Below are 57,093 nucleotides of genomic sequence, written 5' to 3' on the forward strand. Positions count from 1 at the left end.
CGGGCGAGGGCGAGCAGGGCGGTAGCGTCGCCGCGATTCCGTACGCCTACACCCTCGACCCCGCCGCCGAGGTGAAGTCGATCGTCAGCGCGGGCGCCGGGGCGGGCAACCTCTGACCCGCAATCCCCCGTCGTCGCGGCATCCCGTCCCCGGGGTGCCGCGCCGGGGCGTCCGGCGGGGTCAGCGCGGGCGCTGGGCGCAGGTGGCGGCGTGCTCGACCTGCCAGCGGTAGAGGGCCTCCTTGACCCGGATCGACTCGCTCGTCGCCTCGGCCAGCTCGCGCTCCAGGCGGAGCATCTGGTCGGCGACCTGGTGCAGGAAGGCGCGTACCTCGTCGGGGTTGAGGCCGCCGCCGCGGCGGGGCGCCGGTCCGAAAGCGGCGTCGCGGATCTGCTGATGGCCCATCCGCGCCGGTCGTTCCGCTGTGGACCAGTCGTCTGTCCGCATCCGCTCTGCCTCCGGTGGTCGGTTGTCGTGGCCGTACGAGCGACACCACTCTATGTGCCTGGTAACGGTTGTGGAATGCCCCCGATCCGTTCCGTAACCGGTATGCGACCTGCGGCGTTGCCGGCCAGATCCCGGCGTCCGGCGGTCACCCGGCGCCGGACCCGTTGCGCCGCAAGGCTTCCCGTCGCCCGGGCGGCCGGGGGAGTCGGGCACCGATCGGTGGTGATCACGCCACCGTCGCGGGTATCCGAGGGGAGCGCCGAACCGGCGGGAGGTGGTTCGAATGTGGCAAAACGTACGAAACCTCGCAATAACCGGTATAGCCGCGATAGTGCTGTCAATCCCCGTACCCGCGCCGGCCGCGCCGCCATCCGGCCACCCGCCGACCGGCGGCGCCGCCCCGACGGCCGTCACCGGACCCGCCGGTGAACGTGACCGTCCCGCCCGGCACGACGCCCGCTACCTGCGCGCCGCCCACCAGGCCAACCTGGCCGGGATCGAGGCCGGCCAGCTGGCCGGCACCAAGGACGTCGCACCCCAGATCGCCGACCTCGGCGCGCAGTTCGTCGCCGACAACACCCAGCTCGACGTGGAACTGCGCCGGACCGCCGCCGCCGTCGGCGTCGAACTGCCGGACAGGTTGAACCGCGACCAGCAGGTGGTCCTGGGCCGACTGCGCGACGCCGACGGCGACCGGTTCGAGCGGCTCTTCATCGCGTCCGAGGCGTCAGCCCACAAACGCGCCATCCGCCGCAACAAGACCGAACTGGACAGAGGGACCGAAGCAGAGGCCAAGCGGTACGCCCAGGAGTCGACGCCGATCCTCCAGACCCACTACGACGACCTGCGTGCCGTCGCGACCGAACTCGGCCTGCCCCGGCCGGGCTGACCGCCACCGGACCCGGTGGGTCGCGGCGACACGGCCGTCCGGTCCTGCGTACGGTAGGCGGAAACCTGGAAGGGGAGCGGCTTTGGGACGTACCGCGCTGGTGACCGGTGGGACCGGCGGGCTCGGCACCGCGGTCACCGCCGCCCTGCTCGCCGACGGCTGGCGGGTCGTCGTGCCGTGGCTGGTCGAGGACGAACGCGACCGGCTCGAACCACACCCCGACCTCGTCCTGGTCGAGGCCGACCTGTTCGACACCGACGCCGTACGCCGCTGCGTGGCACTGGCCGCCGGAACGCAGGCGGCACCGCTGCGCGCGGTCGTCAACCTCGTCGGCGGCTTCGCGATGGGCGGCCGGGTGCACGAGACCGGCGTCGAGGAGTTCGAGGCGCAGCTGCGGCTCAACCTGCGGCCGACGTACCTGGTCTGCCAGGCGGCGCTGCCGCACCTCGTCGCGGCCGGCGGCGGGTCGGTCGTCTGCGTGTCGAGCCGGGCCGCGACCCGGCCGTTCGCCGGCGCGGCCGGCTACATCACGGCGAAGTCGGCGGTGCTCGGCTTCGTCGGCGCGCTCGCCGCCGAGTACGGCCGGGACGGGGTGCGCGCCAACGCGGTCGTGCCCGGCACCATCGACACGCCCGGCAACCGGGCCAGCCAGCCCGACGCCGACCGGCGTGGGTGGGTCGACCCGGCCGAGATCGCGAAGGTGGTCCGGCACCTGTGCGGCCCGGAGTCGGCGGTCGTCAACGGCGCCCAGATCCCGGTGCACGGCCTGACCTGATTCCTGATTCCAGGCCGCTCGCGCGGCGGCACCTGATTCCCGGCCCCGATCCGATCCCGGCCCGACCGGGGCCGTGGTCCGCCAGACCGCCGGGCCCGGGTCAGGGGCCGCCGTCGAGCAGGGTGTGCCCCAGCGGCGCCAGGGTGTGCCGGACCGTGTTGCCCTGCCGGGTGCTGACCACCAGGCCGGCGTCGCGCAAGACGGTCAGGTGTTCGCTGGCGGCCGGTGCCGAGATGCCGAGCCGCCCGGCCACCGTTCCGGTCGACGGGCCGTCGGCGGCCAGTTCCAGCACCGCGGCCCGGGTCCGGCCGAGCAGCGCCGAAAGCGAGGCCCGGCCCGCCTCGCCGGCGACCCGGGCCGACCGTTCGACGGGATAGACCAGGACCGGCGGCAGGTTGGGGTCGACCAGCGCCATCGGCCGGCTGGCCGCCTTGAAGTAGCTCGGCACCAGCACCAGTCCGCGGCCGTCGAGGTGCAGGTCGCGGTCTGCCCGGTAGTTGGCGATCTCGAGGACCCCGTCGGTGAACCGGGCGGCCGGGTGCAGACCGTTGAGCAGCGCGACGGCGCCGCCGTCGAGCACGGTGCGGGCGCGCAGGGCCCGGTCGGCGTCGAACGAGGCCCGGATCCGGTCCCACATCGGTGCCACGGCGACGTCGTGGTAGCGGCGCAGCGCCCGGCCGAGGGTCCGCAGCGCGGCCGGGTCGCCGTCGCCGATGCGTAGCGCGGCCGGGTCGAGCCGGTGCCGGTCGGTGCCGAGCAGCGCGATCTCGGCGCGCAGCCGGTCGCGCGGGGTGTCGAGCAGGGCCTGCAACCCGGCCTCGAACCCGTCGGCGGCCTCGGCCGGGGTGAGGAAGTCGGGGAAGTAGCCGGTCGGCGGGTTGAGGGCCAGCGCCGGCGAGATCTCGTGCCGCAGGGTGGTGTCGGGTCGCAGCCGGTGGGCGAGGTCGGCCTTCCAGCCGGCGAGCAGCGGCGGGGAGCCGCGCCGGCGCAGGTGGTGCATGCTCAGCGTCAGCTCCCACAGCGGGTCCGGGGCGGTGGCGACCCGGGTGCGGTTCAGGTCGGCCACCGTGAAGTGGATTCTGAGCATCTGCACTCCTGGCCGGCACCCCTCGGCACCGGCGCTGCGCCGCCGGCCCGGCAGGGGTGTGGACGTGGGACTACGGGGCTCGCCACCCTACCCAACGGGTACGACAGAAACGTCGGGGCCGGTCCATGGCGGACCGGCCCCGACCGGGCGGGGGGCGGAGGTCAGGCCGGGACGGTCCACTTCTGGTTGCCGGCGCCGGTGCAGCTCCAGATCTGCAGCGGGGTGCCGTCGGCGGAGTTGTTGCCGGTCACGTCCAGACACTTGCCGGCCTGCGGGTTGACCAGGTCACGACCGGCGGTGTACGTCCACTGTTGCGCGGGCGTGCCGTTGCAGGTCCACAACTGCACCCGGGAACCGTCGGCGGTGGAGCCGCCGCTGACGTCGAGGCACTTGCCCAGCGCCCGTACGGTGCCGTCGCCGGGACGGGTCCAGCGCTGCGCGTCGGTGCCGTTGCAGCCGTACAACTGCACGGTGGTGCCGTCGGCGGTGCCGGCGGCGGCGACGTCGACGCACTTGCCGGCCAGGCCGGTGATCGGCCCGCCGGCCGGCGGGTTCGGGCCGCCCGGTGTACCGGACCAGGTGAACGTGGCCGAGGTCCGGGTGGGCAGGGTGTAGACGAAGGACTGGTTGCCCCAGTTGACCCGCATCGACTGGCTGCCGCCGGTGGTGTTGTGGACGATCAGCGCCTTGGACCCGTCCGGGTTCTTCCAGGCGACGTTCTTGACCGAGCCGTTGGCGGTGGACGCGATGCGTACCGCGCCGGGTTTCACGAACTTGGTCAGGTGGCCCATCGTGTAGTACTCGACGGTCTTGTCGACCTGGCCGTGCCGGCTGCCGCCGCGCTGCACGGTGACCAGGCCGGTGCAGACGTTACAGCCGGCACCGACGTACGGCAGCATGTTCTGGTCCAGCGCCAGGCTCCACTTCACCCACGACCGGCTCCAGTTGCGGGTGTAGTCGATCAGGTTGTGCATGTCCTGGGCGTGCTGGTCGCCGACCCAGGTGCCGCCGGAGTGCTCGGTCATGTACTGGTTGACCGCCGGGTACTGGTTGCGGATGGTGCTCTGCAGGTTGACGTCGCCGCCGTACCCGTGCCAGGCGATGCCGCCGAAGAGCGGGTCGCCCCGCAGCGCGGCGTCGGCCAGCGGCACCGAGCCGAGGTCGTCGTAGTTGCCCCAGTTGTAGTCGAGGATCAACACCTTGGTGGTGATGCCGGCGGCCCGGAAGGCGGGCAGCAGGTGGTTCTTGGTGAACTCCAGCAGCCCGGAGCCGTTCCAGTTCATCGAGGCGTAGCCGGTGGCGTCGGTGCCGCAGCAGGTCGGCTCGTTCTGCACCGACACGTAGTCGATCTTCAGCCCCTGGGCCTGGTTCTGCTGGATGTATTTCACGAAATACTGCGCATAGGTCGGATAATACTCCCATTTAAGCCAGCCCCGGTTCGTGAACCGGTTGTTGTCCTTCATCCAGGCCGGCGCGCTCCAGGGTGCGCCCTTGACCTTCAGTGCCGGGTTCAGGGCGCGCGCCTGCCTGGTCAGCGGCACCACGTCGGCGAGGTCGTGGCCGATGCTGAAGTCGCCGAGGTCGCAGCAGGTGTCGTCGTACGAGTAGTTGAACCGGGCCAGGTCGGAGGCGCCCATCGGGTTGCGTACGAACGCCAGGCCGATGCCGTCGACCGGGTGGAACAGGTCGCGCATGACCCGGTCCCGGGTCGTCGCGCTGACGGTGTTGCTGCTGCCCAGCAGCCAGGCGGCGCTGTCGGTGAACGACGCGCCACCGCCCTCGAAGCTCTGGTAGGTGGTGTTCTCGTCGACGGTGACGGTGTGGGTGGCGCTGCCGGCGCCCGCCGAGAACGCGGTCGGGGTCTGCGGTTGCAGGCCCCGGGTGACGACCCGGCCGCCGGCGTCGGAGGTGGTGGTCAGCCAGACGTCGACCCGCTCGTTGGCGGCGTGGGCGGGTGGGCTGGCCGCCAGGGCGAGGCTGGTGGCGGCCAGGCAGGTGGCGAGTGCGGTGGCCGCGGCGGCCCGGCGGCGGGTGGTGCGCCGGCCGGTACGGACGGTGACGGGTGGTGGGGTCCCGGTCGATGGCACGGGGATCTCCCCCTTCCTGAGAAGGGCTTTCGGTGGGTGGGCGTTGCCGCACCTGTGTTTGGTCACGCACGGTGACCTTCGGGCCCCGGGGTGGTGGGCGAGACATCGACGCTGATATGAGGTAACACCAGGATCTAACTGTTAGCAAGGTTTGCTATACATTTAGTTTCGTTATCCGTGCGTTATTGACGTGGTGCGCGTCACTCCGGTTGACTCGGCCCGGAACCGGTTTCGAAACCGGTTCCGCATCCGCGGTTAACCGCCGTGACACACGAGGGGGTGTCGTGCGTATCACCATCGCCGATGTCGCCGCGCGAGCCGGGGTCAGCAAGACCACCGTCTCGCGGGTGCTCAACGGCCGTGGTGAACTCGACGACGACACCGCCGCCCGGGTACGCGCCGTGATCGAGGAGCTGGGCTACGTGCCCAGCGCCCGCGGCGTCGGCCTGGCCCGGGGCCGTACCCGCATCGTCGGCATGCTGGTCCCCTCGCTGATCTGGCCGTGGATCGGCGAGGTCGTCCAGGGCGCCGTCGACGTGGTCGAGAGCGGCGGCTACGGCCTGCTGCTCTTCACCTGCAACCGGGGTGCCCAGTCGATGCGCCAGTTCGCCGCCCAGGTGTCGGCGAAGTCGTTCGACGGGCTGCTGGTCATCGAGCCCGAGGGCACCCTCGACTACATCACCCAACTGCCCGGACGTGGGCTGCCGGTCGTGCTCATCGACGACCGGGGCAGCCGGCGGGTCTTCCCGTCGGTCGCCACCACCAACCTGGCCGGGGGTGCCGCCGCCGCCGGGCACCTGCTCGGGATCGGCCGCACCCGGCCGCTCGTGGTGACCGGCAGCCGGCGGTTCGGCTGCACCCGCGACCGGCTGGCCGGCTTCGTCGAGACGTACGCGGCGAACGGCCACCCGCTACCCCCCGAACTCGTCGTCGAGGGTGACTTCACCCTCGAATGCGGCAGCCGCGCGGTCCAGCGGCTGCTCGAGGGCGGCGTGCACTTCGACGCCGTCTTCGCCCACAACGACCTGTCCGCTGGCGGCGCCATCCGCGCCGTCCGCGAGGCGGGCCGGTCGGTGCCCGGCGACGTCGCCGTCGTCGGGTTCGACGACGTGCCGTACGCGCAGCACACCGACCCGCCGCTGACCACCGTGCACCAGCCGATGCGCGAGATGGGCGAGGCGGCCGCCCGGATGCTCATCGACCACTTCGCGGGCACGCCCCTGCCGGAGACCCCGCAGGTGCTGCCCACCACGCTGATCGTCCGCGGCTCGACCGTACCCACCACTCCCGTCCCGAACCCGCCCGGCCAGACCGGGCCCGCCGTTCCGGCGACCCCCGCAGTTCCCGTCTGACAAAACCCCGGCACACCCTGCCGGGGTTTAGCTGTACCCGATCGTGAGAGCGCTCTACGAGCCATCTCCAGCACACATATCACCCACACCACACCACAACCGCACCACCCGACCATCAGGAGGAACCAGATGCGCGCCAAGCGTTTGGCGGCGGCGGCCGTCGCGGGTCTCACCGCGATGAGCCTGCTGGCCGCCTGCAGCGGCGAGTCGCCCAACAGCAACAACAACCGGGCCGGCTCGACCACCGTGCTCAAGGTGGGCATGCCCAACGGCCCGCAGACCGAGAACCACAACCCGTTCCTCGGCTCGTCGTCGGGCGCCTCGCTCGGCTACCGCTGGCAGATCTACGAGCCGCTGGTGATGACCAACGCGATCCGCCCCGCCGACCCCGCCAAGCCGTGGCTGGCCACCAAGTGGGAATGGACCGACGGCTACAAGGCGGTCGCGCTGACCATCCGCGACGGCGTCACCTGGTCCGACGGCAAGCCGTTCAGCGCCGAGGACGTCGCGTTCACCTTCGAGCTGATCAAGAAGCACGAGGGGCTCAACGGCGCCGCCGTGCCGTACGGCGACATCACCGTCGCCGGCAACGTGGTCAACATGACGTTCGGCTCCCCGCAGTTCGTCAACCAGGCCAAGATCCTCAACTCCATCCCGATGGTGCCCAAGCACATCTGGTCGGGCATCGCCGACCCGACCACCGACATCAACAAGAACCCGGTCGGCACCGGCCCGTTCACCCTGAAGTCGTTCACCCCGCAGACCACCACGCTGGTGGCCCGGGACGGCTACTGGCAGGACCCGCCGGCGGTCAAGGAACTGCGCTACACGTCGTACACCGACAACAACGCGCAGACCACCGCCCTGGCCAACGGCGAGGCCGAGTGGAGCTTCGTCTTCATCCCCAACTACAAGGCCGTCTACGTCGACAAGAACCCCGAGCACAACAAGGTCTGGCCGGCCTCGGTGCTCGGCATCCACGGCCTCTACATCAACACCACCAAGAAGCCGTTCGACAACCCGGCGCTGCGCCGGGCGATGAACATGGTCATCAACCGCAACGACATCTTCGTGCAGGCCGAGGCGGCGTACTTCCACCCCGAGGTGACCTCGGTGACCGGCATCCCGACCCCGGCCGGTGAGTCGTTCATCGCGCCGGAGTTCAAGGGCCAACTGCACAAGGTCGACGTCGAGGGCGCCAAGCGCGAGCTGACCGCCGCCGGCTTCACCTTCGACGGCAACACCCTGAAGGACCCGACCGGCAAGCCGGTCACGCTGACCCTGACCGACCCCGCCGGCTGGTCCGACTACATCACCAGCCTCGAGATCGTGAAGGACAACCTGTCCCAGATCGGCATCACCGCCACCGTCGACAAGGCCAACCAGGACGCCTGGTTCCAGGCCGTCGAGGAGGGCAACTTCGACGCCACCTTCCGGTGGACCAACGGCGGCACCACGCCGTACGACATCTACCAGACCATCATGGACGGTGCCCTGCTCAAGCCGATCGGGACCCCGGCGGCGGGCAACTTCGGCCGGTTCGACAGCCCGGAGGCGACCGCGGCGCTGGCCGCCTTCGCCAACGCCGCCGACGACGCGGCCCGCACCACCGCGATGAACACCCTCCAGAAGATCTTCGTCGAGCAGATGCCGATGATCCCGGTCGGCGCCGACAACGCCGGTGGCGCGTACGTGACGACGAACTGGGTGGGCTGGCCGGACGACGCCAACCCGTACGCCCCGGCGCAGCCGACCCAGCCGAACGCGGTCGACGTCGTGCTCAACCTCAAGCCCGCCAACGCCTGATCCGACCTGTTGACCCCTCCCGGGCGGCGCCACGGTGCCGCCCGGGAGGCCCCAGGCGGCGACAGGCCCGACCCGGCACAGGAGCCTCGGCACGATGACCACAACCAGCGTCCCGACGCCCGCGGCGGCCCCGACCACCGAGGTGGTCCTGGAAGCCGAGGGCCTCACCAAGCACTTTCCGGTCCGGCGGGGGGTCCGCGACCTCTTCCGCCCGGCACTGCACGTGCACGCCGTCGACGACGTGCACATCACCCTGCGGCGCGGCCGGGTGACCGCCCTGGTCGGCGAGTCCGGCTCGGGCAAGTCGACCGTCGCCCGGCTGCTGGCCCAACTCTTCCGGCGTACGGCCGGCGACATCCGGCTGCGCGGCGAGTCGGTCACCGTACGCGGCGGCCGCCGGTTCCGGGCCTACTGCCGCCAGGTGCAGATGATCTTCCAGGATCCGTTCGCCTCGCTGAACCCGGTCCACACGGTCCGCTACCACCTCACCCGGGCGCTGCGCATCCACGGCCGGGCCGGGAAGACCGCCGCCGACCTCGAGGCCAACCTGCACGACCTGCTCGGCCGGGTGCAACTCACCCCGCCCGAGCGCTATCTCGACAAGTTCCCGCACGAACTCTCCGGCGGGCAGCGGCAACGGGTCGCGATCGCCCGCGCCCTCGGCGCCGACCCGCAGGTGCTGCTCGCCGACGAGCCGGTGTCCATGCTGGACGTCTCGATCCGGCTCGGCGTGCTCAACCTGCTGCGCGACCTGAAGGAACGGCTCAACCTCGGCATCCTCTACATCACCCACGACATCGCCTCGGCCCGCTACTTCGCCGACGAGACCCTGGTCATGTACGCCGGCCGGATGGTCGAGGGCGGCGACAGCGAGACGGTCACCCAGCGGCCGGCACACCCGTACACCCGGCTGTTGATCGAGTCGGCGCCCGATCCCGACCGGTTGCAGGGCGACGCGCACGAACTGGCCGAGACCACCCCGGTCGACCGGGCCGGCGGCGAGCCGCCGAGCCTGATCCGGCCGCCGGCCGGCTGCCGGTTCAACCCCCGGTGCGTGCATGTGATGCCGAAGTGCCGCACCGACCTGCCGCCCCGCTTCGACCTGGCCGACGGCACCGCGCACTGGGCCGCCTGCTGGCTCTACGAGAACGGCGCACCGGCGACGGACGTCGCGCCCGGGTCCGCGGACGACGGGGACGCCGCACCGGCGGCCGGCACCGACAACGGCCGGGTGGTGAAGCCGTGAGGTTCCTGCTGCAACGCGTCGCGTTCTACCTCTTCACCGCGTGGGCGGCGATCACCCTCAACTTCTTCATCCCCCGGATGATCCCCGGTGACCCGGTCCGCTCGCTGATCGCCCGCTACCAGGGCCAGCTCAGCACCGAGGCGATGGCCTCCCTCTACGTCCTGTTCGGCCTCGACGAGGACAAGAGCCTCTGGCAGCAGTACGTCGAGTACTGGGGCCAGCTCTTCCGCGGCGACCTCGGCATGTCGTTCACGTTCTTCCCGGCCCCGGTCTCCCAGGTGCTCTCCGACAGCCTGCCGTGGACCCTGGCCCTGGTCGGCATCACCACCATCATCAGCTTCTTCGTCGGCACCTCGCTCGGCGTGCTGGCCGGCTGGCGGCGCGGGTCGTGGGCCGACGGGCTGCTGCCGGTGACCACCTTCCTCTCGTCGATCCCGTACTTCTGGCTTGGCCTGATCGCGATCGCCCTGCTCGCCGGGCCGGGCAGCTTCTTCCCGTCGTCCGGCGGCTACGCGCCCGGCCTGGTGCCGGCCTGGGACCAGTACTTCATCCCCAGCGCCATCCAGCACAGCCTGCTGCCGGCGCTGACCATCCTGGTCTCGTCGGTCTCCGGCTGGATCCTCAGCATGCGCAACATGATGGTCACCGTCGCGGCGGAGGACTACATCACCGTCGCGCACGCCAAGGGCCTGTCCGAGCGGCGGGTCGCGGTCAGCTACGCCGCCCGCAACGCGCTGCTGCCCAACGTCTCCGGCTTCGCCCTGTCGCTGGGCTTCATCGTCGGCGGCACCCTCCTGGTCGAGATCGTCTTCTCCTACCCGGGCCTGGGGTTCCAGCTCTTCCAGGCGGTCGGTGCCAAGGACTACCCGCTGATGCAGGGCATCTTCCTGATCATCACGATCTCCGTGCTGGTCGCGAACCTGCTGGCCGACCTCGCCTACCTCGCACTCGACCCGCGTACCCGCAAGGAGGGCTGACCGGTGTCCATGCCCGCCACCACGATGACCGGTACGGTCACCGGCGACGGCGCGCCCGCCGCGCCCGCCCAGGCCGCCCCGAAACGGCGCCGGCTGCGGTTCGTCGCCAACCCCAAGGCGGCCACCGGCCTGGTCGTCCTCGGCTTCTTCCTGCTGCTGGCGGTCATCGGGCCGTGGATCGCCCCGTACGACCCGTCGGCGCGCGGCTCCGACCTGGTCGCGCCGCCGTCGGCGGAGCACTGGTTCGGCACCACCCACCTGGGGCAGGACATCTTCAGCCAGGTGCTGGTCGGCACCCGGGGCGTCATCTTCGTCGGCTTCCTCGCCGGCCTGGTCGCCACCGTGCTGTCGGTGCTCGTCGGGGTCACCGCCGGGTTCCTCGGCGGCGCCGCCGACGAGAGCCTCTCGGCGCTGTCCAACGTGTTCCTGGTGATCCCCGCCCTGCCCCTGATCATCATCGTGGCCTCCACCATTCCGGGCGCCGGCGACCTGATGGTCGCCCTGGTCATCGGCGCCACCTCGTGGGCCTGGGGAGCCCGGGTGCTGCGTGCGCAGACCCTGTCGCTGCGCCGGCGCGACTACGTCGAGGCGGCCCGGGCCACCGGCGAGAGCACCTGGCGGATCATCATCTTCGAGATCCTGCCGAACCTGACCGCGATCATCGCCTCCGGCTTCGTCGGCACGGTGATCTTCGCGGTGATGACCGAGATCACGCTGGCGTTCATCGGCATCTCCACGGTGTCGGAGTGGAACTGGGGCACGATCCTGTTCTGGGCCCAGTCCCAGCAGGCCCTGGCCCAGGGTGCCTGGTGGTGGTTCGTCCCGGCCGGCCTGGCCATCGCCCTGCTCGGCACCGCCCTGTCACTGGTCAACTTCGGCATCGACGAGTTCGTCAGCCCCCGGCTGCGCAGCAGCGGCAAGACCAGTGTCAAGACCGCGGACGGCCGCACCGTGCGGATGCGGGTCGGGTTCACCCCGGTCCTGCGCACCGCGCCCCCGCCACCGGCGCCCCGCGGCGCCGACGTGCTCTCCAGCGAAAGGGTCGGCCAGCGATGACCACGCCCGTACTCGAAATCAAGCACCTCGACGTCGACTACGGCCTCGGCGACCAGGCGGTACGCGCCGTACGCGACGTCAGCCTGACCCTGCACCGCGGCGAGGTGCTGGGCCTGGCGGGGGAGAGCGGCAGCGGCAAGTCGACGCTGGCGTACGGCCTGACCCGGCTGCTGCCGCCGCCCGGCGTCGTCAGCGGCGGATCGGTGGTCTACCACCCGCCCGGCGGCGCCGAACCCTTCGACGTGATGGCCCTGACCCCGGCCGAACTGCGCCGGTTCCGCTGGGCGGAGACGTCGATCGTGTTCCAGGGGGCGATGAACTCCCTCAACCCGGTCCACAAGGTCGCCACCCAGCTCCTCGACGTGATCAAGGCGCACGAGCCGCGACTGAGCCCGGCCGCCCGGCTCGACCGGGCCCGCGAACTGCTCCGGCTCGTCGGCATCTCCGCCGACCGGCTGGACAGCTATCCGCACCAGCTCTCCGGCGGCATGCGCCAGCGGGTCATGATCGGCATGGCGCTGGCCCTCGAACCGCAGATCGTCATCATGGACGAGCCGACCACCGCGCTCGACGTGGTGATGCAGCGGCAGATCCTCGGCCAGCTCGTCGAACTGCGCGAACGGCTCGGCTTCGCGGTGCTGTTCATCACCCACGACCTGTCGCTGCTGGTCGAGTTCTCCGACCGGATCGCCATCATGTACGGCGGGCGCATCGTCGAGGAGGCACCCGCCGCCACCCTCTACCGTGACTCGCTGCACCCCTACAGCGAGGGGCTGCTGCGCTCGTTCCCGGCGCTGCGCGGACCGCGCCGCGAACTGTCCGGCATCCCCGGCTCACCACCGGACCTGCGGGCGATGCCGACCGGCTGCGCCTTCCACCCACGCTGCCCCAAGGCGTTCGACCCGTGCGTCGAGAAGATCCCGGTGCTCGGCCCGCCGCCGGACCGGGCCGGACCGGCCCGCACCGTCGCCTGCTGGCTGCACCCGGCCGCACCGACCGGCTGACGGCCGGCCACCCGCTTCCCGTACCCACCGACCCGGTACCCGTCCGTCGACCGGGTACCCATCCATCGAACCGATCAGGAGCAGCATGGACACGACCGCCACGACACTCGATCCCGGCCACGTGGAAAGCGGTCAGACCGACCCGATCGACACCCTGCCACCGAACTTCCGGTGGGGGGTGGCCACCTCGTCGTACCAGATCGAGGGCGCGGTGGCCGAGGACGGCCGCACGCCGTCGATCTGGGACACGTTCTGCCGGGTACCCGGTGCGATCGACGGCGCCGACAACGGTGACGTCGCCTGCGACCACTACCACCGGATGCCGCAGGACGTCGCGCTGATGCGCGAACTCGACGTCGACACGTACCGGTTCTCGGTGGCCTGGCCACGGGTGCAGCCGGGCGGGCGCGGCCCGGTCAACCCGGCCGGCCTGGCCTTCTACGACCGGCTCGTCGACGAACTGCTCGGTCAGGGCATCGACCCGTGGATCACCCTCTACCACTGGGACCTGCCGCAGGAACTCCAGGACGCCGGCGGCTGGCCGGCCCGGGACACCGCGTACCGGTTCGCCGACTACTCGATGCTTGTCTTCGACCACCTGAAGGACCGGGTACGGACCTGGACCACGCTGAACGAGCCGTGGTGCTCGGCGATGCTCGGCTACGCGTACGGCAACCACGCGCCCGGCATCAAGGACTTCCCGGCGAGCATGGCGGCCGTGCACCACCTGCTGCTCGGCCACGGCCTGGCGACCCAGCGGATGCGGGCGGCGGCGTCCGGCCCGGTCGACCTCGGCATCACGCTCAACATGGGCTCGTCCAGCCCGGCCACCGACACCGAACTCGACCGGGAGGCGGCCCGGCGCGCCGACGGCCTCGGCGTCCGGATCTACCTCGACCCGCTGCGGTACGGCCGCTACCCGGCCGACGTGGTCGAGGACCTGGCCGCCCAGGGGATCACCATCCCGGTCCGCGACGGCGACCTGGAGATCATCTCCACGCCGTTCGACGTGCTCGGCGTCAACCACTACTTCAGCTCGGCGTTCTCCGGCGTCGACGAGGACGGCAACACCACCGACGCCGACGGCAACCCGGTGGTGCGGGAGGTGTCGACCGGCCGGCCGCGTACCGCGATGGGCTGGGAGATCGTGCCCGAGGGCTTCACCGAGCTGCTGGTGCGGCTCGGCCGCGACTACCCCGACCTGCCGATGGTGGTGACCGAGAACGGTTCGGCGTTCGACGACGAGCCCGACGAGAACGGGTTCGTCCGCGACGACGAGCGCACCGCCTACTTCGTCTCGCACATCGGCGCGGTCGCGCGGGCCCGCCAGCAGGGCGCCGACGTACGCGGCTACTTCGCCTGGTCGCTGCTCGACAACTTCGAGTGGGCGTACGGCTACGCGAAGCGGTTCGGGATCGTCCGGGTCGACTACGACACCCAGGTGCGTACGCCCAAGCGCAGCGCCCTGTGGTACCGCGACACGATCCGGCGGGTCCGCGGCAACCGGGCCTGAGCCGCCGGGCCACCCCGGACGCGCCGGCGTCCCGGGGCGGCCCGGTACGCCGGTCGGTGGCCGTCCGGGCGGCCACCGACCGGCGCCTGCCGCCGCCCGGCCGAAGGCACCCGGCCGGGCGGCCAGGCGTCAGATCCGGTACGGGTTCACCGACTGCGCGCCCATCAAAAACCAGGCGGTGGCGCCGACGTGCTGCCGCTGGAAGTACGCGAACCCGAACCCGGTGTCGAAGGCGCTGGTCGCCGAGACGATCCCGGACCGGGCGGGCAGCCGCCGGCCGGTCCAGGTGCCGCCGGCCGCCGGGTCGGACAGCCGGCCGCCGTTGGGGTCGTCGGTCAGCCCGACGGTCTGCCCGCCGCCGAGCCGCTCCTGCGCGACCACCGTCTGGCGCAGGTGGTGCACCGCCCGGGTCCGGTCGTCCGGGCCGCGCCGGGGCCGGTCGCCGCGCTCCAGCAGGGCGGCGGCGAGGTGGCCGTTGCCCTCCAGCCACACCGCGTCGCGGTTGTTGGGCCGGTCGCCGCCGGGCACCGTGCCGGTGAGGACCTTCGACAGGTCGCTGAACGTGACCCCGGAGACGGGCCGGCCGGGTGGCATCTCCGAGTTCGGGCCGGCGGCGTCGGTGACGGCCAGCTCCCGCGCGGTCCAGTCCAGCCCGCGGGCGTGGGTCCGCTCGCGCAGCGCCAGATAGCCCCACGTGTTCGGGTCCTCCGGCCGGACCGCCCGGTTGATCTCGTCCGGGTCGTCGGCGGGACCCGCGCCCTGCGTACCGGTCCAGAAGTGCCCGTCGACCGGGTTCCACATCGACCGGACGAAGTCGCCGGCCACCTTGGCGTGCCGGTGCCAGGCCCGGTCGCCGGTGTAGCGGACCAGCAACGTGAACAGTGCGTACGCGTCGATGTTGTGCTCGGTGGAGCACCAGCGCTGGTGGGTGACGCCGTCGCCCTGCACGCCGCCGTGGTAGCCGCCGTACCGGTAGGGCGAGACGGTGTTGTCCACCACCCAGCGGGCGGCGGCGACCGCGCCGTCGAGATACTTGCGCACCCGGGTGTGGGCGTAGACGTGGGTCAGCGCGAGCGCGGCCCACGACACGTCGCCGACCGAGGAGCCACTGAAGCCGTACGGCCACAGGAACGCCGCCTTGCCGTCGGCGCGGACGAGTCCGGGGAACTCCGGCGAGCCGCCGTAGAACAGCATCGGCCCGGCCGCGTACGCCTGCCGCAGCCGACCGTCGGCGTACGCCTCGTCGTTGCCCTGGGCGAAGAGCAGCGCGTCGCCGATGATCCGGGCCCGGCGTACGTTGTCGCGGGTCGGGCGGGCCAGGTAGGCGATCACGGCGAGCGCGTTGTCGTAGATGAACGCGGTCGTCATGAGCTGCGACTCGTTGTTGTAGCTCTGGAGCAGGCGCGGGGTGTCGCCACGCTGGTAGGCGTCCTGCACGAAGTCGAGGTAGTGGTAGGCGCGCTCGACCGGGGCCTCGAGATGGCGGTCGACGACCCGGCCGGGGCGCGGCCGGTCGTGGCCGCCGCCGGCCAGGGCGCTGCCGGGCGTCGCGACCTGGACGCCGGTGGCGGCGACGGTCGCGGCGGTCGCGGACAGGGCGAGGACGTGCCGGCGGCGCAGCGCGGGCCGGGGGAGCGGGGCGGGCTGGTCGGTTGGCATGGACACACTCCGCGTGGATGTCGGTGGTGGGGGAACCAGCGGATCTGAGAGCGCTCTCTCAGTCGGGTCGACCAATTGAAACGCACGGGTCATCCCGGCGCAATACAACGTGCCGCCGGACGGGAGGGGCGGGCGCCGCCGGGCCGGGCCGCGGGGCGGCGCCGCTGTTGATCTGAGCGTCGGCCACCTTGTCGACGCCGCGTAAGGTGGCTGACGCTCAGGTCAACTCACGTACGGCCGCCGCGCGTCCGGCCACGGGCCCGTGTCGCGGGTGGGGCGGTCTCCTCGTGTCGGCGTTGCCGCCCGCCGCCGGGCGGCGTCGACCGTCCTCTTTCGACTGTCCTCTCTCGGCCGGCGGAACGCCTACCCGACGCGGTTGCCGTCCTCCAGGTAGGCCGTGCCGCCGCCCACCGCGGCCAGCGCAGCCGCGGCCCGCCGGGCCAGCAGCGGCGAGAGTCGCTGTCGCGCCTCGGCCGGAGTCGACCAGGCCCAGCTGCGCAACTCGTCGGCCGGCAGGCGGATCTCCGCCTCGCTGGCGGGGGCGAGTACGCCACGTCGTAGACGAACATGACGCCCTCGGTGCGGCCGGCCTGCGCCGGGACCCAGTCGACCACCAACAGCCCGCCGGGCGTCAGCGACAGGCCGAGTTCTTCGTTCAGCTCCCGCATCGCGGCCGCGTACGGCGACTCGTCGGCTTCGACGCATCCGCCCGGCAACTCCCAGTCGTCCTTGTACCGGGGTTCCACCAACAGGATCCGGCCTCTGACGTCGCGAAACAGCACGGCCGCGGCCATCCGCTTACGCGGCAGCGTCGCGGTGCAGTCGCCAGACGCTGTCGCGGTGTCGTCGTCGGACGCTGTCGTCACGCCAGGAGGCTACCGTGGACGCGCCGCCACCGACGGGCTGGAGGTGGCCGGCCCAGCGATCCTCGCGGCCGGCGGCCGTTCCCGCGCCCCAGGCGTCGATCACGGAGGAATCGTGGCGTTCCGCGCCCGGCTTGCGAACATCATCCCCTTAATCGTGCGGGCGCTGCGGGCGCTGCGGGCGTGGCAGGGCGGGCGTCGCCGGGCCTCGCCGCAGGGCGCGGGTGGGTGCCGCTGTTGATCCGAGCGTCAGCCACCTTATCGGCGCCGCGTAGGGTGCCTGGCGCTCAGATCAACTCACGTGCGGCTGCCGAGCGCCACCGACGCGGCCAGCGCCACCTGCCGGTGTGCGGTGGCGACCTCCCGGGGCCGGAACGCCGCGTCGCCGACGATCTCGATGGCGGCGACGACCGCCCGGTCCCGCCCCAGCACCGGCATCGCGACCGTGACCAGGCCGAGCCGCTGTTCCTGGCTGGCCGTCGCGGCGCCGGTACGCCGTACCGCCGTCAGTTCGTCGCCGAGCCGGGCCGGGTCGACGACGGTGAACGAGGTCAACCGCGGCAGCGGGCGTTGACGGGGGACCCGGCCCGCCGTGTACGCCAGCAGCACCTTGCCCGCCGCCGTGCTGTGCGCCGGACCGTGGTCGCCGGCACCGCGCACCGCCGCCGCGTGCCGGGCGCCGTACACGGTCTCCAGGTAGACGCACTCGTCGCCATGTAACACACCGAGCCGTACGGCGTGGTCGGTGCGCTCGTAGAGGTCGACCAGGAACGGCATGAGGACGCGGCGCAGGTCGTCGTGCTGGCCGACGATCAGGTTCGCCAGCTCACGCATCCGGCGGCCGACCTCGTAGCCGGTGGGCCCGTGCGCGACCAGGTCGTGCGCCACCAGCATGCGCAGGACGCGGTGCGCGGTGGTCTTCGGCAGCCCGGTGTCGGTGACCAGCCGGGTCAGGCTGCGTGGGCCGCCGCTGGCCAGCAGCTCCAGCAGGCGTACGGCGCGACCGACGGCGCCCGTCGGCGGCCCACCGTCAGGGCCGGGTGGCTCGGGCCGCATCCCGACCTCCTGGGGTGGGCCCGATGCCCACGGCTGACTCAACGTACACCGATCGACTGCGGTCAGCTACGGATCGTCACCAAACGGGGGACGGTCGGCCCGGTGGTTCCGGGCCGTGGAACGGGGTGGGCCGGCGCGGCCGGGCGGCGGCGCATGCTCGGCGGCGGCACCGCCCTCGCTGCCCGGAAGGAGCGATCATGCCATCCACCACCGCCCGCCTGTTCACCGTCGCCACCCTGCTGCTCGCCGGGGTCGCCGTACCCGTGGCTCCCGCCGGGGCCGCGCCCGCCGATGTCGTGCCGCCGGCCGGCGCGGCGCCGACGCGCGGCGGTGCCGACTGCCCGCCGGCCGCATCCGCCCTCGCCTTCAGCGACGCCCTGGACAAGACGACGTTCGCCGGCGTACCGGTCACCGAACTGTCCGCGTTCGCCCCGGACGTGCGTACCCTCGGGTTCGTCACGGTCTCCGACGACGACCCTCGGCTGTTCTTCGTCCGCGACCCGCTGGACCCGCGGGTGAGCGCCACGGTGCCGCTGCGCCGCCCGGACGGCACCCGCTACGACGGCGACACCTTCGACGGTGAGGGCGTCGCCGTCCTGCCCGACGGCCGCCTCCTGGTCAGTTCCGAGGTCGAACCGTCGATCCGGCTCTTCGGGCGGGACGGGGTCGAGCGCGGCGCGCTGCCGGTGCCGGCCCGGTTCCGGGTCGCGCCAGCCGGTGAGGCCCGCGTCAACGGCACCCTGGAGAGCCTGTCGATCTCGCCGTCCGGCCGCCACGTCTACGCCGCGATGGAGGCGCCGCTGTCCGGTGACGCGCCCGCGTCCGGCGAGTCGCTGATCCGCCGGATGCTGGTCTACCGGAAGGCCGGCGCGGGTTATGCGCTGGACCGCCAGCTCGGGTACGCCGCCGACCCCGGGCACCGGATCTCCGAGGTCGCCGCGTACGGCGACGGCCGCCTGCTGGTCCTGGAGATCCAGTTCACCCCCGGTGTCGGCAACGACGTCAGGCTGTACGCCGTCACCGGCGTGAACAGCGCGCCCGACGTCTCCGGCATCGCCAACCTGTCCACCGCGCCACCCGGCACGCTGGTCACCAAGCGGCTCGTCGCCGACCTGACCGCCTGCCCCACCCTGGGCGCGACCACTCCGGGCAGCCAGGTCAACCCGCTGATGGACAACTACGAGGGGATGGCGGCCCTCGCCCCGCTCGGCCGCGGCCCGGCCGTGGTGCACCTGATCAGCGACGACAACGGCTCACCGACCCAGGTCACCCGGGTGCTCACGCTCGCCGCGACGTTGCCCTGAACCGGGCCCCGGGCCGTCCGGCGCTCCCACCCCGTCCCGCCGGACGGCCCGGCGGTCCGCCCGTTCAGGGCGGCCCGGCCGGGTCACGGGCGTCGAGCGCCGCGCGGACGGCGGCGAGGTGACCGTCGTACCGCCCTTCGGCGAGGCCGGCGAGCAGCGACCGCAGCGCGCGGTCGGCGGGTCCGGCCGCCAGCGGGTCGGTGCCCTCCAGGCCGGGGGTGGCGTCGACGGCCGCGGCGACCGCGTCGACGATCTCCTGTACGCCCGGTTCGGCCTCGCGGTGGGCGCGGGTGGTGACGTAGACGCCGTGCGTCAGGTAGGTGTCCGCCCCGGTGACCAGCGGCACCCAGGCGAACCGGTCGGCGTCGGGGCCGGCCGAGTAGTTCCCCGCCTTGAACGGCAGCGCGATGTCCGAGGGCAGCACGACGGTGCCCAGCCCGTCCCAGCCCATCTTGACCAGCACCCCGGTCACCTGTGACGGCTTGACCACCCGTAGCCGCAGCCCCCGGTCGGCCAGGCCGCTCTCCGCGAAGCTGGTGTCGAGGATGTCGCGGGACCGGAAGCCCGGTGGCGGCAGCAGCAGTTCGTGTTCGGCGAGCCGGTGCAACTCGAGGTGGCCGTCGCCGACCCGCTCCACCGGCACCATCGCCTCCAGCCGCGCGGTGTAGAGCAGGTTGGTCTGCAGACCCTTGCGGCGCCGGTCGCTGGCCCGCCGCTCCGGCGGCGGCCCGAGCACCAGGTCGTAGACCCGCCGCCGGACGTTGTCGAGCACCCGCTCCTCGAAGCGCCCGCCGGCCCGGTCGAGTTCGTCGAGGGTGTGCGGTACGACGAGGTCGCGGTCGCGCAGCGCGACCATCACCTTGGTGACCAGTTGGGTGTGGTGGGGCAGGAACGCCAGCAGCCGCTGCTGGCCGGTCGCCGCGCCCCGCAGCCGTTCGGCGGCGTCGAGCAGGTTCAGGATCTGCCCGAAGATGTCCCGGGCCTGCTCACCGGCGGGGGTGGGGACGTACGCGCCGCGGGCGCCGGCGACCTGGGTGACCAGGGTCCCGGGTCCGCCGCCGAACGCCTGTTCGAGGTCGTCGACGAGGTCGCGGATGTGCTGGTCGGTGGCGCCGAACTGTTCGGCGGTGCTGCGGTAGCGACCGCGCCGCACCAGCGCGTCGAAGACCCGCAGGTGCTTGATACGCAGGCGGTCGAACCGCCGGTCGGGGGACACCCGGGCAAGGGTAGCCCTCCGGCCCGCGCCGTATGCCAACAGATCGTTGGCCGAACTCGCGTTCCGAAGGCATCAGGGGGTGGTTTCGTTTGCTCGGCCGGGCCCCGGTCACTCAGGGTGGAGAACGTGTTCTGGACGCCCCGCACCGCCCTCGGCCGCCTGCACGACGCCTGCCTCGACGTCGACGCGGCCACCGTGGCCGCCGACGAGGTCCGCGCCGCCCTGACGATCGACGACCCGCGCCGCCCGCAGACCCCCGTGGTGGTCCCGATGACCGAGGAGGAGGCGCAGGTCCTGGCCCGTACCTGGCAAGAGCTGGCCGACCTCGCCGCCGACCTGGCCGGACGGGCGGCCCGGGTCGCCGACGCGTGCGCCGCCACGGCAGCCCACCGGTCCCGCTGACCCGGCCCCGGCCGGTGCCGGGCGCCGCTCAGCCGCCCTGCCGGATCCGGTCGACCAGCTCGCCGACCTCGGTCCGGATGCGGGCCAGCTGCGTCAGGTAGGTCCAGTAGTCCGGGTGTGGCACGTCCAGCTTGCCGACCATCGTCTGGAGCAGCGCCGACCGGCTGTCGAGTTGTCGCGCGCTGTCGCCGGGCGGCCCGCCCGGCAGCCCGAGCACGAACCGCTGCGCGTCGCGGATCACCCGCCGGGTCCGTTCCGACTCGGCCCGCGGGTCGTCGCGTACGGCCCGCAGCGCGGCCAGCCGCTCGCCCGGCGCGTCGACGGTCTCGGTGACCCGCTCCAGGTGGCCCCGGGCCCGGGTGACCGCGTCCCAGGCCGCCTCCCACTCGCCGGCGGTCACCCGCCGCTCCGCGTCGCCGACCGCGGCGACCGCCGCGTCGAGTTCGGTGTGTGCCGCCTTGGCGCCCCCGGTCAGGTCGGTCCAGCAGGCCGCCACGAACTCGCGGCGCAGGTCCGACATCCGCTCGTCGAGCTGCCCGATCCGGTAGCGCAGCCCGTCGACCCGGGTGCGCAGGCTGCCCAGTGCCTTCGGCGTGCGCTCGGGCAGCGTACGCGCCTCGTCGGCCAGCCGGCGGGCCTGCTCGGCCTGGCGGCGGGCCTCGGCGACCGCGGCGCGTATGCCGACCGTGGCGCGCCCGACGGCGGCCTCGGAGATCTGGTGGTACGCCTCCCGGGCACGGGCGAGCTGCTGCTGCGCGCCGGTGGTGTCGCGGCCGGCGGCCCGGGTCGCCTCGATCGCGGCGGTCGCCGCGGCCAGCGCGTCCCGGGCGTCGCCGGCCTGCTCCTCGGCGGCGGTGATCGCGGCGGCGGCGTGCGCCATCCGGGTCCGGCACCACTGCGCGAACCGCGTCAGCGCCGCGCGGGCGGCGTCGAGGTCGGCCCGGGACCGCTCCAGGGCGGCGGTCGCCGGCGGGGGCGCGTCGGGCGCGTTCAGCGCCAGGTAGGCGGCGATGGCCCGCTGGCACTGCCCGGCGGCGGCGTCGTACGACCGCCGGGCGGCCGGGACGTCGGCCGGCGCGAGCACGCCGAGCAGCAGGTCGAAGTCGGCGGCGACGGAGGTCTGCTCGGAGTCGAGGGTGAGGAACGCGTCGGCGGCCCGGGCGGCGGCCTGCTCCGCCTGCCGGGCCTCCTCGGCCCGCTGTCGTCGACGGTTGCTCCACACAGTGTGCAATGGTGCCCGATCGGCGCACCCGGTGCGCAACGCGTGGCCCACATCCGATGATCGTCCGGACCCGGCCGGCACCCGAAGCGGTGGACGACCCGTGGCGGCATTTGTGTAACGTTCAGTCACGTTCGCAGAATCATCGCGTGTGTGGGAGGGCTCTTCGTGGGTGTAACTCTGTCCAAGGGTGGAAATGTCAGCCTGACCAAGGAGGCGCCGGGCCTCACCGCCGTCAACGTGGGTCTCGGCTGGGACGTGCGGACCACGACCGGCACCGACTACGACCTGGACGCCAGCGCCCTGCTCTGCGGGGACGCCGGCAAGGTCCTTTCCGACCAGCACTTCGTTTTCTACAACAACCTGACCTCGCCCGACGGCAGCGTGGAGCACACCGGTGACAACCTCACCGGTGAGGGCGACGGCGACGACGAGACGATCAAGGTGAACCTGGCCGGCGTGCCGGCCGAGGTGACCCGGATCGTCTTCCCGGTCTCGATCCACGACGCGCAGGCCCGTAACCAGTCCTTCGGCCAGATCGAGAACGCCTTCATCCGGGTGGTCAACCAGGCCGACAACCGGGAGCTGGCGCGGTTCGACCTGTCCGAGGACTACTCGACCGAGACGGCAATGGTGTTCGGCGAGCTCTACCGCCGGGGCGCCGAGTGGAAGTTCCGGGCGATCGGCCAGGGGTACGCCTCCGGCCTGCACGGCATCGCGACCGACTACGGCGTCAACGTCTGACGGTGTGATCGATGGGCGCGGGAGGGGCCGACCGGCTCCTCCCGCGCCCTTCGTGTCGCTGCGGCCCAGGTCGGTCCGCTTTGTCGGACGGCACCGCTACAGTGTGGCCCGACAACGCGGATGATCAAGGAGATTCCCCGTGCGAGCATTCGAACCGGGCGGTGGCACCACGACGGTCCCGCGGACCGCCCGCGCCGACGCGCCGGTGCCGGTCCAGACCGGACGGTCGCAGCCGCCCGCGCCGGCGGCCCGCGTCGACGAGGACCGGTTCGAGCTACCGCCCGCGTGGCGGCGCACCATCATCCCGCGCCGCGGCGGCGCGGCCGGCCCGCCCGTGCACGCCGGCCCGGCCTCCGTCGCCGCCGCCGACGAGTTCCTCGCCCCGCTGCGCCCCGGCATCGACACACTGCTCGCCGACCCGCACACCGATCCGCGGATCGCCGCCGCCGCCCGCGCCCACCTGACCGGTGAGCCGACCGCGGCCGGCGCCGCCGCGGTCGCCGCCGCCGCCAGCCACGCCTACGGCTGGGGCAACATCGACCGGATGCGGGCGCTGGCCGACGGCTGGGTCGCCGCCCACGGCGTGGTGTTCGCCGCCTCCGCCGTCGTCGAACTCAGTGGACTCGTGGTCGACCACGGGCCGTACCCGCCGCGCGGCGGCCGGGTCCGGATCGGCCGGCACACCGACCTGTCGGCGACCGGCTGGAGCCACCACGCGCACTGGCTCGCCGTCGCCGCCCGTACCCGGGCCCATCTGGCCGCCGCCGCCGGCGCCGACCACGCGGCCGCCGTCGACGCGCTCGCCGCCCTGCGCGCCGGCTCGGCCCGGCAACGGGTCGCGATCTGCTTCCTGCTGCCCACCCAGACCGCCTGGGTCGACCAGGAGTGCGCCGCGCTGCCGGCGACCAGCGACTACGCCGTGGGCGGCCTGCTGTGGTGCGCGGTCGGGTCGCTGCCGCAGCTCGACCTGATCGCCGAACACGTGCGGACCTGGTGGGTGATCCAGCACCAGAGCCTGGTCACCACCGCCGTCGACGGCATCGGGCCGGCGATCGCGCCGCGGCTGGCCGACTGGTTCGACCGTGACTACGCCGACGCCGACGCCCGGCAGCGGCTCCTGGACGCGCTCGCCGTCCTGCCGACCGACGAGGCGCTGCGGCTCCAGCTCGACCGTCTCGACCAGCCCCGGGTGGCGGCGTCGGTGCAGGCGACCGCCCGCCGCTTCCCGGTCCGGGCCGTACGGCTGCTCGCCGAGGCGGCCGGCGGTCCGACGGCGGGCGCCCGGACCGCCGCCGAGCTGCTGCGCGCGCACGTGCTCGCCCACCCGGCGGCCACCGCCGCCGCCCTGCCGGCCCTGTCCGCCGACGCCCGTCGCCGGGTCGCCGCGATCCAGGACGCCGGCACCGACCCACGCAAGGAGATGCCATGAGCGAGCGCGGCGAGGGGGCGGCGTGAGCGGGCGGAGCGAGCGAGGGGGCGGTATGAGCGGGCGTGGCGGCGTGAGTGCGCCGGTCGGGGTGCAGCGGCCGCCGGCCGAGGTCCGGTACGCCGACGAACTGGCCCGGCTGCGCGACACCGACCGTGGCGAGCGGCCACCCGGCTGGGCGCTCAGCCTCCAGGCCGCCCGCACCTTCGTCCTCGGCGACGAGCGGGCCGGTATCAGCGCCAAGTTCGTCGGCGACCCGTCGCTGATCGACCGGGCCCTGGTGGCGCTGGCCACCAGCCGTGGACTGATGCTGGTCGGCGAGCCGGGCACCGCCAAGTCGCTGCTGTCGGAGCTGCTCGCCGCCGCGGTCAGCGGCGACTCGACGCTGACCATCCAGGGCGGTGCCGCGACCACCGAGGACCAGATCAAATACTCGTGGAACTACGCCCTGCTGGTCGCCGACGGCCCGTCGACCCGGTCGCTGGTGCCGGCCCCGTTGCTGCGCGGCATGGCCGAGGGCCGGGTGGTCCGCTTCGAGGAGATCACCCGGTGCCCGCTGGAGGTGCAGGACTGCCTGCTGTCGCCGCTGTCCGACCGGGTGCTGTCGGTGCCGGAGCTGTCCGGCGCCGACGCGATGGTCTTCGCCCGGGAGGGCTTCAACATCATCGCCACCGCCAACACCCGGGACCGGGGCGTCAACGAGATGAGTGCGGCGCTGAAGCGCCGGTTCAACTTCGAGACCGTCTTCCCGATCCCCGACCTGGCCACCGAACTCGACCTGGTGGAGGCCGAGGCCGGCGCGCTGCTGCGCCGCTCCGGGGTGACCGTGCCACCCCGGCGGGACGTACTCGAGGTGCTGGTCACCACGTTCCGTGAGCTGCGGGCCGGCACCACCGGCCGGGGTGAGCCGGCGGACCGGCTGTCGGCGGTGATGAGCACCGCCGAGGCCGTGTCGGTGGCGCACGCCGTCGGCCTGCGGGCCTGGTTCCTGCGCGGCGACGCCGGCACCCCGGCCGACATCGTGCCCTGCCTGGCCGGCACAGCCGCCAAGGACGACGCCGAGGACCTGGCCCGGCTGCGCCGCTACCTGGAGCAGCGGGTGCCCCGGCACGCCGGCGCGCACTGGAAGGCGTTCCACGACGCCCGGCACCTGCTGCCCGGCTGATGACCGCACCACCCGCCGGCCCGGTCGCCGGCGTGACCTACCTCGGCGTACGCCATCACAGCCCGGCCTGCGCCCGGCTGGTCGCGTCCACGATCGAGGCGCTGCGGCCGGCGTACGTGCTGGTGGAGGGGCCGGCCGACGTCAACGACCGGCTCGACGAGCTGCTGCTCGGCCACCGGCTGCCGGTCGCCGTCTTCACCTCCTACCGCGACGGCACCCGGGCGCACGCCTCGTGGAGCCCGTTCTGCGACTACTCCCCGGAGTGGGTGGCGCTCACCACCGGCCGGCGGCTCGGGGCCGAGGTCCGGTTCATCGACCTGCCGGCGTGGCATCCGGCGTTCGCCGACCGCACCAACCGCTACGCCGACGCCGAGCGCCGCTACGCCGACGCCGAGCGCCGCTACGCCGAGGTCGTCGACCGGCTGTGCCGTACCTTCGCCGTCGACAACGTCGACACGCTGTGGGACCACCTGTTCGAGATCCAGCCCGACGACGGACTCGCCGAACGCCTGGCCACCTACTTCGACCTGCTGCGCGACGAGTCGACGGCCGGCGACGACGACTGCGCCCGCGAGGCGTACATGGCCCGCTGGGTCGACGCGGCGGCGACCCGGGCCGACGGTCGCCCGGTGGTCGTGGTGTCCGGCGGCTTCCACCGGCCGGCCCTGATGCGGCTCGCCGGCACCGGCGACGGCCGCTGGCCGGACGTACCCCGGCCGCCGGACGGCGCCCGCGGCGGCAGCTTCCTGGTGCCGTATTCGTTTCGCCGGCTCGACTCGTTCGACGGCTACCAGTCCGGCATGCCGTCGCCCGACTACTACCAGCGGCTGTGGGAGCACGGCCCGGCCCGGGCCGCCGACGACCTGACCGCGTCGGTCGTCGCCCGGCTGCGTCGCCGCCGCCAGCGGGTCTCCACCGCCGACCTGGTCGCCGCCCGCACGATGGCGCCCGGCCTGGCCCGGGTACGCGGCCACCGGCCGCCGGCCCGCGTCGACATCCTCGACGGCCTCGTCTCGGCGCTGGTCGACGAGGCGCTCGAGGTGCCGCTGCCGTGGACCAGCCGGGGCCCGCTGCCGGCCGGCACGCACCCGGTGGTCGTCGAGATGGTGGCGGCGCTCAGCGGCGACCGGGTGGGCCGGCTGCACCCGGACACCCCGCTGCCGCCGCTCGTCGGCGACGTCACCGCCGAGCTGGAACGCCACGGGCTCGGCACCGCCGGCGAGGTCCGGCTCGACCTGACCGCCCCGGCCGACCTGGCCCGCAGCCGGGTCCTGCACCGGCTGCGCACGCTGGGCGTACCCGGGTTCCGGCGGGAGTCCGGCCCGACCCCCGGCGTCGACGCGGTGCTGGTCGAGCGGTGGTCGGTCGAGGTGCCCGAGGAGCGGCTCAGCGCCCTGATCGAGGCCAGCGGCTACGGTGCGACGCTGCGGGACGCGGCCGTCGCCCGCCTCGCCCAACGGGCCGCCGTCGTCGCCGGCGACGCGGGCCGGCTGGCATCGGTGCTGTTCGACGCCGCCCTGTGCGGGATCGCCGACCTCTCCGGGGACGTGCTCGACCGGGTGGCCGGGGCGGTCGGCGCGGTACGGGAACTGGCTTCGCTCGGCCGGGTGCTCGCCGTCGCCCTCGGCCTGTGGCGGCACGACCGGTTGTTCGGGGTGGCGCGCACCGGCGTGCTCGGCGCGGTGATCTCGTCGGCGACGGTCCGGGCGCTGTGGCTGGCGGAAGGCATCCGGGGCGGGCCGGCACCGGCCGAGCCGGCGCGGCTGGCGGCGGTGGCGGCGCTGCGCGACGCGGTGGTGCACGCCGGGCCGGTGCTGGAACTCGACCGGCCGGCGGTGCTCGCGGTCGCCGGCCGGCTGGCCGCCGACCGGGGCGTGCCACCGGACCTGCGCGGGGCCATGTTCGGCCTCACCTGGGCGCTGGGCACCGGCGCCGACCCGGTCGCGGCGGTCCGCACCGCCGGCGGCAGCGACACCCTCGGCGACTGGCTGGCCGGCCTGTTCGCGCTGGCCCGTGAGGAGATCCTGAGCGCCGACACCGGGCCGGGCGACGGCCGGCCCGATTTGCTCGGGGTGCTCGACGGGCTGGTCACCGCGATGCCCGAGCGCGAGTTCCTGGTCGCGTTGCCGGGCCTGCGGCAGGCGTTCGCGTACTTCCCGCCCCGGGAGCGGGAACGGGTCGCCGGGCGGCTGCTGGACCGCCGGGGGGTGGCCGGTTCCGGCGGTGCCCTGCTGCGTACGGCCGGTGACCCGGTCCTGTTCGCCCGGGGCCGCGAACTCGACGCGGACGTCGAGGCGGTCCTCGCCCGCGCCGGCCTGCTCCCGGAGCGGGCACTGTCACCGAACGGGAGCGAGGCGGTCGCGTGACCGACGAGGGGCTGGAGCGGTGGCGGCTGGTGCTCGGCGAGCCGGCCGACGCCTGTGCGGGGGCGGGCGGGCTGACCGGCCGGGCGGCGGCCCGCGACGCCGCGCTCGGCTGGCTGTACGGCCGGGACGAGGACCTGGCCCGCCGTGACGTACGCCGGGGCGGTGGCCGGGCCGGCGGTGACGGTCCGTCGGCGCTGACCACCATCGACTGGCTGGACGAGATCCACCGGCTGTTTCCGAAGGAGACCGTCGAGCGGCTGGAACGTGACGCGGTCGAACGTTACGAGATCCACGAGGTGGTCACCGACCCGGCGGTGCTGGCCCGGGTCGAGCCGAACGCGACGCTGCTCAAGGCGGTGCTACGGACCCGGCACCTGATGAACCCGCGGGTGCTGGAGCTGGCCCGGCGGATCGTCGCCGCCGTGGTCGCCGAGCTGCTGGAGCGGCTGGCGGCGGAGGTCCGGCAGGCGTTCGCCGGTACCCGGTCGCGCCGGCCGAGCCGGTTCCGGCAGTCGCGCAACTTCGACGTACGGCGGACCATCGCCGGCAACCTCGCCCACTACCAGCCCGAACACCGCCGGCTGGTGATCGAGACGCCGTACTTCGTGTCCCGTACCCGCCGGCACCTCGAGCGGTGGCAGGTGATCCTGCTGGTCGACCAGTCCGGGTCGATGGTCGGCTCGGTCATCCACTCGGCGGTCACCGCGGCGTGCCTGTGGGGGCTGCCGGGGGTCAAGACGCATCTGGTCGCGTTCGACACGAACGTCGTCGACCTCACCGCCGACGTCGACGACCCGGTGGAGCTGCTGATGAAGGTGCAGCTCGGCGGCGGCACCAACATCGCCCGGGCGGTCGCGTACGCCGCCGGCCTGGTCGAGAACCCGCGCCGTACGATCGTCGCCCTGGTCAGCGACTTCTACGAGGGCGGCGACCAGGGCCAGCTGGTCCGGGGGGTCGCCCGCCTCGTCGAGCAGGGCACCCACGTCCTCGGCCTGGCCGCGCTGGACGAGGATGCCAACCCCGACTACGACCGGGCGATGGCCCAGCGGCTGGCCGACGTCGGGGCCGGGGTGGGCGCGATGACGCCCGGGGAGCTCGCCGCCTTCGTCGCCGAGCACGTCGGCCGATGACCGCGACCCGCGCCGACCTGCTGGCGCTGACCCCGGACGCGCTGGCCGCGCTGACGAACCGCGGCCTGCTCAAGCGTGCCGCGAAGGCGGTCGACGCCGGCGACGGCCCGGTGGTCGGGGTCGAGCCGGACGGCACCCTGACCGGGGAGCACCCGGACGGGGTACGGACCCGGATCGGGCCGGGCGCCGCCCTCGACGCGGCGGACTGCGACTGCGGCGCTCCGGGCGCCTGCCGGCACGTGCTGACCCTGGTGCTGGCCTACCAGGCCGCCGCCATGACCGGCTCGCCGGCCGGGCCGGGCGCCCCGCCGGTCGCTTTGCCAACCCCGGCTCCTGCGGCACCGGCCGGCGACCCGCCGCCGGCCTCTCCGGCGGTGCTCGACTGGTCGCCGGGAACGTTCGGCGACGACGAGATCGAGGCGCTGATCGGCAGCCGGGCGCTGGCCCTGGCCCGCCGTACCCACCGGCGCGGCTTCAGCGCGCTGGTGCGCCGTCCCGGGGCCGCCGACCCGGCGCCGCTGGTGGAGCTGCCGTCGTGCACGGTCCGGTTCCTGGTGCCGCACCAGCTCGGCTACGCGCACACCGCGGCCGCCCCGGGCGCCCACCAGGAGGCGGTCGCGCTGGCGGTGTGGGCCTGCCGGGTCGCCGACGAGACCGCCCCGGGGGTGCCGGAGGTACGCGTCGAGGTCGGCGGCGGCGCCATCGTCACCGCCGGCGGTTCCGGTCTCGAGGCGGCGCTGGACCTCGCCGACGAGGTGCTGCTCGAGGGGGCGGTCAACTCCGCGGGGCTGGCCGGCGCGTTCGCCGTCGTACGGCGTGACCTCGAGGCGGCCAACCTGCGCTGGCCGCTGCTCGCCCTCGACGACCTCGCCGGCCAGTTGACCGCCTACCGGGAGCGCAGTGCCCACTACCATCCGGAACGGGTCGCCGACCTGCTCGCCGAGCTGCACGCCCGGCACCGGGCGGTGACCGGCGCCGCCGCCGGCCCGCGTACGCGGGTGCTCGGCACCGAGGAGGCGGCCGAGACCCCGCTGCGCCGGGTCCGGCTCACCGGTCTCGGCTGCCGGATCACCGGCACGGCCGAGGACCGTACGGCGGAGGTGTTCCTCGCCCAGGCGGATTCGGCGACCGTGCTGGTGCTGCGCCACCGGTGGCCGGTCGCCGAGGGCACCGATCCGACCGGGCCGGAACTCGCCGGCCGGCGGGTCGGCGGGTCCACCGTCGGTGCGCTGGCCGCCGGCAACCTCGTCACCGAGTCGGCGGCGCGCAGTGCCGCGCACCGGGTCCGGCTGGCGACCCGGCGGATCGCGGCGACGACCGTGTCGCCGTCGTCCGGCGGCTGGCGGTCGCTGCCCGACGGGCTGGTGGTCCGGGACCTGGCCGGGCTGGCGGCTACCCTCGAGGCGCTGCCGCCACGGCTGATCCGCCCGCGGGTCGACGCGGAGGCGTTCCGGGTGGTCGAGATCGCCGAGGTACGGTCCATCGGCTACCGGCCCGGCGACCAGCGGCTCGACGCGGTGGTCGCCGACGCCGCCGGTGGTACGGCCACGGTGTCCGCCGTACACCGTCGGGTGTGCCCGGGGGCGCTGGACGCGCTGGCCGGGGCGTTGCGCGGCGAGCGGGGGCGGCCCCGGTTCGTCAGCGGGGCGGTGCACCGTACCCGGGGTGGTCTGGTGGTGGCGCCGGCCGCGGTCGCGGTGGAGGGCGCGGTGGTGGTGCCGGATCTGGCCGAGGGCGACGACCGTGGTCACCTGGCCACCGGGGCCGACGCGCGGGTCGACGAGCTGGGCGCCGCCGTCGACGCGGCGCTGGGGCTGCTGGCGGAGCTGGCGCATCGCGGGGTCCGGCACCTGCCGCCGACGTTTCCGCAGCGGCTGCGGGCCGCCGGCCGGGTGCTCGCCGGGGTTGGGCTGCGCCGGTCGGCGGACGCGGTGGAGGAGGTGGCGGCGGGGCTCGGTGCCGACCCGCCGGCGGTGTCTGGGCCGTGGGTGGACGCGCAGATCCGGCTGTCGGTGACCGCCGACCGTCGTTGACGGGTCCCGCGCGCATTGCATTGGTGTCCCGGCCCTATTGGAATGGGACCGGGGCCGGGCTCAGGGCGAGACGAGCTGGCCGTAGACGCCGGTGAGCCGCAGTTGCCGTTCGACAAACGGGGCCACCGCCCGGACCTTGTAGCCGACGCCGGAATCGATAGCGGCGTTGTAGCCGGCGAGCAGCGCTCCGATTCCGGTCGAATCGACGAAACTGACGTGTAGCAGGTCGACCACGATACGTGGCGGGCGCTGTGCCTTCACCAGGTCGACGAGCATTGCCCGCAGGGCGTCGTTCGTCGCCAGGTCCAGCTCGCCGCGCAGTTCGACCACGACCGTGCCGTCGTCGAGTTTCTGCTGGTTGACCACTGCGTCTCCCATGCCTTGCCCCCTCCGCGCGATCGTCTTCCTCTTTCCCAAGGTAGGCGACGATCAACCCCGGCGCAGGGAGCGCGGCCCGGCCCACGGCCGTCCGGCCGCGCCCGGACGGCCGGGTAGGGGGTCGGGCGATTACCGCATCGGCGCCCGGGCGCACCTGCCATTACGCGTACGGTGAGGCTGTGATCGCTATTCGTCATTGCGGATCGACGTGAATGGCGCCTCCGTGTCGCAACAGAAGCGTAATCTGGCACGCACACCTCGGATTTGCTCTTCGACCTCGTGCTACGCGAGACTTGATCTCCGCCCTGACCACCTTTCTAGGAGATTCCATGGCCCGACAGGTAATTACCACACTCATCGACGACCTCGACGGTCAACCGGCCGACCGCACGGTCGAGTTCGGTATCGACGGCGTCAACTACACGATCGACCTCTCGGACGCCAATGCCGGCAAGCTCCGGGCGGCTCTCGACGAGTTCATCAAGGCCGGCCACCGTATCGGCCGGGGCGGCGTGGTGCGTCCGGTGAACCGTCCGGTCGGCCGTTCGACGGCGACCAGTAGCAGCGGTCGCGACGAGAACCGCGCGATTCGTGCCTGGGCGGCGGAGAACGGTTTCGAGGTTTCCGACCGGGGCCGCATTCCGCAGGAGGTCAGCGACGCCTACCGGACCGCGCACGGTCGGTGATCTGCCGGCACGGGTTCCCGGGACGGAGCCGTCAGTCGGGCGGGGAGCGCCTGGCGGCTCGGCCGGTACCGCGTCCGTCCGGACCGTGACGGGCGGCCGCGCGATGTCACCGAGGGCGATCGTCCGCCGCCGCCGTCGTGCGGTGACCGGTCCGGTCGCCCCCGTGTCCCGCCCCGCCGTGGTGCCGGCGCGAGACGGCGGGACATTCGTTCATTTCGGGATCGCCCGACACGGCCGGGAACGGTAGGTTTCTCGCCGTGGAAGAGATCGACCGCGCTATCGTCGCCGCCCTCACCGCGGACGGCCGACTGTCCTACACCGATCTGGCGGAAAAGGTCGGCCTTTCCGTGTCGGCCGTGCACCAGCGGGTGCGCCGGCTGGAACAACGGGAAGTGATCAAAGGCTATTCGGCCCGGGTGTCGTTCGAGGCGCTCGACCTGCCGTTGACGGCGTTCGTGGCGATCCGGCCGTTCGATCCGTCGCAGCCCGACGACGCGCCGGAACGGCTTTCGCACCTGCCGGAGATCGATTCCTGTTATTCGGTGGCGGGGGAGGACTTCTATCTGCTGCTGGTGCGGGTGGCGGGTCCCACCGACCTCGAACGGGTCCTTCAGGAGATCCGCACCGCGGCGAACGTGACGACGCGTACGACGGTCGTGCTGTCGACGCCGTACGAGAACCGGCCGCCGAAGGTGGCCCAGCAGCCGGCGCCGTAGCCCCGGCGCCGCCCTGGGCACCGGGGCGGGTACGCCGGATCAGTCGGCGACGACGTCCGCGACCACGCAGGCGATGTTGTCGGGGGCGCCGTTGTCGTAGGCGAGGGCGATGAGCGCGTCGACGGTGCGCGCCGGTTCGCCGGCGTCGCGCAGGGTGGTGTGCAGCGCGGCGGGCGGTACGACCCCGGACAGCCCGTCGGAGCAGAGCAGGTAGCGGTCGCCGTCGAGGGCGCGGTGCAGCGACAGGTCGGGTTCGGTGCCGGCGGCCCCGGTCAGGGCGCGGGCGAGCAGGGCCCGCTGTGGGTGGGTGAGGGCCTCCTGCGGGCCGAGCCGTCCCTCGTCGACCTGGGACTGCACCCAGGTGTGGTCGTGGGTGAGCTGGCTGAGCCGCCCGTCGCGCAGCAGGTAGGCGCGGGTGTCGCCGATGTGGGCCAGGGCGAGGTGCGAGCCGTTCCACAGCATGGCGGTCAGGGTGGTGGCAGCCTCGCCGTCGCCGGCCGGGACGTCGGCGCCGACGTGGTCGACGGCCCGGTTGGCGCGGGCCACGGCGTCGGCGAGGGCGCCGAGCGGGTCGTCCACGGTGGCCGTCTCCAGGGCGGTGAGCGCCTCGACGGCGGCGGTGCTGGCCCGGCCACCGGGGCCGCGGGTGCCGTCGGCGACGGCGAGCAGCCGGGTGCCGGCGTAGGCGACGTCCTCGTTGGTGTCGCGCCCGTGGCCGGCGTCGGTACGGGCGGCGGGGCGGATGCCCAGTGCGGTGTCGTGCATGGTGACCCTTCCTGACAGGTCTTCCACGAGGCGGGTGGCGAGCCGCTGGCGTACGGCGGTGTCGGCGGCGACATGGGCCCAGTAGGCGGCGACCTCGTCGGCGGCCGCGGCGGGGCCGAGGTCGCAGACGGCCCGGATCCGGGCCAGTGGCATGCCGATACCGCGTAGCCGGGCGATGAGCCGGGCACGGCCGAGTTGCGCCTGGTCGTAGTACCGGTATCCGGTGTCGCCGTCGACGGCGGCCGGCGGCAGCAGGCCGAGTTCGTCGTACAGCCGCAGGGCCTTGGCCGACAGCCGGGCGGCCGCGGCGAAGGCTCCGATGGTCAGCAGTGGCACTCCCGCCCCCTCCTCGTGCCGGCCGGTCGGCCGGTCACCCGATGCTGCGGCTTGCCCCAGGGGAAGGGTCCAGTCCGCGTTCTCAGGTGTTCCAGCGCAGGATGACGGGGCGGGAGTGTTCGTGGCCGAGGGCGGACAGGGTGGCGGTGTCGAGGCGGAGCCGGCCGCCGGCGGCCGGGGGCAGCGCGATCCAGCGGGCGCCGGTGACGCGCAGGCAGTGTCCGTGGGCGACGAGGGCGACGTCGCCGCCGGCGAGCAGGGTGGCGGCGCGGGCGAGGACCCGGTCGAGGCGGGTGCCGATCCGGTCGGGGGTCTCGCCGCCGGGGGCGCCGTCGGTCCACAGGTTCCAGTCGGGGCGGTCGGCGTGGATCTCGGCGGTGGTGCGGCCCTCGTAGTCGCCGTAGTCCCATTCGGCGAGGTCGTCGTCGACCGTGGTGACGGTGAGCCCGGCGAGTTCGGCGGTGCGCAGGGCCCGCCGGCGGGGGCTGGCCAGGACGGCGGCGAAGGTGCGCCCGGCGAGCCGGTCCCGCAGGTCGCGGGCCTGGCGTTCGCCGTCGGGGCTGAGGTCGAGGTCGGTGTACGAGGTGTGCCGGTGCGCGGCGCTCCACTCGGTGTGGCCGTGCCGGACGAGGACGATCTCCGCCATGCCCTCAGTCAACCACCGACGGCTTCCCGATGATGACCTAGCGTCCTAGGATGCGATAGCGGTGGTGTGCCCCACCACCGAACATGTTTCCGGCACCGGACCAGGGGGCATGCCAGGAGTCAGGACCAACCGACACCGGCACGACGGAGGAGTCGAGATGAGCATCGCCGACAAGGCCCGGAACAAGGCCGAGGAGATGAAGGGCGCCGCCAAGGAGAAGTTCGGCGACGCCACCGACAACGAGCGCATGCGGACCGAGGGGTCGGCGGAGAAGACCGGTGCGCGGACCAAACAGGCCGGTGAACACGTGAAGGACGCCGGCCGCGACGTACGGGACGCGTTCCGGGGCTGATCGTACGAACGACGAGGAAGGGGACCCCCGACGTCGGGGGTCCCCTTCCTCGTGCGCGGGTCAGGCCGCCGTCTGCTTACGCCACCAGCGCTGGCCGGACTCGGGCAGCGTGTCGATCGGGTCGTAGTAGGCGTAGCGCTTGTCGTAGACCTCGTCGTCGTCGGTCTCGATCGAGGTGCGGTAGTTCTTCGTCCAGTAGGAGATGCCGTGCTCGCGGTCGTACTCGGTGAGCATGTGGACCCAGCGCTTGCCGACGAACGGGACGTCGCAGACGATCCGCGGGGTGGCGTAGCCGGGCAGGTAGCCCATCAGGTCGTGCTGGAGCTGCTGGGCGTGCCAGACCGGGACCCGCCAGTGTTCGGCGTTGGGGATCATGTCGCACATGTAGAAGTAGTACGGCAGGATTCCGGCCTCGCCCTGGAGGGCGAAGCAGAGGTCGAGCAGGTCGGTGGCGGTGGCGTTGACGCCACGCATCAGGACGCCCTGGTTGCGTACGTCGCGTACGCCGACGTCGAGCGCGGTCTGGGCGGCGCGGGCGACCAGCGGGGTCAGGGACTGGACGTGGTTGACGTGGGTGTGGATGGCGAGGTTGACGCCGCGGCGGGCGGCGGTGCGGGCGACGCGTTCGAGTCCTTCGACGACTTCGGGCTGTAGCCAGTGCTGGGGTAGGCCCATGAGGGCCTTGGTGGCGAGCCGGATGTCGCGGATGGTTTCGATGTCGAGCAGCCGCATGAGGTAGTTCTCGAGGTTGCGCCAGGGGACGTTGGCGACGTCGCCGCCGGAGACGACGACGTCGCGTACGCCGGGGTGGGCGCGTAGGTAGGTGATGTGGGCGTCGTAGCGGTCGACGGGTTTGAGGGTGAGTTTGAGTTTGTCGACGGCGGGGGTGGAGTTGCCGACGAGGTCCATGCGGGTGCAGTGGCCGCAGTACTGGGGGCAGGTGGAGAGCAGTTCGGCGAGGACTTTGGTGGGGTAGCGGTGGGTGAGTCCTTCGGCGACCCACATGTCGTGTTCGTGGAGTGAGTCGCGGCTGGCGTTGGGGTGGGACGGCCAGTCGGTGCGGCGGTCGGAGGCGATCGGGATCATGTAGCGCCGGATCGGGTCGGCGCGCAGCGTGTCGGTGGTGACGGGGCCGGTGGGGACCATGGTGTTGATCATCTGGGGTGGGATGAGCATCGACATGGTGGCGTGTTCGGCCTGGTCGGCGGTGAGATCGGCGTAGAAGGTGTCGTCGACGAGGTCACCGAGGACGGCGCGGAGCTGTTTGGTGTTCTTGACGCAGTTGACGCGTTGCCATTGGGCGGATTCCCACTGTTCGCGGGTGATGTCGCGCCAGCCGGGGAAGCGGGTCCAGTCGGGTTCGGTGAGTTCGCGGCGGACGTAGTCGTACGGCTGTCCGGCGGTGGGGCGCGCTCCGGGGGTGGTGGGCGCGGGGTGCGTGGGGCGGGGTGCCGCCTCCTTGGGGTGCGTCACGGACCCTCCTGGTGGGTGCGCGCCCGGGTGGGTTGCCCGGGTCGGGGCCGCCTGAGGCTACTGGAAATCCTCCTGTCGAGGAACTATTCTGCCGGAAGTTTTCCCGCGTTGCGAGTTGGGTTGGCAGATGAGAGGGGTCGCGATGACGTCGCCGGTCGGGCTGCACCGGGTGATCGAGCCGGCGGGGGTGTTGCCGCAGGCCGCGTGGCGGCTGGACGCGACCCCGCGGGCCGGCGCGGACGAGGTGCTCATCGGTGTGGAGCGGCTGAACCTGGACGCGGCGAGCTTCCGGCAGTTGTCGGAGAAGCACGGTGGTGACGGTGCGGCGGTGCGGGCCGAGGTGCTCGGGATCATCCGGTCGCGCGGCAAGATGCACAATCCGGTCACCGGGTCGGGCGGGATGCTGGTCGGTACGGTCCGGGAGGTCGGTCCGGAGTCGCCGCTGGGACTGAAGGTCGGTGACCGGGTGGCGACGCTGGTGTCGTTGACGTTGACGCCGCTGTCGGTCGACGACGACCTGGCCGGCTGGGACGGCCTGGGTGAGCAGGTGCCGTGTGCGGGGCACGCGGTGCTGTTCGCGCGGTCGGTCGCGGCGGTGCTGCCGGACGACCTGGATCCGCGCCTGTCGTTGTCGGTGCTGGACGTGTGTGGTGCGCCGGCGCTGACCGACCGGGTGGTGCGCGGGTATGCGGCGCCGACGGTGGCGGTGCTCGGTGGTGCGGGCAAGAGCGGGTCGCTGGCGCTGGCGGCGGCGCGGCGGGCGGGTGCGGCGCGCACGGTCGGGGTGGTTCCGGTGGCCGGTGAGCGGGAGCGGCTGGTGGCGGCGGGGCTGGCGGACGAGGTGGTGCTGGCGGACGCGCGTGATCCGGTGGCGTTGTCGGCGGCGGTGGCGGGTGCGTTGGGTGGCCCGGCCGATGTGACGGTGGTGTGTGTGGACGTGCCGGGTTGCGAGCACGGGGCGATTTTGTCGACGGCGGAGCGGGGCACGGTGGTGTTCTTCTCGATGGCGACGAGTTTCGCGGCGGCGGCGTTGGGGGCGGAGGGGTTGGCGGCGGACGTGTCGATGCTGGTCGGTAACGGTTACGTGCCGGGGCATGCGGAGTTCGCGTTGGGGTTGCTGCGGGCGGAGCCGGGTGTGCGTGGGTTGTTCGAGGCGCGGTTGGCGGCAGACTGATGGGCATGACTGATGCCTCTGTGCGCGAAGGTGGCCGTTCGGTGCTCTACCGGGGTGGCCGGTTCTACTGTCCGGCGGAGCCGACGGCTACGGCGATGCTGGTGCGGGACGGGTTGATCGCCTGGTTGGGGGTGGACGCGGAGGCGCCGTCGGCGGATGCGGTGGTGGATCTGGGTGGGGGGTTGGTGACGCCGGCGTTCGTGGACGCGCATGTGCATGCGACGGACACGGGGTTGGCGTTGTCGGGGTTGGACCTGTCGGGGGTGCGGTCGGCGGGGGAGTTGTTGGCGGCGGTGGCGGGGTTCGCGGCGGGGTTGCCGGCGGATGCGGTGGTGATCGGGCACGGGTGGGACGAGTCGACGTGGTCGGATCAGGTGCCGCCGGGGCCGGCGGAGTTGGATCGGGCGGCGGCGGGGCGGCGGGTGTATCTGTCGCAGGCGTCGATCCATTCGGCGTTGTGTTCGTCGGCGTTGCTGGCGGCGGCGCCGCAGGTGCGGGCGGTGGAGGGGTTCGACGGGTCGGGGTGGGTGCGGGAGGCGGCGCACCATGTGGTGCGCGGGGTGGCGTTGGGGTCGGTGTCGGCGGCGCAGCGGGGGTTGGCGCAGCGGGCGGCGTTGCGGCATGCGGCGGGGTTGGGGGTGGCGGCGGTGCACGAGTGCGGTGGGCCGGGTACGTCGAGTGAGGCGGATTTCGTGGGGGTGTTGGGGTTGTCGGGGGTGGGGTTGCCGGAGGTGTACGGCTATTGGGGTGAGTTGATGGGTGGGGTGCGGGCGCGGGAGTTGGGTGCGGTGGCGGCGGGTGGTGACCTGTACGCGGATGGGGCGTTGGGGTCGCGTACGGCGCATGTGTCGCAGGCGTACCTGGATGGTGACCGGGGTTGCGGGTTGGGGTTCGTGTCGGTGGATCAGGTGCGTGACCACCTGGTGGAGTGTGTGGGGTTGGGGTTGCAGGGCGGTTTCCACGCGATCGGTGACGAGGCGATCGCGACGGTGTTGTCGGGGTTCGCGGCGGCGGCGCAGGAGGTGGGGGTGGCGCGGTTGCGGGCGGGTCGGCATCGGATCGAGCATGCGGAGATGGCGGACAAGCCGATGATCGGGCGGTTCGTGGAGTTCGGGATCGTGGCGAGTATGCAGCCGGCGTTCGACCGGTTGTGGGGTGGTGGGGAGCGGATGTACGCGCAGCGGTTGGGGGTGGAGCGGTCGTTGGATTCGAATCCGTTGGGTGCGATGCACGGGGTGGGTGTGGCGTTGGCGTTCGGGTCGGATTCGCCGGTGACGCCGGTGGATCCGTGGGGTTCGGTGCGGGCGGCGGTGTCGCATTTCAATCCGGTGCATCGGATGAGTGTGCGGGCGGCGTTCGCGGCGCACAGTCGGGGTGGTTGGCGGGCGTTGCCGCCTGGGGCGGGGCGGGTGATGGACGGGGTGCTGGCGCCGGGGGCGCCGGCGACGTTCGCGGTGTGGGACGTGGCGACGGAGGTGGTGGGTGGGTTGCCGGTTCTGGTGGCCGAGGACCCGGATCTTCGTGGGCCGGCGGATCCGACTCCGCTACCGGTTTGTCGGCGCACGGTGTTGCGTGGCGACGTGATTTTCGGCGAGGGGTGAGCGTGGGCAAGCTGGATCTGGACCCGGTGCTGGTGGGCCGGGCGCGGGAGTTGGCGCGGCGGGCTGGTCAGCCGGTGGTGGATCTGGCGCGCGGTCATACGACGGTGTCGGTGGAGCGGGCGGTGTTGCGGCTGGCCGGGGTGTCGGGTGCGGATCCGGACGGGATTCCGTGGGTGAACCGGTTGGTGGACGCGGTGGTCGCCGATGTGGGGTTGGGGCATGGGGTGGCGGTGCCGGTGTTCGAGGCGATGGCGCGGGAGGGTGTCGACGATGTGACGTTGCTGGCGCAGAAGGCGGCGGCGGGGTCGGTGCGGTTCGTGGTGCCGTCGGGGCGGGGGGCGTCGGCGGCGCGGCGGGCGTCGCGTCGGGCGGTGGCGGCGGGGGTGCGGTCGATCGACCGACGGCGGGCGGAGCGGGAGCGTCTGGTGCGGCGGTGGGGGGATCCGCCGCGGCGGCCGTGGGTGTATCTGATCGTGGCGACGGGTGACATCTACGAGGACATTCCGCAGGCGCAGGCGGCGGCGCGGGCGGGTGCGGACGTGATCGCGGTGATCCGGTCGACGGGGCAGTCGTTGTTGGACTATGTGCCGGAGGGGGCGACGCGGGAGGGTTTCGCGGGGACGTACGCGACGCAGGAGAACTTCCGGTTGATGCGGGCGGCGTTGGACGAGTCGTCGCGGGAGTTGGGGCGTTATGTGCGGTTGACGAATTACGCGTCCGGGTTGTGTATGCCGGAGATGGCGACGCTCGCGGGTCTGGAGCGGCTGGACATGATGTTGAACGACTCGATGTACGGGATTCTGTTTCGGGACATCAATCCGGTGCGGACGTTTGTCGACCAGCGGTTTTCGCGGCAGGTCCACGCGCGTGCGGGGATCATCATCAATACCGGTGAGGACAATTATCTGACGACGGCGGATGCGGTCGACGAGGCGCACACGGTGACGGTGTCGCAGTTGTTGAACGAGTTTTTCGCGCATGAGGCGGGGTTGGCGGACTGGCAGTTGGGGTTGGGGCACGCGTTCGAGATCAATCCGGATGTGCCGGAGTCGTTGCGGTTGGAGTTGGCGCACGCGTTGCTGGCGCGGGAGTTGTTTCCGGATGCGCCGTTGAAGTGGATGCCGCCGACGAAGCACATGACCGGGGACGTGTTCCGGGGGAATCTGCTGGACGGGTTCTTCAATCTGGTGGGTGCGCTGACCGGTCAGGGGATCCTGCTGGTGGGGATGATGACCGAGGCGGTGGTGACGCCGTGGTTGTCCGACCGGGACATCGCGTTGCAGAACGTGCGGTACGTGCTGGGTGCGGCGGGCGGGTTGGCGGAGGATTTCGTGCCGGCGCCGGGCGGGTTCATCCAGGCGCGGGCGAACCAGGTGTTGGGTGAGGCGGTGTCGTTGCTGGAGCGGATCGTCGACGACACGTTGTTGCGGGCGATCGCGGAGGGGACGTTCGGGATCATGCGGCGGCCGGCGGACCGGGGCAAGGGTCTGGACGGGGTGGCGCGGCACGAGGCGGGCTACTACAACCCGGCGACGGAGATCCTGGAGGGGCCCGTGGGCGCGAGGAGTGAGCGAGCGCAGCGAGTGAGCCCCGCAGTCGCGAACGAAAGGTCGGCACCGTGAGCGCGAGGAGTGCAGCGAAGCGGAGCCCCGCAGTCGCGAACGAAAGGTCGGCACCGTGACGGATGTGGTGGGCAGGCAGGTCGTGCGGCCGTACGGGGACACGACCGGGGACGGCATGGTGCAGGTGTCGTTCACGTTGCCGGTGCGGTTGGACAAGCGGGCCGAGGGTGCGGCGTTGCAGTTGGCGGCGAAGATGGGGCTGGATCCGGCGATGCTGGTCCATTCGCGGCAGATGGGGGACGGTTTCACGTTCTTCGTGGTGTACGGGCGGGTGAACCATCTGGTGGATCTGTCGAAGGTGGAGGTGGTGGAGCGGGATTTTCCGTTGCTGTCCGCCAAGGAGGTCAACGCGGTGGTGAAGCGCCGGATGCGGCGCAAGTTGTCGGTGGTGGGGGCGTGTATCGGTACGGACGCGCACACGGTGGGCATCGACGCGATCCTGAACGTGAAGGGGATCGCGGGTGAGAAGGGTCTGGAGTACTACCGGGAGTTGCGGGTGACGAACCTGGGTGCGCAGGTGAGTGTGCCGGATCTGGTGGAGGCGGCGCGGGCGGAGCGGGCGGACGCGGTGCTGGTGTCGCAGGTGGTGACGCAGCGGGACGCGCATCTGCACAACACGCGGGAGATGTCGGCGGCGTTCCGGGAGGCGTTGCCGGCGGGTCGGCGGCCGTTGCTGGTCGTGGGCGGGCCGCGGTTCGACGAGAAGATGGCCGGCGAGTTGGGTGTGGACCGGATCTTCGGTCGGGGTACGACGCCGGGTGAGGTCGCGAGCTATCTGGTGCACGCGTTGATCACGAAGAAGGTGGGGGCATGAGCGAGCGCAGCGAGAGCGGTGACGGGCGGTTGGGGTTGACGGTGACGCACCGGCGGTATGTGCCGTACTCGCACGCGCACTACGCGGGGAATCTGGTCGACGGGGCGTACGCGTTGGGGTTGTTCGGTGACGTGGCGACGGAGGTGTGTATCCGTACCGATGGTGACGAGGGGTTGTTCGCGTCGTATTCGGATGTGCAGTTCCGGGGGCCGGTGCGGGCCGGTGACGTGGTGGAGGTGTCGGCGACGGTGACCCGGGTGGGGACGCGGTCGCGGACGCTGGATTTCGTGTGCGCGGTGGTGTGCCGTGGTGAGGGTGTGGGGTCGGCGGCGTCGGTGCTGCCGGAGCCGCTGGTGGCGGTGACGGCGACCGGTACGGTGGTCGTCCCGCCCCGCCCGTGACCTGGGCTGGTTGCCGGTGACGTACGCGGTCTGTGCCGATGTCGGGTCGACGTTCACGAAGGTGGCGGTCGTCGACCTGGCCGGTGGTGGTCTGGTCGGGTCGGCGTCGGGGCCGACGACGGTGGGTTCGGACGTGTTGCACGGCCTGGACGCGGTGGTGTCGGCGGCGACCGCCGGTCTTCGGGGCACGGATGTGCCGTGGCTGGTGTGTTCGTCGGCCGGTGGCGGGCTGCGGCTGGCGGTGGTCGGTTACGAGGAGCTGGTGACGGCGCAGGCCGGGGCCCGGGTCGGGTTGTCGGCGGGGGCGCGGGTGGTGCATGTGGCGGCGGGCCGGCTGGATGCGGCGGGGTTGTCGGCGTTGCGGGCGGCGCGGCCGGACGTGGTGTTGCTGGTCGGTGGCACCGATGGTGGTGACGCGGAGGTGCTGGTCCACAACGCGGGCCGGTTGGCGCGGGCGCGGTGGCGGGTGCCGGTGGTCGTGGCCGGCAACGTCGAGGTGCGTGACGAGGTGGTGGCGGTGCTTTCCGGGCGGGGGGTGCCGGTGTCGGCGGCCGACAACGTGTTGCCGCGGATCGGGGTGCTGGCGCCGGGTTCGGCGCGGGCGGCGATCCGGGGGGTGTTTCTGCGGCATGTGATCGGCGGTAAGCGGTTGTCGCGGGGGCCGCGGTTCGCGTCGCTGGTGCGGGCGGCGACCCCGGACGCGGTGTTGACCGGGGTGGAGGTCCTTGCCGGGCAGGTCGGTGGTGACCTGCTGGTGGTGGATGTGGGTGGGGCGACCACGGACGTGTATTCGGTGTTGACTCCGGACGAGCGGGCGACGGGGCCGGGGCGGGAGGTGGCCGGCATGTGGTGGCGGGCCCGGACGGTCGAGGGTGATCTGGGGATGCGGTGGAGTGCGCCGGGGGTGGTCGCGGCGGCGGAGCAGGAGCGGTTGCTGGCCGCCGGTGAGGGTGAGGGGTTGGTGGTGGCGGCGGCGGGTCTGGCGGCGGATCCGTCGACGCTTGCGGGGGCGGGTGGTGTGGTGGATCTGCGGATCGCGGAGTTGGCGGTGACGGTGGCGTTGCGCCGGCATGCCCGTGGTGGTGGGCGTGGCGAGCGGGCGGCGCGGGATCTGCGGGACGTGCGGCTGGTGGTCGGTTCGGGCGGGGTGTTGCGGCACACCCGTGGTGGTGCGGGGGTGCTGGCGGCGGCGTTGGCGGATCATGCCGGTGGGTGGGCGGTGCCGCGGGCGCCGCGGACGGTTGTCGACGTCGACTACGTGTTGGCGGCGGTGGGGTTGTTGGCGGAGGAGTTTCCGGTGGCGGCGGCGGGGTTGGCGCGGGGGTTGGCTGGTACGTCGGACAGGTGATCCGGGCGCAACACGCCAGGGCGACACGCCGATGTTCGCGATGTCTGCCGTTGCGGCTGTTGACAGGTCCTGGGGGGTGGCACGTACCGTCTTTGAGTCCTACAACGGGAAGCGGCTGTTGTTCGCTTCGTCCCTTCGTCTGCTGGCCGCGCGGCAACTGTCGCCACGGCCAGGTCCAGTGGGCGGGGGTCGGCGGGGCGGCGCGAACCGGCTGCGACTTACCGGTGTACGGGCAGGGGGAATTACGCGGCCAGTAGACAACGGCCTGACGGGGGCAGCCAGCCACCGTCTTGTCGGTCCGAAGGTCGGGTGGGTCGCCACTGCCGCACCGGCCGGGAGGGGCCTGGGAGCATCGGGGCGTGACCGTTACGGTCACGCCCCGATTTCCGTTTGTGGTGGTGAACCCGCTGGTCGTCCGTTGCGTGCGGCTTTGTGCGGGGCGTGGTTTTGCGGCCCGGTAGCGTTGCGGGGATGGACCGTCGCCGGGGTGTGCCGGCGCGGCCGGGTCATGGGTGAGGCGCGGGTGGCGATGGTGCGGACGGCCGGTGTGGACCGGTCGGGTTCGGGTGACGTCGGTGCGGTGGGCGGGGGCGTGCCGGGCCGGCCGCTGCCGTGGTGGTTGTCGCTGCTGGCGGCGGTCGGGGCGGGGCTGGCGCTGCTGGTGTCGTTTCCGCCGTACGGCCGGTGGTGGCTGGCGCCGGTCGGGGTGGCGTTGTTCGCGGTGGCGGTGCACCGGCGGCGGCCGCTGGCCGGGTTCGGGTACGGGGCGCTGTCCGGTGCGGTGTTCTTCGTGCCGTTGCTGTCCTGGACGAACCTGCACCTGAGCAATCTGCCGTGGCTGCTGCTGTCCGGGCTGGAGTCGGCGTACCTGGGGTTGCTGGGTGCGGTGGCGGCGTACGTGAGTCCGGTCGTGGACCGGGCGCGGTGGTCGTGGCCGGCGGTGACCGGGGTGTTGTGGGTGGCGCAGGAGGCGTTGCGGGACCGGACCCCGTTCGGCGGGTTCCCGTGGGGTCGGCTGGCGTTCAGCCAGGACGAGTCGCCGCTGCTGCGGCTGGCGGCGGTCGGTGGGGCGCCGCTGGTGACGTTCGCGGTCGCGGTCGCCGGCGGGTTCGTGGTGGCGGCGCTGTGGCGGTCGTGGCGGCCGGTGGGCCGGGCCGCGCTGGTGCCGGTCGTGGCCGGGCTCGGTGGTGCGGTGGCGGTCGTCGGGGCCGGGTTCGTGGTGCCGGTCGGTGGTACGCCGACGACGGGTACGGCGGTGGTGGCGGTGGTGCAGGGCAACGTGCCGCGGATGGGTTTCGATTTCAACGCGCAGCGGCGGGCGGTGCTGGACAATCACGTCAACGGCACCGTCGAGTTGGCGCGGCGGGTCGCGGCCGGCGAGCAGGAGCGGCCGGACCTGGTGGTGTGGCCGGAGAACTCCAGCGACATCGACCCGTTGCGGAACGCGGACGCGGCGGCGCGGATCTCGGTGGCCGCCGACGCGATCGGGGCGCCGATCCTGGTCGGTGCGGTGTTGCGGGGGCCGGAACCGGGTCAGGTCCGCAACGTGGGCCTGGTGTGGCTGCCGGGGGTCGGCGTCGACCGGGAGCGGATGTACGTCAAGCGGCATCCGGTGCCGTTCGCGGAGTACGTGCCGTTGCGGGACATCGCGCGCATGGTCAGCAAGGAGGTCGACCGGGTGGCGTCGGACTTCGTGCCGGGGTCGGAGCCGGGGGTGTTGCCGCTGGGGCCGGCGGTCGTCGGTGACGTCATCTGTTTCGAGGTGGCGTACGACGGGATCGTGCGCGACACAGTGGTCGGGGGTGCGCAGTTGCTGGTGGTGCAGACGAACAACGCGACGTTCAACGAGGCGGAGGCGCGGCAGCAGTTGGCGATGGTGCGGCTGCGGGCGGTCGAGCACGGCCGGCAGGCGCTGATGGCGTCCACGGTCGGGGTGTCGGGGTTCGTCGGGGTCGACGGGCGGGTATTCCAGGGCACCGGGTTCAACACCGCCGAGGTGATCGTGCGGGAGCTGGAGTTGCGGGAGGGGCGCACGGTCGCGACGCGGGTCGGGTTGTGGCCGGAGGTGCTGCTGGTGGTGGGTGCCGGTGCGGTCGTCGCCGTCGCGGCGGTGTGGCGTCGCCGGGCCCGTCCGGCCGGCGCGGGTACGGCGGTCGTGGCGGGCGCCGGTGAGGATACGGAGGAACGGTGAGCGACGACGTGGGCGGCTACCCGGGGGTGGGCCGGGTGCTGGTGGTCATCCCGACGTACAACGAGGCCGACAACGTCGGCGTGATCACCTCGCGGGTGCGGCGGGCGGTGCCGGCGGTCGACGTCCTGATCGCCGACGACAACAGCCCGGACGGCACCGGTGACGTCGCCGACGCCATCGCTGCCGACGATCCGCGGGTGCACGTGCTGCACCGGCCGGGTAAGCAGGGGCTGGGTGCGGCGTACGTGGCGGGGTTCGCGCTGGCCCGCGAGTGCGGCTACGACGCGGTGGTGGAGATGGACGCCGACGGTTCGCACGCCCCGGAGGAGCTGTCGCGGCTGCTGGACGCGGCCCGTGACGCCGACGTGGTGATCGGGTCGCGGTGGGTGCGTGGCGGGAAGGTCGTGAACTGGCCGTGGCACCGGCAGCTGCTGTCGCGCGGCGGGAACCTGTACACGCGGCTGGCGTTGGGGATGCCGGTCCACGACGCGACCGGCGGCTACCGGGTCTACCGGCTGCCGGCCCTGGAGAAGATCCACTTCGAGTCGGTGGCGTCGCAGGGCTACTCGTTCCAGGTGGAGTTGTCGCGGCGGGTGCACCGGGCCGGGCTGCGGATCGTGGAGGTGCCGATCACGTTCGCCGAGCGGGAGCGGGGGGCGAGCAAGATGAGCACCCTGATCGTCGGTGAGGCGCTGTGGCGGGTCACGATGTGGGGTGCCCGGGACCGGCGGGACGCGGTGACGAAGGCGGTGCGGTCCCGTACCGACGCCCACGCGCGCTGGCCGTGACCGGTACGCGTGTCATGCTTGAATGGTTGGACACCGAGCTTCGGGATGTGAGCTGACATGCGCGGCAGGCTCCGCTACGTGCCGTTGGCCCTGCTGGCCCTGGCGGTCGTCGAGGTCGTGGTGTTCGTGTTCGTCGGCCGGGCCATCGGGTTCGGGTGGACGATCCTGATCGGGCTGGCGGCGTCGGTGCTCGGCATGTGGCTGCTGCGCCGGGAGGGGCTGCGCGCCTGGCGCGGGTTCCGGGACGCGGCACAGTCGGGTGCGCCGCCCGGCGAGCAGGTCACCGACGGCGTCGTCGGCCTCGCCGCCGGGCTGCTGCTGGCCGCGCCGGGTCTGGTGTCGGGTGCGGCCGGGCTGCTGCTGACGGTGCCGCCGGTACGTCGGCTGACCCGCCGCCGGGTCCAGGGCGCCGCCGAGCGGCGGGTGTCGTCGGCGGTCGCCGGTGACCTGTTCGGGCCCCGCCGGGTGCGGGTGCACCGGGGTGAGCCGGCGCCGGAGCCGGCCGGGCCGACCCTGACCAAGCCGCCGCCCGGTGAGCCGGCTCCGGAGCCGGCCGGGCCGAGCGAGGTCATCGAGGGCGAGATCGTCGAGCCCGGCCCGCCGCGCCGCTGACGACACGCCCGACCGTTTCCGGCCGGCGGTGTCGGCCCGCACGTAGGATCTGCCGGCGATGACGACGATGCGAAACGGGCGTACGACGGCGGACGGGGACACCGCGCCGGAGGTGGCGCGGACCGGGCCGGACGGGGAGATCACGGAGACGCGGCCGTGCGCGCACTGCGGGCGGCCGGTGCCGCAGCGGGCCGCGGCCGGGCGGCCGTTCCGGTACTGCCGCGACAACGACGGCGCCTGCCAGCGCGAGTCCCGTAACACCCGGATGCGGCACCGTAACTCGCCGGGCCTGGCCGGTCAGGTCGCCCGGACGTGGGAGGCCGTCGACCGGCTCGACCAGGTCGTCGGCACCCTCACCGAGGCGTTGCACGCCGAACTGTCGCCGGCCGGGGTGGAGCGGCGGCTGGCCGAGGCCGACGCGGCCGCCGCCGCCCGGGTCGCGGCCGCGCACGCCGAACGTGACGAGGCCCGCGCCGACGCCGAATCCGCGGCCCGCGCCGCCGGCCAGGCCCGTGAGCAGGCTGCGGCCGCCGGGTCGGCCCGTGACGAGGCCCGCGCCGACGCCGACCGGGCGCGGGAGCAGGCCGCGCAGGCGATCTCGGCGGCGAAGGCCGCCGTCGTCGAGCGGGACACCGCCCGTGGGCAGGCCAGCGCCGCCGAAGCGCTGCGGGAGCGTGCCGAACAGGACCGCGACACCGTACGCGGCGAGCTGGTCGCCGCCCGCGCCGACGCCGACCGGGCCGGCCGGGAAGTGGCCGGGCTGCGCCGGGACCTGGCCGGTGCGGTCGCCGATCGGGACACCGCCCGCGCCGACGCGCAGCGGGCGACGCAGGCGGCCGCCGACGCGGTCGCGCAGGCCGAACGGTCCCGGGACGAGGCGGCGGCGGCGCGGGCGCGGGCACAGGAGGCGACCCGTGACGCCGAGCAGGCCCGGGCCCGGGCCGGGCAGGCCGACGACGACGCCGCCCGGGCCCGTACGGTCGCCGACGCCGCGGTCCGGGACCGGGACGCGGCCCGCGCCGAACGGGACCGGGTCGCCGGCGAGCTGCGTGCCGCCGCCGCCGATGCCGCGGCGGCCCGCGCCGACGCCGACCAGCTCGCGGTACGGCTGGCCGCGGCGCGCGCCGACGCCGACGCCGCGCAGGCCCGCGCCGGGCAGCTGTCCGGCCAGGTCACCGATCTCGCGGCGGCGCTGGCGGCGCTGGGTGCCGCCAGCCGGCCGTCCGGGGCGCCGCCACCTGTCGACGGGGCGGCGGCCGGCGCCGTACCGTCGGTGTAGGCGCACGCGGTAGCGGGCAGTATCACCCCGGATGACCGGGCGGCCGGTGGCGGGTTCCGGCTATCCTCGGAGCGTTTGTCCGACACCGCCCGGCGGGAATCGCCGGGCTGTCGCAGGTCGTTACATTCAGCGAGAAGGTTGTCAGGTGGCATCCGGCCGACCGGGGCCACCACCGCACCACGTACGGAACACCAGCACCACGACCGAGGGGAAAGCCGATCATGGGCGAGCGCATGCTGCGCGGCAGCCGTCTGGGAGCAGTCAGCTACGAGTCCGACCGCAACACCGAACTCGCTCCGCGCCAGACCCGCGAGTACCTGTGCCTGAAGGGCCACCAGTTCGAGGTGCCGTTCGCCGTCGACGCCGAGGTCCCCACGACCTGGGAGTGCAAGTTCGACGGCAGCGTCGCACGCCTGGTCGACGGCAGCGAGCCGGAGCAGAAGAAGGCCAAGCCGCCGCGTACGCACTGGGACATGCTCCTGGAACGGCGTTCGATCGCCGAACTGGAGGACATCCTGAACGAGCGGCTGGAGGAGGTCCGCGCCCGCCGCGGCGGCCGCTGACCGTGTCTTGTCGAACCGCCCCCGGCAGGCCCGTTCCGGCCTGCCGGGGGCGGTTCGGTGTCGTGGCGCCTACCGAAGGACCAGGTGGTGGAATGTCGACCGGGAACGGCACCGTACGGGGCGTCGGCGTGCTGGCCGCGGCGGTCGTCCTGCTGACCACCGCCTGCGCCGGCCCCGAACCCGCCACCACACCCGGCACATCCGGCCCCACCGCCACACCCGGCGCCGCCACGACCACCGCCGCCGCCGACGCGCCGGCGGCCGACGCGGCGTTCGCCGACCTCGAAACCACGTACGACGCCCGGCTCGGCGTCCACGCCGTCGACACCGGCTCCGGCCGCACCGTGTCGTACCGGGCCGACGAACGGTTCGCGTACGCGTCGACGTTCAAGGCCCTCGCCGCCGCCGCGGTCCTCGACACGACCACGACCGCGCAACTCGACGCGACCGTCCGCTACACCCGCGCCGACCTCGTCACCCACTCCCCGGTCACGCAACGACACGTCGACACCGGCATGACCCTGCGCGCCCTGTGCGACGCCGCCGTCCGCTACAGCGACAACACCGCCGGGAACCTGCTGCTACGCCACCTCGGCGGCCCCGACGGCTTCGAACGGGCGCTGCGGCGCGTCGGCGACACGAGCACCGACGCCGACCGCTGGGAGACCGACCTCAACCAGGCCACCCCCGGCGACCGGCGGGACACCAGCACACCTCGGGCGCTCGCCACGAGCCTGCGGGCGTACGCCGTCGACGACGCCCTGTCCGGCGAGGACCGCGACATCCTCAACGGCTGGCTGGCCGGCAACACCACCGGCGACGAACTGATCCGTGCCGGTGTGCCGGACGGCTGGACCGTCGGCGACAAGACCGGGGCCGGCGGCTACGGCACCCGCAACGACATCGCCGTCCTGCGGCCGCCGGGCCGGGCACCGATCGTCGTCGCCGTGCTGTCCAGCCGTGACCGTAAGGACGCCGGCTACGACAACGCCCTCATCGCCGAGGCCACCCGGATCGTCGTCACCCACCTGCACCCGTGACGCCGGCTACCGCCGGCCATACCCACCTGCACCCGTGACGCCGGCCACGCCGGCCATACCCGCCTCCATCCGTGCCGCCGGCTACCGCCGGTCGCGCAGCGCCGCCGCCCGCCCGGCGGCGGCCGTGACCGCCCGGCGCAGGATTTCCGGATCGACGCCCGGCGCCGCCGGGAACACCACGCCACCGGCCGGGTCGGCGGCCACGGTGGGCGGCGGCACCGGCAGCGCCGGCAGCCCGCCCGCGTACGCGGCCACCGCGTCCACCCCGACCGGCCCGTCCGCGGCCGGCTCCGGCGGGGCGGTGGCCGGCGAGCCGGCCGCGCCGCGCCGCCGCAACCCCGCCAACAGCTCGGCCCGCCCCCGGCCCCGCAACAGCAGCAGGACGAACGGGTCGGCGTCCAGCAGCCACGACGCCTGGTAACACAACGCCGCCGCGTGCCGGCACGGAAACTCGAAGTCCGCGCAGTCGCACTCCGGCTGCAGGTCGCCCAGATCCGGCAGCAGCCGCACGCCGGCGTCGCCGGCCGCCGCCACCAGGTCGTGCGGCACCTCACCGTCCAGCAGCGCCGCCAGGTAGCCGGCACTGCCGGCGACCTCGTCGGCCAGCCGCTCCCAGCCGGCGTCGGCGAGCCGTTCCACGTGGACCACCGTCGTGTACGTCGCCCCGTCGTCGCCGTACACCGGCGCGGCCAGCCGGCCGGGGGAGACCGTGATCGACCCGACGTGCCCGGTGTACGCGTACCGGCGGCCCTTGCGCAGCTGCTCGGCGTCCAGCGCCGTCTCCTCCATCGCCCGTACCCAGGCCCGGCCCCACCACGACGCCGCGAACTGCCGCACGCGGCGGCCGCCGCGCCCGAACGCCGGGAAGCCCCGCACCCGGTCGCCGCTCACCGCAGCACCACCAGTTCGGCCAGCTCCGCGTCGGACAGCTCGGTCAGCGCCGCCGCACCGGAGTGCAGCACCGCGTCGGCCAGTTCCCGCTTCGCCGACAGCATCGCGGCGATCCGGTCCTCGACGGTGCCCTCGGCGACCAGCCGGTGCACCTGCACCGGCCGGGTCTGCCCGATCCGGTACGCCCGGTCGGTCGCCTGGTCCTCGACCGCCGGATTCCACCACCGGTCGAAGTGGACGACATGATCGGCCCGGGTCAGGTTCAGCCCTGTCCCGGCCGCCTTCAACGACAGCACGAACACCGGCACCGCACCGGCCTGGAACCGGTCCACCAGCTCCTGCCGGCGCGGCAACGACGTGCCGCCGTGCAGCAGTTCGCACCCGAACCCGCGCCCGCGCAGATGCCGGCGCAGCAGTCGCCCCATCGCCACGTACTGGGTGAAGACCAGCACCGCGCCGCCACCGGCCACGATCGCGTCGACGAGTTCGTCGAGCAGTTCCAGCTTCCCCGACCGGCCGGCCAGGACCGGCTCGTCCTCCTTCAGGTACTGCGCCGGGTGGTTGCAGATCTGCTTCAACGCGGTCAGCAGCGACACCACCGCACCCCGGCGGGCCATCCCGGCCGTATCCGGCAGCCGCGCCAACGCCTCACGGACGACCGCCTCGTACAGCGCCACCTGCTCCACCGACAACGCCACCGGCCGGTCGGTCTGCGTCTTCGCCGGCAACTCCGGCACCACGTCCGGATCCGACTTGCGCCGCCGCAGCAGGAACGGGCCCACCAGCCGCGCCAGACCGCGCGCCGCGGCCTCGTCACCGGACTCCACCGGATCGGCCCACCGCCGCCGGAACACCGTACGGGGACCCAGCAGCCCCGGCGTCGCCCAGTCCAGGATCGCCCACAACTCGTCCAGGTTGTTCTCCACCGGGGTACCCGTCAACGCCACCCGTGCCCCCGCGCCGCCGGCGACCAGCCGCAGCGCCCGTGCCGACAGCGAGCCGGCGTTCTTGACGTGCTGTGCCTCGTCGGCGACGACCAGCGCCCACCCGAACCGTGCCAGCCGGGCCGCGTCCAGCCGCATCGTCGCGTACGTCGTCAGCACGAACCCGCCCGTCACCGCTTCCAGCGACCGGTCGGGGCCGTGGAACCGCGACACCTCGACCCCCGGCGCGAACCGGCGCACCTCCCGCTCCCAGTTGCCGAGCAGCGTCGCCGGGCACACCACCAGCGTCGGGCCCGCCGTCGCCGGATCGGCCTGCCGGTGCAGGTGCAGCGCGATCAACGTGACGGTCTTGCCCAGTCCCATGTCGTCGGCCAGGCACGCCCCCAGCCCCAGTGACGTCATCCGGACCAGCCACCGCAGTCCACGCACCTGGTAGTCGCGCAACGTCGCCGTCAGCCCGGCCGGTACGGCGACGCCGGCATCCGGCCCGGCACCGTCCGGGGTGGCGCTGTCCGGGGTGGCGAGCCGCTCCCGCAGCCGCGCCAGCCAGCCGTCGGCGACCACCTCGACCGGCTCCCCGCCGACCACCGTCGAACCCGACAGCACCGCCGCCAGCCCGTCCACCGCCGCCACCGCCGGCAACGACCCCTCCCGCGCCCGCGCCACCACCTCCGGAGCCACCAGCACCCACCGGTCCCGTAACCGCACCACCGGCCGCCGGGCCGCCGCCAGCACCTCCAGTTCGGCCGCCGTCAGCGGCTCGCCCCGTAGCGCCACCTGCCAGTCGAACGACAGCAGCGCACCGGCACCGAACACCCGGCCACCGGCCGCTCCCGAACCGCCGGAGCCCGCACCGACCAGGGCCCGTACGGACACGTCGCGCTCCACCTCCCGCGGCCAGCGCACCGCGACCCCGGCCGCCGCCAGCCGGCGCGCCGCACCGTCGACCAGTTCGGCCACCTCGTCGTCGCCGAGCACCATCCGGTCCGGCACCGGCCCCGACAGCAGCCGCCGCAGCGGCTCCCACACCCGCGCCGCCCGCCGTACCGCCAGCACCACGTCCTGCGGCGCCCGCGCGTCGAACCCGGCGGCCGCCCCCGCCCACACCGGCGCCACGTCGGCGACCAGCCCCGGATCGGCCAGCCCGTGCACCTGGACCACCGCCTGCCACGGGCCGGCCGCCGGATCACCGCCGGGCACCTCCAGCCGCAGCGACACCCGTACCCCGGCGTCGACGCCGGCGGCCAGTTCGGCCGCCCAGTCCCGCAGCCCGTCGACCCGCCGCGGCGCCCGGCCGGCGTACGCGGTCCCGTCCGCGTCCCGGTCGCGCGGCAGGTCGTCGGCGACCGCGTCCAGGAACGCCCGCAGCAGCGGGTACGCCGCCGGCAGCCGGACCCCGCCGACGTCCGGCACCGGTACGGCGCGTGCCCAGCCGGGCATCGCCGCACCCAGCGCACCGATGCGTCCGACGTCGTCGGCGTCGAGCGGGCCGACCCGCCACGCGTCGAAGCCGGCGGGGGAGACCCCGGGCAGCAGCCGCCCCCGCGCCACCAGGTGCAACGCCACGTCGGCGGCCGCCGACCAGAACGCGGCCGCCGGGTGCGCGTCGGCCTGCGCACCCGCCTCGGCGAGCAGGGGCAGCGCCGTGCCGACCGGTAGCCGGCGGGCGGCGACCGTCGACACGGTGACGCCGGCACCGTCGGGGACCGCCACGGTCAGCTCACCGCCGTCGCCGGGTACGTCGTCGGGCGGCGGGCCGCCGTCGGGCGACCAGAACGCCAGCCGGCCGGCCCGCGGCGGGTCCGCCGGCTCGAAGACCACCGCGCACCGCCGCCACATCGTCGTCACGCCCGCCCCCGGATCCGTCAACCAAACTCAGTACGCCGTACGGAGTCCGACCATTGTAGCCACGCCAGCGGCACAGCCTCCTCCACCGGGTTGACCTTCACGCCGCTCGAAGCCCCACGATGGGCGGCGTGAGGGAACAAGACGACCGGATGACGATCGGGGCGTTCGCCCGGGCCACCGACGTCACCACGAGCGCACTACGGTTCTACGACGACTGCGGCCTCGTCCGCCCCGACGCCGTCGACCCGGTCACCGGATACCGGTACTACTCGCCGGACCAGATCGACGAGGTCGTCCTGATCCGCCAACTACGGCAGGCGGGACTGCCGCTGGAAGACGTACGACGACTGCTCGCGGGCCCGGCCGAAGCGGCCGAGGAACTCCTGGCCGCCCACCTGCGCACGTTGGAACGCGCCGTCGAGGTCGCCCGCGCCACCGCCACCACCGCGCTGACCCTGATCCGCGACCGCACGGGCAACGTCGTCACCGTCCCCGGCCGAACACTGGCCCAGGCGATCGGGCAGGTCGCCCCGGCCGCCGACACCACCGGCGAGATCCCCGTGCTCGGCGGAGTCCTGATCGAGACGACGGCGGGAGAACTCCGCCTGATCGCCACCGACCGGTACCGGCTGGCGGCCAGGTCGATAACCGTCAGAGGCCGCCGAGAGCCCGCAGCGGCGGTCGTCGCGGCCCCGCACCTCGAAGACGCACGGCCGTGGATCGGCGAGCAGACCAGCGTACGGCTGCGGCTCGCCGACTCCCACGTCCGGCTCGACGGGCCGGGCGGCGAACGGCTGCTGCCGACGATCGACGGCACGTACCCGTCCTACCGGGTCGTCCTCGACGACCCGCCCGAACCCCTGACCCGGGTCGTCGCCCCCCGAGAGCGGCTCCTGGCCGCCCTCGGCGACGACCCGCGAGCCCGCCTCGACCTCCTCGTCGGCGACGGCCTGACCATCACGTCGTCCGCCCACGACCGGCCGTCCGTCACGGTCCCCGCCGACACCACCGGCGAACCGGTGGCGATCAGCTTCCGGTTCACCACGCTGCATCCGGCCCTGTCGGCCAGCGTCGGCCCCGACGTGATGCTCCAGATCACCCGACCCCACCGGCCCGTCGTCGTCCGCTCGGCCGACGACGGCGACTTCACCACCCTGGCCATGCCGGTCAAGGCAACCACCCCGCCCGCACCACAAGGAGAACCGTGAACCAGCCGGCGCAGACCATGCCCGACGCGACCATGACGAGCATCGCCGCCGCGGTGGAACTCGGCCGATCAGGACAGAAGGTCCAGGCCCGCGACACCCTCACCGCCCTGTGGGACCAGATCGGCGCCACCGGCGACGCCCTCCACCGCTGCACCCTCGCGCACCACCTCGCCGACCTGCAGGACACCACCGAAGCCGAACTGCTGTGGGACGAACGCGCCCTGGCGGCCGTCGCCGACCTCACCGACGAACGCGCGAAGCGGTACCACTCCTCGCTCCAGGTCCAGGGCTTCCTGCCGTCACTGCACCTCAGCCTCGCCGACGACCACCGGCGCCTGGGCAACACCGCCCTCGCCCGCGAGCACCTGACCACCGCCCGGAGCCTCGTCGAACACCTGCCCGACGACCCGTACGGCGACATGATCCGCGGGGGCATCCAGCACGTCACCCGGGCCCTGGCGGCGGGGTCGACGCACCGCCTCGCATCCCACCCGTCCTCGAACGGCTGACCGCCCACGGCAGCCGACCCGGCGCGCCGGCCGGGACGAACCCCGACCGGCACGCCGCCGCACACGTCCGGATCAGCCGAGATGCCGGGCGAAGAACCGAACGTTGCTGTCCACCTCGAATGCCGGGACCTCGCCGTGCCCGCCCGGATTGGCGTGCAACGTCTTCTCCGCCGAACCGAAGGCGTCGAACAGCGCCAGCCCCTGGGCCCGCGGCACCCGCTCGTCGTCCCACTGCAACAGGAACTCCACCGGCACGGTGACCCGCGCGGCGACCTCGGCCGATGCCAGCGCCCCGCCCAGGCCCAGCACCGCCGCACGGACCCGGGGCTCGGCGGCGACGAACGGAACACCGAGCCCGCACCCCAGCGACACACCCCAGTAGCCGACCGGGCCGGCACCGACCCGGTCGAGGTCCTGGACCGCGTCCAGAACCGCCCGCCACTCGGGAACGGTCTGCCGGGCCACCAGGGCCTGGAACCGCGCGATCAGCGGAGCCAGCTCCGCCCCGGCGGCCACCCGGGCCTGGTTCGCGGTCGCGATCCGGTCGTACTCGGGGTCCTTCGGCCGGTCACCGTGACCGGGCACGTCGACCGCCACCACCGCGAAACCGCACCCGACCACGAAGCGGCGCGCCCGGGCCACGATGCCGGGCGCCTTCTTGTGCTGGCCGCCGCCGTGTCCCATCAGGACCAGGGGACGGGGGCCGGTGGCGCCGTCCGGCGTCCACAGCACGCCGGGAATCTCGCCGAGGGTGAACAGCTGTTCACGGACGCCGTCCGACGACGTCTCGAAGGTGAAGCGCACAGGATGTCGAGCCTTTCGGGATGCCTTGTGCGGGCACTCCCTAGACCATGCGGGGGAGGGAGTCCCGACCTGTCACAGGGTTGATCGGTCTCACCTCCTCGACTCACAGCGGCGCACGGCGTCGCCGAAACTATCACGACGACACCGCCCGGCCGTCAGGGCTCGGTGGCCCGCCGGGCGCGCAGAGCCCGCAGTTTGTGGCGGTTGCCGCAGCGTTCCATCGCGCACCACCGCCGGGCGCCGGGACGGGAGGAGTCGACGAACACCAGCGGGCAGTTGTCGCCGGCACACACGCGGAAACGCTCGGACAGCGGCCCGGACAGCAGGCCGATCATCTCCCGCGCCAGCGTCGAGAGCGCCTGCGCGGCTCCCACCGGCGTCGCCCATCGCGCCGTCGTGCCGTCGGCGGCGAGTTCGGGCACCAGCGACGCCGCGGCCGCGGCGTGGTTGATCACGTCGACCGCGCCGCAGGGGAGGGCGCGCCGTGCCGCCCGGGCGTGTGCCGCCTCCCAGATCGCCTGCCGCAGCGCCTTGGCCGCGGTCAGCTCGCCGGCCGTCGCGGGGACCGTCAGGACCGCGGCCAGCGGTGGCTGGGCCAGCCATTCGGCCAGATCGGCCGGCTCGTGGAGGGTCTCGAACACCGCATACCGGCCCTCGCCGCCGGTGTGGGCGAAGTCCAGGCAGAGCGCTCCGGCGTCGAACCAGAACGACCCTCCCCTGGGGTCGTGCAGCACCCGTCCGGTTGCGTCCGCTCGCATGAAAGCGAGGGAGCGAGCCTCGCCAACATCGTGCACTGGACCATCGCCGTAGCGGACGGCCACGCGATCAACGACGGGTTCGCCGCCTTCCAACAGGCGTGGAACCCGGCCGACCCACCGCCCGCCATCACCGTCCACGTCGTCGCCGGCCTGGGCCCCGGCTTCCTCGTCGAGATCGACGCCGTCGCCGTCGTCTGACCCGCCCAGGGGACAGGTACCTTCACGACCCCGACGGCACCACCGACGCCAGCAACCGACCCAACGACTGGTTCGTCCGGTTGGCCCGCACCGCCGCCCGCTGCTGACCCGCCGTCACGTCGATGTAGTTCTGACTCGTCGTCAGACTCGCATGCCCCAACAACCGCATGATCTCCGACGCGCTCGCCCCGTCCTCCGCCAACCGCGTCGCGAACGTATGCCGCAACGCGTGTAACTGCGCACCCGCCGGCACCCGATCCGTGATCCCCGCCCGCCGGTAACACGACTCCACCAGATACTGCAGCCCACCGCGCCGCAACGGCTCA

52 protein-coding genes and 2 pseudogenes (2 of these 54 running past the window's edge) are annotated in these 57,093 nt (G+C 73.4%); 36 read left to right on the forward strand and 18 right to left on the reverse strand.

Annotated features, from left to right (window positions below; all coding sequences use genetic code 11):
- Positions 1–116, forward strand: the 3' portion of a protein-coding gene (locus AB0M79_RS29570) for a pectate lyase (protein WP_364219880.1). The gene continues 874 nt to the left of window position 1, outside the view; only the last 116 of its 990 coding nucleotides appear in the window; its start codon lies off the left edge, out of view; the stop codon is at positions 114–116.
- Positions 117–180: 64 nt separating this feature from the next.
- On the opposite strand, the gene AB0M79_RS29575 is transcribed toward AB0M79_RS29570, so the two are convergent.
- Complete coding sequence (locus tag AB0M79_RS29575) at positions 181–447, reverse strand: DivIVA domain-containing protein (protein WP_364219883.1); 267 nt, start codon at positions 445–447, stop codon at positions 181–183.
- Positions 448–778: 331 nt separating this feature from the next.
- Here AB0M79_RS29575 and AB0M79_RS29580 point away from each other — a divergent pair, with 331 nt between their 5' ends.
- Both AB0M79_RS29580 and AB0M79_RS29585 read left to right on the forward strand, forming a co-directional pair.
- Positions 779–1,336 carry a DUF4142 domain-containing protein gene (locus tag AB0M79_RS29580; protein ID WP_364219886.1) on the forward strand — a complete coding sequence of 186 codons (558 nt, stop codon included), beginning with the start codon at positions 779–781 and terminating at the stop codon, positions 1,334–1,336.
- A gap of 82 nt (positions 1,337–1,418) precedes the next feature.
- Entirely contained in the window at positions 1,419–2,111 is a 693-nt protein-coding gene (locus AB0M79_RS29585; protein WP_364219889.1) for an SDR family NAD(P)-dependent oxidoreductase, read from the forward strand.
- 100 nt (positions 2,112–2,211) lie between these two features.
- Here the strand turns inward: AB0M79_RS29585 and AB0M79_RS29590 are convergent, their stop codons facing one another.
- Both AB0M79_RS29590 and AB0M79_RS29595 read right to left on the reverse strand, forming a co-directional pair.
- The gene (locus tag AB0M79_RS29590) at positions 2,212–3,198 is read right to left on the reverse strand and encodes a helix-turn-helix domain-containing protein (protein WP_364219892.1); all 987 of its coding nucleotides are present in this window, start codon (positions 3,196–3,198) and stop codon (positions 2,212–2,214) included.
- A gap of 161 nt (positions 3,199–3,359) precedes the next feature.
- Positions 3,360–5,285, reverse strand: coding sequence for a lectin (locus AB0M79_RS29595; RefSeq protein ID WP_364219895.1), 1,926 nt, complete (start codon positions 5,283–5,285; stop codon positions 3,360–3,362).
- Positions 5,286–5,569: 284 nt separating this feature from the next.
- Between AB0M79_RS29595 and AB0M79_RS29600 the strand changes: the two genes are divergently transcribed.
- From AB0M79_RS29600 to AB0M79_RS29630, 7 genes are all read left to right on the forward strand, one after another.
- On the forward strand, positions 5,570–6,637 hold the full coding sequence (locus AB0M79_RS29600; protein ID WP_357540241.1) for a LacI family DNA-binding transcriptional regulator: 1,068 nt from the start codon (positions 5,570–5,572) through the stop codon (positions 6,635–6,637).
- A 129-nt stretch (positions 6,638–6,766) separates the two neighbouring features.
- Positions 6,767–8,443, forward strand: a complete 1,677-nt coding sequence (locus AB0M79_RS29605; protein ID WP_364219898.1) for an ABC transporter substrate-binding protein — start codon at positions 6,767–6,769, stop codon at positions 8,441–8,443.
- Positions 8,444–8,537: 94 nt separating this feature from the next.
- Positions 8,538–9,689 carry an ABC transporter ATP-binding protein gene (locus AB0M79_RS29610; RefSeq protein WP_364219901.1) on the forward strand — a complete coding sequence of 384 codons (1,152 nt, stop codon included), beginning with the start codon at positions 8,538–8,540 and terminating at the stop codon, positions 9,687–9,689.
- Positions 9,686–10,666: an ABC transporter permease gene (locus AB0M79_RS29615; protein WP_364219904.1), complete on the forward strand. Its 981-nt coding sequence runs from the start codon at positions 9,686–9,688 to the stop codon at positions 10,664–10,666. Before AB0M79_RS29610 ends, AB0M79_RS29615 begins: the two co-directional genes overlap by 4 nt.
- Positions 10,667–10,669: 3 nt before the next feature.
- Complete coding sequence (locus AB0M79_RS29620) at positions 10,670–11,722, forward strand: ABC transporter permease (protein WP_364219907.1); 1,053 nt, start codon at positions 10,670–10,672, stop codon at positions 11,720–11,722.
- Positions 11,719–12,726, forward strand: a complete 1,008-nt coding sequence (locus tag AB0M79_RS29625) for an ABC transporter ATP-binding protein (protein WP_364219910.1) — start codon at positions 11,719–11,721, stop codon at positions 12,724–12,726. Before AB0M79_RS29620 ends, AB0M79_RS29625 begins: the two co-directional genes overlap by 4 nt.
- Positions 12,727–12,811: 85 nt before the next feature.
- Positions 12,812–14,239, forward strand: coding sequence for a GH1 family beta-glucosidase (locus tag AB0M79_RS29630; protein WP_364219913.1), 1,428 nt, complete (start codon positions 12,812–12,814; stop codon positions 14,237–14,239).
- Positions 14,240–14,368: 129 nt separating this feature from the next.
- Here the strand turns inward: AB0M79_RS29630 and AB0M79_RS29635 are convergent, their stop codons facing one another.
- The 4 genes and pseudogenes from AB0M79_RS29635 to AB0M79_RS29650 form a co-directional block, all read right to left on the reverse strand.
- Complete coding sequence (locus AB0M79_RS29635; RefSeq protein ID WP_364219916.1) at positions 14,369–15,898, reverse strand: hypothetical protein; 1,530 nt, start codon at positions 15,896–15,898, stop codon at positions 14,369–14,371.
- A gap of 363 nt (positions 15,899–16,261) precedes the next feature.
- A complete protein-coding gene (locus tag AB0M79_RS29640; protein ID WP_364220055.1) occupies positions 16,262–16,399 on the reverse strand; it encodes a hypothetical protein in 138 nt (45 codons plus the stop codon).
- Between the two features lie 185 nt (positions 16,400–16,584).
- Positions 16,585–16,692, reverse strand: a pseudogene (locus tag AB0M79_RS29645) (NUDIX hydrolase); the annotation flags it as partial.
- Positions 16,693–17,058: 366 nt separating this feature from the next.
- Positions 17,059–17,817, reverse strand: a complete 759-nt coding sequence (locus AB0M79_RS29650; protein WP_364219919.1) for an IclR family transcriptional regulator — start codon at positions 17,815–17,817, stop codon at positions 17,059–17,061.
- Between the two features lie 197 nt (positions 17,818–18,014).
- On the opposite strand from AB0M79_RS29650, the gene AB0M79_RS29655 reads away from it, so the two are divergent.
- Entirely contained in the window at positions 18,015–19,121 is a 1,107-nt protein-coding gene (locus tag AB0M79_RS29655; protein ID WP_364219921.1) for an esterase-like activity of phytase family protein, read from the forward strand.
- A gap of 64 nt (positions 19,122–19,185) precedes the next feature.
- Here the strand turns inward: AB0M79_RS29655 and AB0M79_RS29660 are convergent, their stop codons facing one another.
- Entirely contained in the window at positions 19,186–20,337 is a 1,152-nt protein-coding gene (locus AB0M79_RS29660) for a LysR substrate-binding domain-containing protein (protein ID WP_364219924.1), read from the reverse strand.
- A gap of 126 nt (positions 20,338–20,463) precedes the next feature.
- Here AB0M79_RS29660 and AB0M79_RS29665 point away from each other — a divergent pair, with 126 nt between their 5' ends.
- Positions 20,464–20,739 (forward strand): hypothetical protein, encoded by a 276-nt coding sequence (locus AB0M79_RS29665; RefSeq protein ID WP_357540265.1) that lies wholly within the window; start codon positions 20,464–20,466, stop codon positions 20,737–20,739.
- A 28-nt stretch (positions 20,740–20,767) separates the two neighbouring features.
- Here AB0M79_RS29665 and AB0M79_RS29670 read toward each other — a convergent pair whose 3' ends face one another.
- On the reverse strand, positions 20,768–21,961 hold the full coding sequence (locus AB0M79_RS29670; protein ID WP_364219927.1) for a hypothetical protein: 1,194 nt from the start codon (positions 21,959–21,961) through the stop codon (positions 20,768–20,770).
- Between the two features lie 165 nt (positions 21,962–22,126).
- Here AB0M79_RS29670 and AB0M79_RS29675 point away from each other — a divergent pair, with 165 nt between their 5' ends.
- The 6 genes from AB0M79_RS29675 (at position 22,127) to AB0M79_RS29700 (ending at position 30,822) form a co-directional block, all read left to right on the forward strand.
- Positions 22,127–22,702, forward strand: coding sequence for a TerD family protein (locus tag AB0M79_RS29675; RefSeq protein ID WP_357540269.1), 576 nt, complete (start codon positions 22,127–22,129; stop codon positions 22,700–22,702).
- Between the two features lie 139 nt (positions 22,703–22,841).
- Complete coding sequence (locus AB0M79_RS29680) at positions 22,842–24,131, forward strand: hypothetical protein (protein ID WP_364219930.1); 1,290 nt, start codon at positions 22,842–22,844, stop codon at positions 24,129–24,131.
- Between the two features lie 52 nt (positions 24,132–24,183).
- A complete protein-coding gene (locus AB0M79_RS29685) occupies positions 24,184–25,293 on the forward strand; it encodes an AAA family ATPase (RefSeq protein WP_364219933.1) in 1,110 nt (369 codons plus the stop codon).
- Entirely contained in the window at positions 25,293–27,659 is a 2,367-nt protein-coding gene (locus AB0M79_RS29690) for a DUF5682 family protein (RefSeq protein WP_364219936.1), read from the forward strand. Before AB0M79_RS29685 ends, AB0M79_RS29690 begins: the two co-directional genes overlap by 1 nt.
- Positions 27,656–28,789 (forward strand): VWA domain-containing protein, encoded by a 1,134-nt coding sequence (locus AB0M79_RS29695; RefSeq protein WP_357540277.1) that lies wholly within the window; start codon positions 27,656–27,658, stop codon positions 28,787–28,789. The genes AB0M79_RS29690 and AB0M79_RS29695 overlap by 4 nt, the downstream gene beginning before the upstream one ends.
- On the forward strand, positions 28,786–30,822 hold the full coding sequence (locus AB0M79_RS29700; RefSeq protein WP_364219939.1) for a hypothetical protein: 2,037 nt from the start codon (positions 28,786–28,788) through the stop codon (positions 30,820–30,822). Before AB0M79_RS29695 ends, AB0M79_RS29700 begins: the two co-directional genes overlap by 4 nt.
- Positions 30,823–30,882: 60 nt before the next feature.
- On the opposite strand, the gene AB0M79_RS29705 is transcribed toward AB0M79_RS29700, so the two are convergent.
- Positions 30,883–31,200 (reverse strand): STAS domain-containing protein, encoded by a 318-nt coding sequence (locus AB0M79_RS29705; RefSeq protein WP_364219942.1) that lies wholly within the window; start codon positions 31,198–31,200, stop codon positions 30,883–30,885.
- Positions 31,201–31,529: 329 nt separating this feature from the next.
- Between AB0M79_RS29705 and AB0M79_RS29710 the strand changes: the two genes are divergently transcribed.
- Together AB0M79_RS29710 and AB0M79_RS29715 are read left to right on the forward strand one after the other, a co-directional pair.
- On the forward strand, positions 31,530–31,886 hold the full coding sequence (locus tag AB0M79_RS29710; RefSeq protein WP_357540283.1) for an Lsr2 family protein: 357 nt from the start codon (positions 31,530–31,532) through the stop codon (positions 31,884–31,886).
- 257 nt (positions 31,887–32,143) lie between these two features.
- Entirely contained in the window at positions 32,144–32,602 is a 459-nt protein-coding gene (locus AB0M79_RS29715) for an Lrp/AsnC family transcriptional regulator (RefSeq protein ID WP_212818169.1), read from the forward strand.
- A 39-nt stretch (positions 32,603–32,641) separates the two neighbouring features.
- On the opposite strand, the gene AB0M79_RS29720 is transcribed toward AB0M79_RS29715, so the two are convergent.
- Both AB0M79_RS29720 and AB0M79_RS29725 read right to left on the reverse strand, forming a co-directional pair.
- On the reverse strand, positions 32,642–33,703 hold the full coding sequence (locus AB0M79_RS29720; protein ID WP_364219946.1) for a MerR family transcriptional regulator: 1,062 nt from the start codon (positions 33,701–33,703) through the stop codon (positions 32,642–32,644).
- 82 nt (positions 33,704–33,785) lie between these two features.
- Entirely contained in the window at positions 33,786–34,349 is a 564-nt protein-coding gene (locus tag AB0M79_RS29725) for a histidine phosphatase family protein (protein ID WP_364219949.1), read from the reverse strand.
- A 157-nt stretch (positions 34,350–34,506) separates the two neighbouring features.
- Between AB0M79_RS29725 and AB0M79_RS29730 the strand changes: the two genes are divergently transcribed.
- On the forward strand, positions 34,507–34,701 hold the full coding sequence (locus AB0M79_RS29730; RefSeq protein WP_364219952.1) for a CsbD family protein: 195 nt from the start codon (positions 34,507–34,509) through the stop codon (positions 34,699–34,701).
- Positions 34,702–34,761: 60 nt separating this feature from the next.
- Here the strand turns inward: AB0M79_RS29730 and AB0M79_RS29735 are convergent, their stop codons facing one another.
- A complete protein-coding gene (locus AB0M79_RS29735; protein WP_357540291.1) occupies positions 34,762–36,174 on the reverse strand; it encodes a lysine 2,3-aminomutase in 1,413 nt (470 codons plus the stop codon).
- A gap of 142 nt (positions 36,175–36,316) precedes the next feature.
- Between AB0M79_RS29735 and AB0M79_RS29740 the strand changes: the two genes are divergently transcribed.
- The 12 genes and pseudogenes from AB0M79_RS29740 (at position 36,317) to bla (ending at position 49,607) form a co-directional block, all read left to right on the forward strand.
- Complete coding sequence (locus AB0M79_RS29740; protein ID WP_357540293.1) at positions 36,317–37,348, forward strand: zinc-binding alcohol dehydrogenase; 1,032 nt, start codon at positions 36,317–36,319, stop codon at positions 37,346–37,348.
- A gap of 95 nt (positions 37,349–37,443) precedes the next feature.
- Positions 37,444–38,949, forward strand: coding sequence for an amidohydrolase family protein (locus AB0M79_RS29745; protein WP_364219956.1), 1,506 nt, complete (start codon positions 37,444–37,446; stop codon positions 38,947–38,949).
- Positions 38,946–40,511 (forward strand): annotated as a pseudogene (locus AB0M79_RS29750) (lysine 5,6-aminomutase subunit alpha); the annotation flags it as partial. The gene AB0M79_RS29745 and the pseudogene AB0M79_RS29750, both read left to right, overlap by 4 nt.
- A 115-nt stretch (positions 40,512–40,626) precedes the next feature.
- Positions 40,627–41,385, forward strand: a complete 759-nt coding sequence (locus AB0M79_RS29755; protein WP_364219959.1) for an OAM dimerization domain-containing protein — start codon at positions 40,627–40,629, stop codon at positions 41,383–41,385.
- A complete protein-coding gene (locus tag AB0M79_RS29760) occupies positions 41,382–41,786 on the forward strand; it encodes a hotdog domain-containing protein (protein ID WP_364219962.1) in 405 nt (134 codons plus the stop codon). The genes AB0M79_RS29755 and AB0M79_RS29760 overlap by 4 nt, the downstream gene beginning before the upstream one ends.
- 16 nt (positions 41,787–41,802) lie before the next feature.
- Positions 41,803–43,134: a glutamate mutase L gene (locus AB0M79_RS29765; RefSeq protein ID WP_364219965.1), complete on the forward strand. Its 1,332-nt coding sequence runs from the start codon at positions 41,803–41,805 to the stop codon at positions 43,132–43,134.
- 508 nt (positions 43,135–43,642) lie between these two features.
- Positions 43,643–45,325 carry an apolipoprotein N-acyltransferase gene (gene lnt / locus AB0M79_RS29770; RefSeq protein ID WP_364219968.1) on the forward strand — a complete coding sequence of 561 codons (1,683 nt, stop codon included), beginning with the start codon at positions 43,643–43,645 and terminating at the stop codon, positions 45,323–45,325.
- Complete coding sequence (locus tag AB0M79_RS29775) at positions 45,322–46,113, forward strand: polyprenol monophosphomannose synthase (RefSeq protein WP_364219971.1); 792 nt, start codon at positions 45,322–45,324, stop codon at positions 46,111–46,113. Before lnt ends, AB0M79_RS29775 begins: the two co-directional genes overlap by 4 nt.
- A 57-nt stretch (positions 46,114–46,170) precedes the next feature.
- Positions 46,171–46,725, forward strand: coding sequence for an FxsA family protein (locus tag AB0M79_RS29780; RefSeq protein ID WP_364219974.1), 555 nt, complete (start codon positions 46,171–46,173; stop codon positions 46,723–46,725).
- Between the two features lie 58 nt (positions 46,726–46,783).
- Entirely contained in the window at positions 46,784–48,004 is a 1,221-nt protein-coding gene (locus tag AB0M79_RS29785) for a hypothetical protein (RefSeq protein ID WP_364219977.1), read from the forward strand.
- Between the two features lie 221 nt (positions 48,005–48,225).
- A complete protein-coding gene (locus AB0M79_RS29790) occupies positions 48,226–48,567 on the forward strand; it encodes an RNA polymerase-binding protein RbpA (RefSeq protein ID WP_357540311.1) in 342 nt (113 codons plus the stop codon).
- 92 nt (positions 48,568–48,659) lie between these two features.
- Complete coding sequence (gene bla, locus AB0M79_RS29795) at positions 48,660–49,607, forward strand: class A beta-lactamase (protein ID WP_364219980.1); 948 nt, start codon at positions 48,660–48,662, stop codon at positions 49,605–49,607.
- An 81-nt stretch (positions 49,608–49,688) separates the two neighbouring features.
- On the opposite strand, the gene AB0M79_RS29800 is transcribed toward bla, so the two are convergent.
- Both AB0M79_RS29800 and AB0M79_RS29805 read right to left on the reverse strand, forming a co-directional pair.
- The gene (locus AB0M79_RS29800) at positions 49,689–50,498 is read right to left on the reverse strand and encodes an SWIM zinc finger family protein (RefSeq protein ID WP_364219983.1); all 810 of its coding nucleotides are present in this window, start codon (positions 50,496–50,498) and stop codon (positions 49,689–49,691) included.
- Positions 50,495–53,281 carry an SNF2-related protein gene (locus AB0M79_RS29805; RefSeq protein WP_364220049.1) on the reverse strand — a complete coding sequence of 929 codons (2,787 nt, stop codon included), beginning with the start codon at positions 53,279–53,281 and terminating at the stop codon, positions 50,495–50,497. The genes AB0M79_RS29800 and AB0M79_RS29805 overlap by 4 nt, the downstream gene beginning before the upstream one ends.
- 128 nt (positions 53,282–53,409) lie before the next feature.
- Between AB0M79_RS29805 and AB0M79_RS29810 the strand changes: the two genes are divergently transcribed.
- Entirely contained in the window at positions 53,410–54,498 is a 1,089-nt protein-coding gene (locus AB0M79_RS29810; RefSeq protein WP_364219986.1) for a MerR family transcriptional regulator, read from the forward strand.
- A 17-nt stretch (positions 54,499–54,515) separates the two neighbouring features.
- Complete coding sequence (locus tag AB0M79_RS29815) at positions 54,516–55,007, forward strand: hypothetical protein (RefSeq protein WP_364220052.1); 492 nt, start codon at positions 54,516–54,518, stop codon at positions 55,005–55,007.
- A 72-nt stretch (positions 55,008–55,079) separates the two neighbouring features.
- On the opposite strand, the gene AB0M79_RS29820 is transcribed toward AB0M79_RS29815, so the two are convergent.
- Positions 55,080–55,811, reverse strand: a complete 732-nt coding sequence (locus tag AB0M79_RS29820; protein ID WP_364219989.1) for an alpha/beta hydrolase — start codon at positions 55,809–55,811, stop codon at positions 55,080–55,082.
- Between the two features lie 155 nt (positions 55,812–55,966).
- A complete protein-coding gene (locus AB0M79_RS29825; protein ID WP_364219992.1) occupies positions 55,967–56,569 on the reverse strand; it encodes an ABATE domain-containing protein in 603 nt (200 codons plus the stop codon).
- Positions 56,570–56,599: 30 nt separating this feature from the next.
- Between AB0M79_RS29825 and AB0M79_RS29830 the strand changes: the two genes are divergently transcribed.
- Positions 56,600–56,767: a RidA family protein gene (locus AB0M79_RS29830; protein WP_364219995.1), complete on the forward strand. Its 168-nt coding sequence runs from the start codon at positions 56,600–56,602 to the stop codon at positions 56,765–56,767.
- Positions 56,768–56,789: 22 nt separating this feature from the next.
- Here AB0M79_RS29830 and AB0M79_RS29835 read toward each other — a convergent pair whose 3' ends face one another.
- Positions 56,790–57,093, reverse strand: the end of a protein-coding gene (locus tag AB0M79_RS29835) for a tyrosine-type recombinase/integrase (RefSeq protein ID WP_357540326.1). The gene runs 722 nt beyond the window's last position; the window shows 304 of its 1,026 coding nt (coding positions 723–1,026); the start codon falls outside the window, past its right edge — the gene reads right to left on this strand; its stop codon occupies positions 56,790–56,792.

It is taken from the genome of Polymorphospora sp. NPDC051019 (assembly GCF_040683055.1).
GTDB lineage: Bacteria > Actinomycetota > Actinomycetes > Mycobacteriales > Micromonosporaceae > Polymorphospora > Polymorphospora lycopeni.

What these genes read in the sequence shown, in the direction of transcription:
- AB0M79_RS29700 (WP_364219939.1), top strand. Translation starts at nt 28,786, where the DNA reads ATGACCGCGACCCGCGCCGACCTGCTGGCGCTGACCCCGGACGCGCTG.
- AB0M79_RS29705 (WP_364219942.1), bottom strand. Translation starts at nt 31,200, where the DNA reads ATGGGAGACGCAGTGGTCAACCAGCAGAAACTCGACGACGGCACGGTC.
- AB0M79_RS29635 (WP_364219916.1), bottom strand. Translation starts at nt 15,898, where the DNA reads ATGCCAACCGACCAGCCCGCCCCGCTCCCCCGGCCCGCGCTGCGCCGC.
- AB0M79_RS29730 (WP_364219952.1), top strand. Translation starts at nt 34,507, where the DNA reads ATGAGCATCGCCGACAAGGCCCGGAACAAGGCCGAGGAGATGAAGGGC.
- AB0M79_RS29725 (WP_364219949.1), bottom strand. Translation starts at nt 34,349, where the DNA reads ATGGCGGAGATCGTCCTCGTCCGGCACGGCCACACCGAGTGGAGCGCC.
- AB0M79_RS29745 (WP_364219956.1), top strand. Translation starts at nt 37,444, where the DNA reads ATGCTGGTGCGGGACGGGTTGATCGCCTGGTTGGGGGTGGACGCGGAG.
- AB0M79_RS29810 (WP_364219986.1), top strand. Translation starts at nt 53,410, where the DNA reads ATGGGCGGCGTGAGGGAACAAGACGACCGGATGACGATCGGGGCGTTC.
- AB0M79_RS29760 (WP_364219962.1), top strand. Translation starts at nt 41,382, where the DNA reads ATGAGCGAGCGCAGCGAGAGCGGTGACGGGCGGTTGGGGTTGACGGTG.
- AB0M79_RS29790 (WP_357540311.1), top strand. Translation starts at nt 48,226, where the DNA reads ATGGGCGAGCGCATGCTGCGCGGCAGCCGTCTGGGAGCAGTCAGCTAC.
- bla (WP_364219980.1), top strand. Translation starts at nt 48,660, where the DNA reads ATGTCGACCGGGAACGGCACCGTACGGGGCGTCGGCGTGCTGGCCGCG.
- AB0M79_RS29815 (WP_364220052.1), top strand. Translation starts at nt 54,516, where the DNA reads ATGCCCGACGCGACCATGACGAGCATCGCCGCCGCGGTGGAACTCGGC.
- AB0M79_RS29740 (WP_357540293.1), top strand. Translation starts at nt 36,317, where the DNA reads ATGACGTCGCCGGTCGGGCTGCACCGGGTGATCGAGCCGGCGGGGGTG.
- AB0M79_RS29685 (WP_364219933.1), top strand. Translation starts at nt 24,184, where the DNA reads ATGAGCGGGCGTGGCGGCGTGAGTGCGCCGGTCGGGGTGCAGCGGCCG.
- AB0M79_RS29690 (WP_364219936.1), top strand. Translation starts at nt 25,293, where the DNA reads ATGACCGCACCACCCGCCGGCCCGGTCGCCGGCGTGACCTACCTCGGC.
- AB0M79_RS29780 (WP_364219974.1), top strand. Translation starts at nt 46,171, where the DNA reads ATGCGCGGCAGGCTCCGCTACGTGCCGTTGGCCCTGCTGGCCCTGGCG.
- AB0M79_RS29825 (WP_364219992.1), bottom strand. Translation starts at nt 56,569, where the DNA reads ATGCGAGCGGACGCAACCGGACGGGTGCTGCACGACCCCAGGGGAGGG.
- AB0M79_RS29610 (WP_364219901.1), top strand. Translation starts at nt 8,538, where the DNA reads ATGACCACAACCAGCGTCCCGACGCCCGCGGCGGCCCCGACCACCGAG.
- AB0M79_RS29655 (WP_364219921.1), top strand. Translation starts at nt 18,015, where the DNA reads ATGCCATCCACCACCGCCCGCCTGTTCACCGTCGCCACCCTGCTGCTC.
- AB0M79_RS29630 (WP_364219913.1), top strand. Translation starts at nt 12,812, where the DNA reads ATGGACACGACCGCCACGACACTCGATCCCGGCCACGTGGAAAGCGGT.
- AB0M79_RS29805 (WP_364220049.1), bottom strand. Translation starts at nt 53,281, where the DNA reads ATGTGGCGGCGGTGCGCGGTGGTCTTCGAGCCGGCGGACCCGCCGCGG.
- AB0M79_RS29605 (WP_364219898.1), top strand. Translation starts at nt 6,767, where the DNA reads ATGCGCGCCAAGCGTTTGGCGGCGGCGGCCGTCGCGGGTCTCACCGCG.
- AB0M79_RS29650 (WP_364219919.1), bottom strand. Translation starts at nt 17,817, where the DNA reads ATGCGGCCCGAGCCACCCGGCCCTGACGGTGGGCCGCCGACGGGCGCC.
- lnt (WP_364219968.1), top strand. Translation starts at nt 43,643, where the DNA reads ATGGGTGAGGCGCGGGTGGCGATGGTGCGGACGGCCGGTGTGGACCGG.
- AB0M79_RS29785 (WP_364219977.1), top strand. Translation starts at nt 46,784, where the DNA reads ATGACGACGATGCGAAACGGGCGTACGACGGCGGACGGGGACACCGCG.
- AB0M79_RS29590 (WP_364219892.1), bottom strand. Translation starts at nt 3,198, where the DNA reads ATGCTCAGAATCCACTTCACGGTGGCCGACCTGAACCGCACCCGGGTC.
- AB0M79_RS29625 (WP_364219910.1), top strand. Translation starts at nt 11,719, where the DNA reads ATGACCACGCCCGTACTCGAAATCAAGCACCTCGACGTCGACTACGGC.
- AB0M79_RS29710 (WP_357540283.1), top strand. Translation starts at nt 31,530, where the DNA reads ATGGCCCGACAGGTAATTACCACACTCATCGACGACCTCGACGGTCAA.
- AB0M79_RS29575 (WP_364219883.1), bottom strand. Translation starts at nt 447, where the DNA reads ATGCGGACAGACGACTGGTCCACAGCGGAACGACCGGCGCGGATGGGC.